Source organism: Parasphingomonas frigoris (assembly GCF_036663815.1).
Lineage (GTDB): Bacteria > Pseudomonadota > Alphaproteobacteria > Sphingomonadales > Sphingomonadaceae > Sphingomonas.
This window is the reverse complement of record NZ_JAXOJQ010000002.1, coordinates 955,580-1,013,250: the sequence shown is the minus strand read 5'-3', so window position 1 is coordinate 1,013,250 and position 57,671 is coordinate 955,580. Positions and strand designations below refer to the sequence as shown.

At 64.6% G+C, this 57,671-nt stretch carries 46 protein-coding genes (2 of these 46 running past the window's edge); 20 read left to right on the top strand and 26 right to left on the bottom strand.

The features are described from left to right. Positions 1-2,046, top strand: partial view of an ABC transporter permease/M1 family aminopeptidase gene (locus U1872_RS10155; protein ID WP_332792757.1) — the 3' portion only. Its footprint begins 1,536 nt before the window's first position; the window shows 2,046 of its 3,582 coding nt (coding positions 1,537-3,582); its start codon lies beyond the left edge, outside the window; its stop codon occupies positions 2,044-2,046. Positions 2,047-2,248: 202 nt separating this feature from the next. On the opposite strand, the gene U1872_RS10150 is transcribed toward U1872_RS10155, so the two are convergent. The 3 genes from U1872_RS10150 to U1872_RS10140 all read right to left on the bottom strand — a co-directional run bounded on the left by U1872_RS10150 (position 2,249) and on the right by U1872_RS10140 (position 7,504). Then, on the bottom strand, positions 2,249-2,752 hold the full coding sequence (locus tag U1872_RS10150; RefSeq protein WP_332792756.1) for a hypothetical protein: 504 nt from the start codon (positions 2,750-2,752) through the stop codon (positions 2,249-2,251). A 178-nt stretch (positions 2,753-2,930) separates the two neighbouring features. Next, positions 2,931-4,220: a glycoside hydrolase family 28 protein gene (locus tag U1872_RS10145; protein WP_332792755.1), complete on the bottom strand. Its 1,290-nt coding sequence runs from the start codon at positions 4,218-4,220 to the stop codon at positions 2,931-2,933. Between the two features lie 26 nt (positions 4,221-4,246). Further along, complete coding sequence (locus U1872_RS10140) at positions 4,247-7,504, bottom strand: TonB-dependent receptor domain-containing protein (protein ID WP_332792754.1); 3,258 nt, start codon at positions 7,502-7,504, stop codon at positions 4,247-4,249. A gap of 262 nt (positions 7,505-7,766) precedes the next feature. Between U1872_RS10140 and U1872_RS10135 the strand changes: the two genes are divergently transcribed. From U1872_RS10135 to U1872_RS10120, 4 genes are all read left to right on the top strand, one after another. After that, entirely contained in the window at positions 7,767-9,458 is a 1,692-nt protein-coding gene (locus U1872_RS10135; RefSeq protein ID WP_332792753.1) for a pectinesterase, read from the top strand. 134 nt (positions 9,459-9,592) lie between these two features. Further along, on the top strand, positions 9,593-9,826 hold the full coding sequence (locus U1872_RS10130; protein WP_443025360.1) for a hypothetical protein: 234 nt from the start codon (positions 9,593-9,595) through the stop codon (positions 9,824-9,826). A 77-nt stretch (positions 9,827-9,903) separates the two neighbouring features. Beyond that, positions 9,904-10,173, top strand: a complete 270-nt coding sequence (locus tag U1872_RS10125) for a hypothetical protein (protein ID WP_332792752.1) — start codon at positions 9,904-9,906, stop codon at positions 10,171-10,173. A gap of 37 nt (positions 10,174-10,210) precedes the next feature. Next, positions 10,211-10,576 carry a hypothetical protein gene (locus U1872_RS10120; RefSeq protein ID WP_332792751.1) on the top strand — a complete coding sequence of 122 codons (366 nt, stop codon included), beginning with the start codon at positions 10,211-10,213 and terminating at the stop codon, positions 10,574-10,576. A gap of 287 nt (positions 10,577-10,863) precedes the next feature. On the opposite strand, the gene U1872_RS10115 is transcribed toward U1872_RS10120, so the two are convergent. The 9 genes from U1872_RS10115 to leuC form a co-directional block, all read right to left on the bottom strand. Beyond that, positions 10,864-12,405, bottom strand: a complete 1,542-nt coding sequence (locus tag U1872_RS10115; RefSeq protein ID WP_332792750.1) for a DHA2 family efflux MFS transporter permease subunit — start codon at positions 12,403-12,405, stop codon at positions 10,864-10,866. 13 nt (positions 12,406-12,418) lie between these two features. After that, on the bottom strand, positions 12,419-13,570 hold the full coding sequence (locus U1872_RS10110; protein WP_332792749.1) for an HlyD family secretion protein: 1,152 nt from the start codon (positions 13,568-13,570) through the stop codon (positions 12,419-12,421). A gap of 10 nt (positions 13,571-13,580) precedes the next feature. Next, complete coding sequence (locus U1872_RS10105) at positions 13,581-14,984, bottom strand: efflux transporter outer membrane subunit (RefSeq protein WP_332792748.1); 1,404 nt, start codon at positions 14,982-14,984, stop codon at positions 13,581-13,583. A gap of 4 nt (positions 14,985-14,988) precedes the next feature. Continuing rightward, positions 14,989-15,408, bottom strand: coding sequence for a hypothetical protein (locus tag U1872_RS10100; protein ID WP_332792747.1), 420 nt, complete (start codon positions 15,406-15,408; stop codon positions 14,989-14,991). Positions 15,409-15,552: 144 nt separating this feature from the next. After that, complete coding sequence (locus U1872_RS10095) at positions 15,553-16,419, bottom strand: AraC family transcriptional regulator (protein ID WP_332792746.1); 867 nt, start codon at positions 16,417-16,419, stop codon at positions 15,553-15,555. Between the two features lie 158 nt (positions 16,420-16,577). Next, positions 16,578-16,976, bottom strand: coding sequence for a hypothetical protein (locus U1872_RS10090; RefSeq protein ID WP_332792745.1), 399 nt, complete (start codon positions 16,974-16,976; stop codon positions 16,578-16,580). 54 nt (positions 16,977-17,030) lie between these two features. Next, complete coding sequence (locus U1872_RS10085) at positions 17,031-17,978, bottom strand: TonB-dependent receptor (RefSeq protein WP_332792744.1); 948 nt, start codon at positions 17,976-17,978, stop codon at positions 17,031-17,033. Between the two features lie 109 nt (positions 17,979-18,087). Further along, positions 18,088-18,597, bottom strand: coding sequence for a hydroxymethylglutaryl-CoA lyase-like TIM-barrel protein (locus tag U1872_RS10080; protein WP_332792743.1), 510 nt, complete (start codon positions 18,595-18,597; stop codon positions 18,088-18,090). Next, a complete protein-coding gene (gene leuC, locus U1872_RS10075) occupies positions 18,594-19,967 on the bottom strand; it encodes a 3-isopropylmalate dehydratase large subunit (RefSeq protein WP_332792742.1) in 1,374 nt (457 codons plus the stop codon). The genes U1872_RS10080 and leuC overlap by 4 nt, the downstream gene beginning before the upstream one ends. A 145-nt stretch (positions 19,968-20,112) precedes the next feature. On the opposite strand from leuC, the gene U1872_RS10070 reads away from it, so the two are divergent. The 6 genes from U1872_RS10070 to U1872_RS10045 are packed head-to-tail and all read left to right on the top strand — an operon-like array spanning position 20,113 to position 27,301. Further along, on the top strand, positions 20,113-20,898 hold the full coding sequence (locus tag U1872_RS10070; RefSeq protein WP_332792741.1) for an enoyl-CoA hydratase/isomerase family protein: 786 nt from the start codon (positions 20,113-20,115) through the stop codon (positions 20,896-20,898). Next, the gene (locus tag U1872_RS10065; RefSeq protein ID WP_332792740.1) at positions 20,895-22,631 is read left to right on the top strand and encodes a tannase/feruloyl esterase family alpha/beta hydrolase; all 1,737 of its coding nucleotides are present in this window, start codon (positions 20,895-20,897) and stop codon (positions 22,629-22,631) included. Before U1872_RS10070 ends, U1872_RS10065 begins: the two co-directional genes overlap by 4 nt. Then, positions 22,631-23,491, top strand: a complete 861-nt coding sequence (locus tag U1872_RS10060) for an amidohydrolase family protein (protein WP_332792739.1) — start codon at positions 22,631-22,633, stop codon at positions 23,489-23,491. Before U1872_RS10065 ends, U1872_RS10060 begins: the two co-directional genes overlap by 1 nt. Next, complete coding sequence (locus U1872_RS10055) at positions 23,488-25,107, top strand: class I adenylate-forming enzyme family protein (protein ID WP_332792738.1); 1,620 nt, start codon at positions 23,488-23,490, stop codon at positions 25,105-25,107. The genes U1872_RS10060 and U1872_RS10055 overlap by 4 nt, the downstream gene beginning before the upstream one ends. After that, the gene (locus U1872_RS10050) at positions 25,104-26,414 is read left to right on the top strand and encodes a spinster family MFS transporter (protein ID WP_332792737.1); all 1,311 of its coding nucleotides are present in this window, start codon (positions 25,104-25,106) and stop codon (positions 26,412-26,414) included. The genes U1872_RS10055 and U1872_RS10050 overlap by 4 nt, the downstream gene beginning before the upstream one ends. A 32-nt stretch (positions 26,415-26,446) precedes the next feature. Then, positions 26,447-27,301, top strand: a complete 855-nt coding sequence (locus U1872_RS10045; RefSeq protein ID WP_332792736.1) for an HpcH/HpaI aldolase/citrate lyase family protein — start codon at positions 26,447-26,449, stop codon at positions 27,299-27,301. A 752-nt stretch (positions 27,302-28,053) separates the two neighbouring features. On the opposite strand, the gene U1872_RS10040 is transcribed toward U1872_RS10045, so the two are convergent. The 4 genes from U1872_RS10040 to U1872_RS10025 all read right to left on the bottom strand — a co-directional run bounded on the left by U1872_RS10040 (position 28,054) and on the right by U1872_RS10025 (position 32,946). Next, positions 28,054-29,160: a glycoside hydrolase family 53 protein gene (locus U1872_RS10040; protein WP_332792735.1), complete on the bottom strand. Its 1,107-nt coding sequence runs from the start codon at positions 29,158-29,160 to the stop codon at positions 28,054-28,056. Between the two features lie 9 nt (positions 29,161-29,169). Continuing rightward, a complete protein-coding gene (locus U1872_RS10035; RefSeq protein WP_332792734.1) occupies positions 29,170-31,866 on the bottom strand; it encodes a TonB-dependent receptor in 2,697 nt (898 codons plus the stop codon). A gap of 93 nt (positions 31,867-31,959) precedes the next feature. Further along, positions 31,960-32,193: a hypothetical protein gene (locus U1872_RS10030; RefSeq protein ID WP_332792733.1), complete on the bottom strand. Its 234-nt coding sequence runs from the start codon at positions 32,191-32,193 to the stop codon at positions 31,960-31,962. A gap of 30 nt (positions 32,194-32,223) precedes the next feature. Beyond that, a complete protein-coding gene (locus U1872_RS10025; protein WP_332792732.1) occupies positions 32,224-32,946 on the bottom strand; it encodes a FadR/GntR family transcriptional regulator in 723 nt (240 codons plus the stop codon). A gap of 538 nt (positions 32,947-33,484) precedes the next feature. On the opposite strand from U1872_RS10025, the gene U1872_RS10015 reads away from it, so the two are divergent. The 3 genes from U1872_RS10015 (at position 33,485) to U1872_RS10005 (ending at position 37,933) form a co-directional block, all read left to right on the top strand. Beyond that, positions 33,485-33,985 (top strand): response regulator transcription factor, encoded by a 501-nt coding sequence (locus U1872_RS10015; RefSeq protein WP_332792731.1) that lies wholly within the window; start codon positions 33,485-33,487, stop codon positions 33,983-33,985. 32 nt (positions 33,986-34,017) lie between these two features. After that, positions 34,018-37,416 (top strand): PAS domain S-box protein, encoded by a 3,399-nt coding sequence (locus U1872_RS10010; protein ID WP_332792730.1) that lies wholly within the window; start codon positions 34,018-34,020, stop codon positions 37,414-37,416. A gap of 85 nt (positions 37,417-37,501) precedes the next feature. After that, positions 37,502-37,933: a response regulator gene (locus U1872_RS10005; protein ID WP_332792729.1), complete on the top strand. Its 432-nt coding sequence runs from the start codon at positions 37,502-37,504 to the stop codon at positions 37,931-37,933. 253 nt (positions 37,934-38,186) lie between these two features. On the opposite strand, the gene U1872_RS10000 is transcribed toward U1872_RS10005, so the two are convergent. The 3 genes from U1872_RS10000 to U1872_RS09990 all read right to left on the bottom strand — a co-directional run bounded on the left by U1872_RS10000 (position 38,187) and on the right by U1872_RS09990 (position 43,634). Next, positions 38,187-39,017, bottom strand: a complete 831-nt coding sequence (locus U1872_RS10000; protein WP_332792728.1) for a 23S rRNA (adenine(2030)-N(6))-methyltransferase RlmJ — start codon at positions 39,015-39,017, stop codon at positions 38,187-38,189. A 214-nt stretch (positions 39,018-39,231) separates the two neighbouring features. Then, positions 39,232-42,378: an efflux RND transporter permease subunit gene (locus tag U1872_RS09995; RefSeq protein WP_332792727.1), complete on the bottom strand. Its 3,147-nt coding sequence runs from the start codon at positions 42,376-42,378 to the stop codon at positions 39,232-39,234. Further along, complete coding sequence (locus tag U1872_RS09990) at positions 42,375-43,634, bottom strand: TolC family protein (RefSeq protein ID WP_332792726.1); 1,260 nt, start codon at positions 43,632-43,634, stop codon at positions 42,375-42,377. The genes U1872_RS09995 and U1872_RS09990 overlap by 4 nt, the downstream gene beginning before the upstream one ends. Positions 43,635-43,758: 124 nt before the next feature. On the opposite strand from U1872_RS09990, the gene U1872_RS09985 reads away from it, so the two are divergent. The 3 genes from U1872_RS09985 (at position 43,759) to U1872_RS09975 (ending at position 46,403) form a co-directional block, all read left to right on the top strand. Next, the gene (locus U1872_RS09985; RefSeq protein WP_332792725.1) at positions 43,759-44,436 is read left to right on the top strand and encodes a response regulator transcription factor; all 678 of its coding nucleotides are present in this window, start codon (positions 43,759-43,761) and stop codon (positions 44,434-44,436) included. Continuing rightward, positions 44,423-45,778 (top strand): sensor histidine kinase, encoded by a 1,356-nt coding sequence (locus U1872_RS09980; RefSeq protein WP_332792724.1) that lies wholly within the window; start codon positions 44,423-44,425, stop codon positions 45,776-45,778. Before U1872_RS09985 ends, U1872_RS09980 begins: the two co-directional genes overlap by 14 nt. A 100-nt stretch (positions 45,779-45,878) precedes the next feature. Then, positions 45,879-46,403, top strand: coding sequence for a DUF3833 family protein (locus tag U1872_RS09975; RefSeq protein ID WP_332792723.1), 525 nt, complete (start codon positions 45,879-45,881; stop codon positions 46,401-46,403). Positions 46,404-46,454: 51 nt separating this feature from the next. Here U1872_RS09975 and U1872_RS09970 read toward each other — a convergent pair whose 3' ends face one another. After that, positions 46,455-48,809 (bottom strand): putative bifunctional diguanylate cyclase/phosphodiesterase, encoded by a 2,355-nt coding sequence (locus tag U1872_RS09970; protein WP_332792722.1) that lies wholly within the window; start codon positions 48,807-48,809, stop codon positions 46,455-46,457. Next, positions 48,806-49,411, bottom strand: a complete 606-nt coding sequence (locus U1872_RS09965; protein WP_332792721.1) for a cupredoxin domain-containing protein — start codon at positions 49,409-49,411, stop codon at positions 48,806-48,808. The genes U1872_RS09970 and U1872_RS09965 overlap by 4 nt, the downstream gene beginning before the upstream one ends. Positions 49,412-49,536: 125 nt before the next feature. Between U1872_RS09965 and U1872_RS09960 the strand changes: the two genes are divergently transcribed. From U1872_RS09960 to U1872_RS09950, 3 genes are all read left to right on the top strand, one after another. Then, positions 49,537-50,415, top strand: a complete 879-nt coding sequence (locus tag U1872_RS09960; protein WP_332792720.1) for a DUF3034 family protein — start codon at positions 49,537-49,539, stop codon at positions 50,413-50,415. Further along, positions 50,415-50,894 carry a group I truncated hemoglobin gene (locus U1872_RS09955; RefSeq protein ID WP_332792719.1) on the top strand — a complete coding sequence of 160 codons (480 nt, stop codon included), beginning with the start codon at positions 50,415-50,417 and terminating at the stop codon, positions 50,892-50,894. Before U1872_RS09960 ends, U1872_RS09955 begins: the two co-directional genes overlap by 1 nt. Before the next feature lie 547 nt (positions 50,895-51,441). Next, a complete protein-coding gene (locus U1872_RS09950; protein WP_332792718.1) occupies positions 51,442-51,864 on the top strand; it encodes a hypothetical protein in 423 nt (140 codons plus the stop codon). 73 nt (positions 51,865-51,937) lie between these two features. Here the strand turns inward: U1872_RS09950 and U1872_RS09945 are convergent, their stop codons facing one another. From U1872_RS09945 to U1872_RS09925, 5 genes are all read right to left on the bottom strand, one after another. After that, positions 51,938-53,218, bottom strand: coding sequence for a DEAD/DEAH box helicase (locus U1872_RS09945; protein ID WP_332792793.1), 1,281 nt, complete (start codon positions 53,216-53,218; stop codon positions 51,938-51,940). Positions 53,219-53,370: 152 nt separating this feature from the next. Next, complete coding sequence (locus U1872_RS09940) at positions 53,371-53,709, bottom strand: hypothetical protein (RefSeq protein ID WP_332792717.1); 339 nt, start codon at positions 53,707-53,709, stop codon at positions 53,371-53,373. Positions 53,710-53,950: 241 nt separating this feature from the next. Beyond that, positions 53,951-55,249 (bottom strand): ABC transporter ATP-binding protein, encoded by a 1,299-nt coding sequence (locus U1872_RS09935; RefSeq protein ID WP_332792716.1) that lies wholly within the window; start codon positions 55,247-55,249, stop codon positions 53,951-53,953. 14 nt (positions 55,250-55,263) lie between these two features. Beyond that, positions 55,264-56,958, bottom strand: a complete 1,695-nt coding sequence (locus tag U1872_RS09930; RefSeq protein WP_443025367.1) for an ABC transporter permease — start codon at positions 56,956-56,958, stop codon at positions 55,264-55,266. Positions 56,959-57,008: 50 nt separating this feature from the next. Next, positions 57,009-57,671 carry the 3' portion of a carbohydrate porin gene (locus U1872_RS09925; RefSeq protein WP_332792714.1) on the bottom strand. It continues 651 nt past the right edge of the window, so only the last 663 of its 1,314 coding nucleotides appear in the window; its start codon lies beyond the right edge, outside the window; the stop codon is at positions 57,009-57,011.

The window sequence follows — 57,671 nt, the reverse complement described above, 5'->3', positions numbered from 1 at the left end:
AACGGGCTTGGGCGCTTCTGGCAAGGCGCGTTTTGGCTACGGGTCTACTGGTCGGCCTTCGCGGTGTTTCTGCTCGTGCTGGCGCATGCGCTGTGGCGGCGCGGGACCGAAACACGGTTGCTGCCGCGGCTGAAGCGCTTGCCGCGCCGGCTGGCGGGGCCGGCGGGAATCCTTGCCGCGGCGGCGTTGACGGTGTTCACGCTGACCGGCGCATGGGTGTTCATCAACACGCATATATGGAACGAATACCGCACGCCGATCGCCAACGACAAATTCTCGGCCGATTACGAGAAGACGCTGCTCGCCTTTGAGAAGGTGCCGCAACCCAATGTGCTGTCGGTCAAGATCGCAGTAGACCTTCGCCCGCACGCGCCGCACATGACCGCCACCGGCGTACTGACGTTGATCAATCGCACCGCGCAGCCGATCCGCGACATCCACGTCCGCCTGTCCGATCGCGACACGAAGCTGGTTTCGCTCGCACTCCCAGGCGCGACGCTGGCGCGCGACTATCCGGCGTACCAATACCGCATCTACCGCCTCGCCGCGCCGCTCGCGCCCGGCGCCACGACCACGCTCGCGTTCCGCAGCGAGCGCGGCCAGCGCGGCTTCCGCAACGGCGGCAACGACACGCGGCTGGTGGATAACGGCACTTTCCTCGACAATAGCGAGATTGCGCCGGCCATCGGCATGAACCGCGGTGGCTTGCTGCAGGATCGCGTCAAGCGCCGCCGTTACGGCCTCGTCCCCGAATTGCGCCCGGCCAAGCTTGAGGATTTGCGCGCGACCCGGCAAAACGAGATCGGCACGGACTGGATCAGCAGCGACATCACCGTCATCACCGATGCCGACCAGACGCCGATCGCGCCCGGCGACAAGCTGAGCGATACTGTCGCGAACGGCCGCCGCACTGTACATTTCGTGACGACCGCGCCGATCAACAATTTCTGGTCGATCCAGTCGGCGCGCTATCTGGAAAAGCACGTCAAGCACAGCGGCATCGATCTGGCGGTCTATTACGACGCACGGCATGCCGCGAACGTCGACCGGATGCTCGCCGCGTTCGCGCACGGGCTGGATTACTACCAGCCAGCCTTCAGCCCGTACCAGTTCCACCAGGCGCGCATCATCGAGTTCCCTGATTACGCGCAGTTCGCGCAGGCGTTTGCCGGAACGATGCCCTATTCCGAAGGAATCGGCTTCATCGCCGACCTCTCCGACCCCGACAAAATCGATTACGTCACCTATGTCGCAGCGCACGAGCTCGGCCATCAATGGTGGGCGCACCAAGCGGTCGGCGCCGAGATGCAGGGCGCGACAATGCTGACCGAGACCCTCGCGCAATATTCCGCGCTGATGGTGATGGAGAAGCGCTATGGCCGCGACCAGATCCGCCGCTTCCTCAAGTTCGAGCTCGACCGCTATCTGCGCAGCCGCGGCGGCGAGGTGATCGAGGAGCTCCCGCTCGATCGCGTCGAGAACCAGCAATATATCCATTATCGCAAGGGCTCGCTGGTCATGTATCGGCTGAAGGATGCACTTGGCGAGGCGCGGGTCAACGCGGCGCTCTCGCGCTACGTGATGCGCTACCGCTTCAAGGGGGCACCCTATCCGCGCTCGCTCGACCTGATCGCCGAGTTCCGCACGGGTGCGAGCCCGGCCGAGAACGCGCTGATCACCGACTTATTCGACCGCATCACGCTTTATGACGTGAAGACCCGCGCCGCTGCGACGCGCCGGCTACCCGACGGGCGCTACGAGACGGCGCTGACGGTCGAGGCGCACAAACTCTACGCCGACGGGAAGGGCAAGGAAACCGAAGCACCGATGAACGAGGTCGCCGAATTCGGCGCGTTCTCGGCAATGCCTGGCCGCGAGAAGTTCGCCGCCAGCGACGTGCTCACGTTGCAGCGCCTGCCGCTGCACAGCGGCACGCAGATCATCCGGCTGGTGACCGCGAAGAAGCCGGCATTTGCCGGGTCTGACCCGTATAACATTCGCATCGACCGCAATTCGGACGACAACGTCATCGCGACGACGGGTTGAGAAGTAGGGGGTATGGTCAGGGGAGACCGCAGCCCTAATCAATCACGACCGCAGAAGAGGCCCATGACCCAATGTCAGACCTTCATGCCGCCCATAGTAGTCCTCAACTTCCGCCATTCGTTCATCTCGGCAAACGGCCGGTTTCGAGCAAGCCGGTTTCGCATATGAACGGCACAACCTGGTGGGGAGCGGACAGGCCGCATTAATTCGATCCCAGCCGATAGCGGCTGTTTGCCCCCCAACTTCGAGGCATCGCTCCTGCGTCGTAGCCAGAACATTCACAGCCATCGACCGTGCAAAGCATCTGCTCTTCCATGCCAGCATGGTGGTAGCCGATCGCATGCCCGCACTGGCTGCAATCCCCCGTGCCTATGCTATTAGGCGGTTTGATTGATGCGCGGTGGGGTCGCCGCAAGAGCGTGTCGAGAAAGCCCCGCTTGCGAATGATCTCGCCAGTCCACCAAGTCGGCACCTCGTGCTTGGGGTCCAGGTATCCTTGGATCTCGATAAGGATGGGGCCACCAGCCCGGTCTTTCCAATCCGCATCCCATGTGACCGACATATACGGCCCCTGGTTCGGCGGGCGCGTGTAGGTCATCCCGATCGGAACGCGTTCGACCAGATCAGCCCATGCGAAGTCCGCAACGTCGTATGCGACGTCGCTGACGCGGAGTTCAAGTTCATCACGGTCCGCGTCGGTGGGCATGCGCAAAGACTGAATGAACGGCGGCTATCGGGCAACCTACATTGGCACGCGGACGACCGACTATGGTCGATTTGAGACCGGACGCTTTCTCGCCCGATAGCTGCCAGTCGGCTTCCAGGTGATGCGCGCTACGATCGAGGGCGGGACGGCTAAAAGTGGTGGCGACCGTAACGCTGCATTACCCCGCGCTGCGGGTTTCCGGGAACGCAAGCCATGCGGCATCGCACCGCGCGGCGGGGGAAGGTTGCTCGGTCGATTGACCGTTAGGATTGGGCGCCGCGCCGGCTTTGCCGATCAGGAAGCGGGCGTGCACGGTTTCCCATCGCATGGCCGCCGCAAAACGCACGTCGTCGAGCGCGATCTCGAGCGTGTGCGCCGCGTCATAGCCATTGGCGATCAGCCGCCCGCCATCGCCATAAATCCGCCGCAGCACGATGCCGCGATAGACCGGGATCAGGTCGCCGCGCGCCTCCTTGTCATAGGCGGTGTAGATGTCGATCGGTCGTTTGCTGCCGCGAATGCAGACGTCCTCGTAATGCACGTCCTCGACCAGCCCGCCGCGGCTCGCGTCGCTCTTGATGCGCAAGCCCGAAGTGGTGCCGTCGAGCGTAAGCCCCTTGACCAGCACGTGCGCGACGCCGCCATTGGTCTCGCTGCCGATCGACATGCCGTGGCCCGAGTAGAAATGGTTGTCGAGGATCGAGACGTAACGCGTGCCGCCGGTCTTGCCCGCCTTGATCGCGACATTGTCGTCGCCGGTACGAATGAACGTCTTGGTGATCGTCACGTCCTCGCTCGCGCCGGGGTCGATCCCGTCGGTGTTGCGCGCGTCAGCGGGGGTATCGACGATCACGCCCCAGGCGGTGAAGCCCTGCAGGCGATTGGCGACGACATGGAAATTGGGCGAGTTCGCCAGGCGCACGCGGTAGAGGATGAAATTGCGCCCGCGATCGGCGACGATCAGCCGCGGGACGTTCTGATTGCCCTTCTCGACCTGCGCGCGGCGCGCGAGCTGCCACCAGGTCTCGCTTCCGCCGGCCATCGGCTGGCCGCCATTGCCCTCGATCGTGCCGTCGCCGACGATCGCGACGTCGGTCGCATCGGCGATGTGCAGCAGCGGGCGACAGCCCTTGCCGCGCTGGTCGATCTTTCCGCAAGCGCGCTCGCCGTTGTCGAACAGCGCCGGATCGGGGATCGCGGCAAGCACGGCATCGCGATCGAGCCACAGCGTCGTCCGCGTCGGCAGCTCTAGCGGACCGCTATCGTAGCGCCCTGCGCTCAGCCGCACCGCCTGCCCTGCGCAGCGCTTGAGCGCGCTTTGCAGATCGGACGCGCGGTTGCCCGCTTTGGGCGTCAATGTCTCGCACGCGGCCACCGGCAGGCGCGGCTCGGTCACAGTACGGCGATCCTGCGCGGCGACGGGGGCTGCGAGGATCAGGCTCGTCGCGGCAAATATCGAATAGCGCATCGCTGCGTCCTTTACGCTGGAACCCATCAGAAGACGAACCGCACGCCGGCGGTGATGACCCGCCCGGTGCTCTGGTAGTTTTGCGCGACCGGATCGGCTTGATATTGGGTCGCATAGCTGGCCGCATTGGTCAGGTTGCGCCCCTCGAGCGTCAGGCGGGCGTAGCTGGTCAGCGCGTAGGACATGGCGGCATCGACATTGAGCTGGCTCGCGCGATAGCCGAAATCGGAAACGACGGGCGAGTTGCATACCGCGCCGTTGTTGGTCGTCAGGCCGACCGCGCACGTCCCCGACGCGAGCGGGAAGCGCGTGACATATTGCGTGCGGTACGCACCCGAGACGCGTGCCGAGAATTTGGCGTCCTCGTAATAGAACGTAGCATTGAACGCGTCGGGCGAGGTGTTGAGGAATGGCCCCTGCGCATAGACGTTGACCGCAGTTCCGGTCTGGGTCCGCGTCGTCGCCAGCTGTGCACTCGTCAGGTAATTGAGCTTCGACGATATGTGCGTGTAGTTGGCGGTGATGCCGAAATTCTTGAGGAACCCCGGCAAGAAGAAGAATTGCGACTGGACGTTGACCTCGACGCCGCGGATCTTGCCGCCCGGCGCGTCATTGTACTGGCGCACCGCAAAGACGCCGCCCTGCTGGGTATACGCGAGCAGCGTCGGGCTGGTGATGCTCGCATAAATCGATTGCAGCGTGGCTGCGTCGTAAATTGCCTGGAGCGGATATTCGCCGGCGATCTGCTGCGGGAATGTCTCGAGATTCTTCATGAAGAACCCGACCGAGATCAGCCCGCCGCGACCGAAATAATGTTCGAGCGCGACGTCGTAATTGGTCGCGCGATACGGGTTGAGATAGGGATTGCCGACCGTGATCTGCGGCGCAGTGGTCGCGTTCAGCCCGGTCGGGAACGATGTCGTTCCCGGGGTCAGCGCGGCGAGTTGCGGTCGCGCGATGACCTTGGCCGACGCGAGACGCAGCAGCGTGTTTGGGAGGAACTCCCACGCCGCGTTGAAGGCCGGCAGATAGTCGGTATATTCGTTGCGCGCGGTGACCAGCACCCCCGCCACCCCATTGGCTGCGCCGCCGACCGACCCCGTCCCGCGCACGATCGTCTTGGCGATGCGCGTGCCGGCATTGCCGCGGAACGGCTTGCCGAACAGCGTTCCGTCCCAGTCGAATTCGAGATAGCCCGAAACGTCGTTTTCGGTGACGCGGTTGGCCTGGCGCGCATCGCCCTGCGCACGGAAATCGCCGAATTTGTTGACGCAGTTGCAATCGATGCCGAACGCGTTGCTGAACTTGCCGATGTCGGGGGCGTAGAAACTGGTCGGCGTTCCTGCCGGGACTTGGAGGCCACGGCCGAAATCAAACGAGCGCCCGAGATCGGTGATCGCAAGCTTCGCTTCGGCCAAGGTCGGATTGATCGCTTCGATGTCGCTGTTGCGCCGCGCCTGCAGGCTCGAATAGCTGAAGCGCTTGTAGGTCAGGCCGCCCTGCACCTTGAACAGGTCGTTGACGTCCCAGATCAAGCTGCCGCGCGCCACGCGGAAGCTGTTGACGATGTCGTCGCTCAGATAGCGGATCGTCGACAGCCCCTTCACCAGCGTCCAGTTCTGCGGATTGGCGACGTCGAAGCCGGGGCTGAACACCGGCATCTTGCCGCCGCCGCGCCCGTCGAAGACGTAATTGTCCTTGTCGATCGCGTTGAACTCGGCGAGCAGCGTCGTGCCCTTATACTCTGACCGCGAATAGCCGGCAGTGCCGACGAAATGCAGCCTCTCGCCGATATCCTGCTTGAGGTTGAGCGTCCCCTGCCAGAACTTGGTCGTCCCCGAAACGCGCTGCGTCGAACTGCGCCAGTCGACATCGTCGAGCACCAGATAATCGGCCTGCCCCGCCGCATTGACGTTGGCGGCGCGGATCTTTGTGTTGGGGCGGCCGATCAGCTCGTTGTAGAAGCCGGTCTGGTTCGCGGTCGCGACATAGCCGGGCGACGCCGGGTTATTGTAATAATCGAACGGGTTGAGATTGTTGGGGTTCTGGCTGTTGAAATAGCCCGGCAGTACCGTCGCGCCGCCCTGCGTCCCCTGGCAGTCGAGCGCCGCCGACGGCGTACAGGTCGGATAGAGCGCGACGCGGTCGGCATAGCCGTTGGCGGTCCCGGCGGCGCGCAGACCGTTGGCGCCAGTCTGCGCCGCGCGCGCATTGGTGCCGTTGCGGTTAAGGCCGATCGTGGTGATCCCCGCGATCGTCGAATCCTGATCGTACTTCGAGAAGACGCCGTCGAGCGTCACTTCGGTGTGGACCGTAGGCTTCCACTGCAGCGTCGCGGTCGCGCCGAGCCGTTTGTAGTGCAGATCCTGCCGGTTGATCGACGGCAGCGCCGGGATCAGCGTGGTTGGCGTGATCAGCGCATAGGCCGCCGGATCCGAGCCGAACGTCGCACCCGTCCCCTGGTTCGACGGCCGCGCGAAGCCGTAGGTGTTGGGCGTGACGCCGTTGAGTTGCGACGAGCGATACGCATAGTCGAACTGGCCGATGCTGCGCTGGTACGAATCGATCTGCTGGCGCTGGTCCTGATAGGCGATCGAGCCGAGAATGCCGAGCGTCGGGGTGATATGCTTCGACACCAGCGCCGTCAGCCGCGGGTTCACCGTCTTGCCGTTCTCGCGATATTCGCCCTCGAGCCCGAGCGCGTAGCGATCCTTCTTGTTCGCGAGCGGTCGGCCCGTGGTGAGATCGATGATCGCGCCGAGCGATCCCTCGTCGTTCGCCGCCGAAGTCGTTTTGGTGATCGTCACGCCGCCGAACAGTTCGGACGCGAAGGTGTTGAAATCGAAGCCGCGCGTGCGGTTCGCGCCCGACGGATCGTTGCCCCCGCCGGTGACGCTCAGCGCGTCGGCGCCGTTGAGCCGGGTCTGCTGGAAGTCCCCGCCCAGCCCGCGCACCGTGATCGAGCGCCCTTCGCCATTGTCGCGGTCGATCGAGACGCCGGGCAGGCGCTGGATCGATTCGGCGAGGTTGGCGTCGGGGAAATCGGCGATATCCTCGGCCGTGATCGCATCGATGATCTGGTTGGCGCGACGCTTCTGGTTGACCGCATTGGACAGGCTCGCGCGAAAACCGGTGACGACGATATCCTGCGCGGTGTCGTCGGCGACATGGCCGGTATCCGGCGTCGCTGGAGCATTCTGGGCGTTCGCGGGGGCTACCGCGATCAGCCCGCAGACCGCGACGACAGCAAGCGATGCGCCGTGACGCATATCGACCTTCAGCATGACTCTCTCCCCAGGTGACGCCTCTGCGGACGCCCTAACGACTCTTATGATTTGCCGATGTCACCGGTGTCAATAAGTCAGCGGCGTCGGATCGACGAATTCTGCGCCTGCAAGTTGATCTCGCTCAGTAGTCTGTTCGAAAGTGCCTGATCTGCCTGCCATATTGATCAGTATCGTCCCTTGACGAGCAATGACACCGGTATCAAGATGCAAGGAGAATGCGGGAGATCGAACCATCCTGCATCGAATACGGGAGATGGCAATGAAGGTGCGGATCGGGCTGTCGCTGACGGCCATGCTGGTGTTGACCGGCGGGTGCGGCGAAGATGGCGGCAGTACGCCGACCCCCACACCGAGCGCGACCGCCGCAGCGCTGACGGTTTCGCCAGCGACGGGCGACACCGCCGCGTTCAAGGATACGCTGCTACGGTTGACCTTCGATGGCCCGCCGGTGGTCACTGGCTCGGGCACGATCCGCGTCTATCGCAGCGACGGCACGCTGGTCGACACGATCGACACTTCGGCGAACATCGTCACGGCCGGCGGCGAGACGCAGAGCGCACTGGGCGCCGCCAATACCGAGATCGACAAGATCGGCAACGGCGTGGCGAGCCTCACGCAGTATCGCTACACCTATTATCGGCCCGTCAGCGTCGCCAGCAACGTCGCGACGATCAAGCTGCACGACGGCGTGCTGGCGTATGACACCGCCTATTATGTCCAGGTCGACCAGTCGGTGTTCAACGGCCCGTTCGGTGGCGCGGGGAGCTTTCCGGGGATCGGCGGCACCACCGCATGGACCTTCCGCACAAAATCCGCGCCGACCTCGACCACCAATCTCATCGTCGATGACGACGGACCGGCCGACTTCCGATCGCTGCAGGGCGCGCTCGATTATGTCATGGCGACGGGCTGCCTGTCGTGCCCAACTGCTGCCAGCCCGAAGACGATCACGCTCAAGAATGGCATTTACGACGAGCAACTGTTCCTGCGCAACGTTAGCAATCTCACGATCCTGGGGGAAACCCGCGCCGGAACGATCGTGCGCAACAGCAACTGGGAAGCGTTCAATCCCGGCACCGGCGGCAGCCGTGCGACGCCGAACACCACTTTCAGCAACATCGGCGGCGCCGCCACGCTCGGCACCCGCCTGTCGCTTGGTGGCGGGCGCGCGGTGCTGCTGGTCGAGGGCGGCGATCTGCTCAAGCTGAGCAACTTCACTTTCGCCAACACGCACATGAAGGACGCCACGCAGAACAGCCAGGCCGAGGTGATCTACTACAATTCGGCGACGCTCAACGGATCGCGCTTTATCGGCACCGACATGAACTTCCTCGGCACGCAGGATACCTTGCAAATGAAAGGCTGGGTGTGGATCTACAACAGCCTGATCACCGGCGATGTCGATTTCCTATGGGGGTATCCCTTCGCCGAAGTGATCGAGAATTCCGAACTGCGCACCGTGTTCGATCCAACGACGCCGGGGTCTGGCGGTTACATCTTCCAGTCGCGCGCGGCCAAGGGCTATCCCGGCTTCGTCGTGCTCGGCGGGGCGCTGACCGCGGCAAGCGGCGTGCCGGACGGATCGGCCTATCTCGCACGCTCGGGCGGCTCGACGCAGGCGCAGGGGTTCTGCACGACGATGCTTGTGCTCGGCGGCGGCTCGGCCGGCAATGCCACCCAATATTGTGATTCGGTTGCGTATATCGGCGTGAAGATGGGCGCACACATCGCGCCCCCGGGCTGGTTCATCAACCCGGTCCCCAATCTGCTGCCGACGGCGCGCGAGGGCTGGCGCGAGAGCGGATCGATGACGCCGGGCGGCGCGACGCTGCCGCTGACCGGTCGCGAAACGCGCTATGCCAGCAGCACCGCCGATCTGTCCTCGCTCAACACCCGCGCGAAGGTCTTTGCGCAATGGAATGGCAATGCCGGCTGGAATCCCCAGCCATGATCGTCGCTCTAGCCGTCGAGCGGCGCGGTATCCCCCGCATGCGCATCTAAAGTCCCCACCCGGAGCCTCCACCCCGCTTGCCCCGGCCAGCGGGGTGGCTTTGTCCCCGACGAAATCGAGTTCAGGACACCGACATGGAAATCAGCCGTCGCGATGCCTTCGGTCTGGCCCTGGCCGGCACCGCTGCCCTAGCCACCGAACCGGCCGCCGCCGCAGCGCCCGGATCGGCAGTGCTGCCGGCCGTTTTCTGGCGCCGCGGGTTCGACAACCAGCGCGTGCCCGACCAGGGCGATGGCCGCTTCCTAAATCCGTTGCTCTCCGGCGACCATCCCGACCCGTCGATCCTCAAGGACGGCGCCGACTATTAGTCAGGCAACCACGGCGCGGCTACGTCGGTCGATGACAAAGCCTTTTTGGCTGGTTTGTCGCAGGTGACGCAGATCGGATGAGCGTTGCGACGCTACTGTCTGCGTTCTTGCCGTTCTACGATACGTTGAAGCCGACCCTCTCGGCATACCGCTCTGCGCCGGAGGCGAGCGAAAACAAACCAAAGCTGCGTTCACGCAAACCTCAGGTTGACGACATCCGTCGCTATACTTCTGCGGTGGTCGAGGAGATCCAGCACGTCCGGGGCCAGTTCGCGTTCGATGGCGCGATGACGGAGATCCAGGGGATCGTCAGCGAATCTACGGCGCCCTATCTTTGCGCTGCTTGAGCACAAGGAAGCGCATGGCAAAATCGATCGACGGCAGATGAGCCAAGTCTGGTATGCGGGCCTCCTGCCGCTGTCGATCGTTGGCTTGGTCGCGATACGGGTGGCGCAAATGGAGCAAACGCTGGAGGGCATACTAAAGGCGAGTGTCTCGGCAGCGCGTGCGCAACGGCGGACCCCGGTCATTTTGGTGCCAGATTTTTGCGCCGCAGATCTCGCGCCTGGTTGGAAAACCCGAGCGCGCGCGATTGCAGACGCGTTACGTGGCGATGTCCTGAAGGACGTGGATTATCATTCGTTGAGGGCGGCGAGGGCTGGAGCCTCAGACAAGAGCGGCGCAATGTTCGACTTTCCCGCGCACGCCGACACATTCATCGAACCCGTGATCGCTTTTTTCGCGACGTGAGCCGCAATGGACCGGCGGCAACCCACGACGGTTGGTCGGAATAGCAAAGGACCGAGGTTGGGACGAACCCGACGTTCGTGAGCATTGGCGGGGGATGACGGGTTTCGGGTGAAGCGGCCGTTCGTGGGATGCTGATGGCGTGCTCAAGAGCCAGCAAGTCTAGCCGACTAGGATCCGAGGGGTCTGCGGGTGCACACCGGCGAAAAGCGGTCGCAATCCCAGGATGGCCTATTGGCGCCGGGAAGGAACGTCCTCGACTGAGCCTACCGTTCCGGTAACCCTACGCCTCAATGCCCACCGCTCGTATCGATCGGACCTTTCGGCTTCGGTGCCAGCCAGATCAACACCCCGGTGAAGGCGAAGCACAACGCCACCGCGGCGAACATGTTGAGTGTGGCGAGCATCACGCTCTGGCTTTCGACGACATTGCTCAGCAAGGTCGTCGCCGTTTCGTGCGACAGGCCCGACGCAACCATCGCCTCGATCGTGGAGGGCCCCTGTTGCATGGCGCCGACCAGTGCGGACTGATTGACACGCGCGGCGTTGATCCAACCCGTCTGGACCAACGACGCGGCGAAGGCGGCAACGAGCGTGCGCAGAAAATTGGAGATGCCGGAGGCGTCGGCCTGTTCATGCGGATCGACGCTGGCGATACACAAGCCAGTGACGGGAATAAAGAACATCATGAGGAAGGGACCTGTCAGCAGCATCGGCCACGCCATCTGCAGAAAGGTCATATCAGGCGTGAAGCCGGTGCGCCAAAGTGAGATGAGTCCCATCCCGGCGACCCCAGTCGAGATGATCAACCGCACGTCCATTTTGGCCGCCGCAGCACCGATGGCCGGTGAGGCGAGCACCGCGAATATGCCCATTATGCCGGTCGCATACCCAGCCCACGTCGCAGTGTAGCCCATGTTCTGCTGGAGCCAGAGCGGGATAAGGACGACAGTCGCGAAATAGGCGCCGAAGCCCAGTGCATATGTGACGGACGCGACGACGAAACCGCGATGCCGAAAGACGCGCAGGTTCACGATCGGGTGTTTTGCGGTCAGTTCCCAGATCAGAAACGAGATGAATCCGATTGCCGCGACAACGGCCATTGCGCGAATCTCGGTCGCCGCGAACCAGTCGCGGTTGCGGCCCTCGTCCAGTACGATCTGGAGCGATGCGACCCAGATGACGAGGAGGACGAGGCCGACCACGTCGATTGGCGATCGGGCCGTCTCCTCGCGCCGTCCCCGCAGCAGATAGAAAAGACCTGCGGCGCCGGCGGCTGCTACGGGCACGTTGAGAAAGAATATCCACTCCCAGCCGGCGCTGTCGGAAATAATGCCACCCAGGATAGGCCCGGCAATGGGGGCTACCGTGGTTGTCATTGCCCAGACGATCGTTGCGAGAGTCGCCTTTTCGGCGGGAAAGATCCGCAGCAGCAGTGTCAGCGACAGGGGTATGATCATGCCGCCGGCAAGACCCAAAAGAACCCGACCCGCGATCAGCATCCCGAGCGAGCGGGACAGGCCGCACAGCAATGAAAAGGTGCCAAAGGCTATGAAGGCCGAGATGAACACCCTCTGCTCGCCGAAGCGCCGAGCCAGGAAGCCCGCCAGTGGTACAGTAATGGCGTCGGCGACGGCATAGGAGGTGATGACCCACGTCGCCTCCGTCACCGACACGCCCAGCGAGCCCGCAATATGCGGGATGGACACGTTGGCGATGGTCGTGTCGAGCACGACAAGGAAATTACCCAGCCCGATCAGCAGCGCGGCAAGGATGAGCGTCGCGCCGGTGAGCGGCCTCGCCATGTTTGGCTCGGCGACAGTGTCCGTCATATCCTGGTTCCGCTTAGTTCGAGAGATCCACGGTGGCGTTCATCGACAGGCCGACCCGAAGCGGATGTTGGGCCAGTTCCTTCGGATCGAGCGTGATCCGCACGGGCAGGCGCTGAACCACCTTGATCCAGTTGCCGGTGGCGTTCTGGGCGGGAACCACCGCGAAGGCGGCGCCGGTACCGCCCGAGAAGCCGATGACGCGGCCGTGATATTCGACATCCTCGCCGTAGAGATCGGAGGTGAGGGTGACGCGCTGTCCCGGCTCAACGCGGGCGAGTTGCCCTTCCTTGAAGTTTGCGTCGACGAATGCGGCCTGGACAGGCACCACCACCATCATCGTCGCGCCTGCCTGGACGCGCTGTCCGACCTGCACCTGGCGACGCGAAACGATGCCGTCGACCGGCGCCCGCACCACCGTGCGATCGAGGTCCACCCGCGCCTGATCGCGCGCGGCGCGCGCAGCCAGCACTTCCGGATTCGCTTCCGGGGTGGCGTCCGCAATCAGGGCGCGATTGGCGTCGCGGCTTCCTACTGCCGAGGTCCGATTGGCCTGCGCCAGCGCATTCTCGGCCTGTGCCACCTTCAGGTTTGCCGTGGCCGTGCTGTAAGCGTTGCGCGCGATGGTCAGCTCATCGCCAGAGACGGAGCCTGACGCCGCGAGTGCTTCGCGACGGTCGAGATCAATCTTCGCCTTGGCGAGATCGGCGCGCGCCGCAACCAGCCGCGCGTCAGCGCGTGCCTGATCGGCCGCGCGCGCCGTCACCTGCGCGCCGAGGCCACTATCGGTCGCGAGGAGCCCGCGAACCCGGCGCTCCGTCAGCGCAAGCTCGGCTTCGGCACGCGCGAGGGAGAGGCGGGCGTCCGTGTCGTCGAGTCGCACGAGGATGTCACCGCGCTTCACCCGCTGAGCGTCGTCGACCAGCACCTCACGCACCGGGCAACCGATCAGCGGCGTCACCTGGGCGACATTGGCACCAACATAGGCATTTTCGGTCGAGACGTGCCGCGACGCGATGAAATGGCTGTAGGCCCAATAGAGAATGCCGAGGCCAACCACCGCTATTGCAAGCATCGCGAACAACTTGCGGCGCTTGGCTTTTAGGGCAGCGTCATTTGGCTCTTCGATGGCCAAGGGAACGGAAGCTGTGAGGGTTTCGATGGACATGAGAGATCCTTCAGGAACGGAAGCCGCCGCCGAGCGCGCGGATGAGGGCGACATTGAGGACGAACCTGCGATTGCGGAGCGTGGCGAGGTTGCGCCGCGTGTCGATCAGAGCGTCTTCGGCCACGAGCACATCGAGAGACGTGGACAGGCCGCCGCGGTAACGATTGTTGGCAACTGTCCAGGCCGCGGTCGCGGCGCGTTCGGCTTCATCGGCTCTGGTTACGCGTTCGGTGAGCGCACGTTCGCTTGCGGCCCCATCAGCAACCTCGCGCAGAGCCTGGGTGAGCGCGCCGTCATATTCGGCGACGGCACCGCGATAGTCGGCTTCAGCGGCGCGATAAGCGCCGGTGAGCCGTCCCCCGTCGAAGATCGGGAGGCTAATGGCCGGTCCGGCGGTGCCAAAGGTAGAGCCTGATTTGACGAGATTCCCAATGCCGATGGACTGAAGTCCGATCAGCCCGGCAAGGTTGACGTTAGGATAGAAAGCGGCGCGCGCCTCCTTGATCCGGCTTGCGGCCGCCTGCGCCCTCTGCCGTGCGGCGATAACGTCGGGACGGCGTCCTATGAGGTCGGCCGGCAAGTTGGCGGGAAGACCGAAGTCCTCTGCCGTACGTGCGGTCGGCCGCACGATGGAAAGCCCCCTGTCTGGCCCCGCGCCGAGCAGCGCGGCGATCCGATTGCGCATGAGCGAAACGGTCTCGTTAAGAGCGGCAAGCTCTCCCTGAGAGGAGGCAAGCGCCGAACGCGCTCGCTCGACGGCACCAGCATTTTCAAGCCCCTGGGCCCGTCGCCCGTCCATCAATTCGACTGTGCGTCGCCGGACCTCGACGGCGCGACGCGCTGCATCGCTTTGCGCGAAAAGATCGGCGAGATCGGCATAGGCTTCCGCAATACCGCACGATATTATCAGGCGTGCCGCCGCCGCCTCAGCCTGGGCGGCTCCAGCATCTGAACGCGCAGCAGCAAGTGCAGCCCGGTTGCGGCCCCAGAAGTCCAGCTCCCAATCGAGCCGAACCGTCGCCTGGCCATAGTCTTTCCAGCCTTGGGGCGCGATCGCGCGCGGGATGAGATAGTTGTAGCTCTGCTTGGTGCCGCCGATCTCCCCATTCGCCTGAAGGGACGGAAGCAGTCGGCTGCGCGCTTCTCCCACCAGCGCGTCGGCCCGTTCGAACCGTGCCTGCGCCACGCGCAGATCGGTCGCGGCCGACAGACCTTCCTCGATCAGCGCCGAGAGCTGCGGGTCGTCAAAGCCCACCCACCAACGATCTGACGGCCAGGATGTCGCGGGCGCTGCCAGACTGGTGGTGCTTGCAAAGGCGCTGGCCGAGCGCATCGCCGGCACCGCGCCTTGTTTCGGTAGGGTCGCGCAGCTGGCGAGCAGCGGCACTGCCAGACAGAGCGGGGGCCAGATCATTCTGCTACGCATTGGGCTGCTCCGCCTCGATTTGGGCGGGCTGCTCGCCTGCGAGCAGCCGTGCGGCGACGCCTTCGGCTTCCGCTTCGGAAGCCGCTATGAGGATTGGATAGCCCCAGAATTTTTGAAAAATGGGAGCCGAGGTGTGGGCAAGGAAGCGTTTTGCCGGGCTCGGCTCGACATACACCATTGCCCGAACATAAGTGTGCAGCGCCTGACGATTGCGCTTCATCCACAGCGTCAACCGCTTTCGTTCCTCGTTCGACTGAGCCTTCTCGGCTTCTGCGCCGAGACCGATCAATACAAAGAGCTTCTGACGCTCCAGAAGATCTTCGAAGATCTTAAAGCTGACTTCATCACCTCGGTCGTCCGCGCGGTTATAGTGCATGCGCACTATCGGAAATTGTGTGTCGTCCACCAGCATGGCCTGAATCCAACAAGTTCATCATTCCGAGCCTTCATAGGCTCTTCATGTCACTTTGGATTTTGCCCGTCAGGCAGATGATTTATCGAAACCGCCAATCTCTGAAGTTCGTGCGGCCTTCTGGCTATTCAGGTGGGCCGCGCATCAAAACCCCAGCGCCCGCTGAGCGTCCATCATTGTGGTTATGAGTTTGGGCTTGCTCTGTTGCGGTGTCGCCGGGAGAGCTACACTCCGCCGCGCGGCCAGGAACTGCCCCGGTGGCTGCCCCATAACCTTCTTGAACATCGTGATGAAGGCGCTCGCACTTTCATAACCGAGATCGAACGAGACGGTCTGCACCGACGCGCCTTCGGTCAAACGCTCGATCGCAAACATCACCTGGAACTGCTGGCGCCACCGGCCGAAGTTCATGCCGGTCTGGCTCATGATGAGCCTGAACAGGCTGCGCTCGCTCATGGCGACGATTCTGGCCCATTCCCCGATGGTCGTGCGATTGGCGGGATCGGACGACAGGGCCTTGGCGATGGTTCGCAATCGTGGGTCGGTCGGCATCGGCAGATGGAGACTTCCCACGGGCGCGCGCTCGAGCTGGTCGAGCATGGTCTGAATGAGACGGCCGTCAGCGCCGTCGACATCATAAAGTGACGGGAGGCGGGACACGGCGATCAGCAATTCGCGCAGCAGTGGCCCGGTCGAGAAAGTGCTGCACACTGCCGGCAAACTGGAAGCAAGCTCGGGATCGACGAAGAGCGTGTAGACTTCAAGGTCGCCGACGCAGCGCACGCTATGCTCCATGTCGCCGGGGATCCACAGCGCGCACAGCCGTGGAACCATCCAAAAACCGTGTGCCACCTCGCAGGTGATGAGGCCACGGACCGCCAGGATGAGCTGCGCCTTGCGGTGCTGATGCGGCGGTTGCTCGAAACCTTCCGTGAACAGCTCCATGCCCACCGCCGAAACGGGCCGGGGAATCTCCGCAGGCTCAAAAACCTCGTAATCGTCGCTCTGCATTGTTCTGATCCACCTGGGGGCAACCTTCAAACTGCCACCAATGCTTCTCCAGTGCGAACGATTCGCAATTGGGTGGCGGAATTGCGAAGCATTTTGGCAATATCGCAATTATGGCAAAGCGACATGCCCTTGGCCGCTACGCATAGGCACCGTCGCATTCAGTTCGAGCGAAGGCGCCGCCACGACAGGATCAGCGCGACGGCACCCGGAAGCGTGACTGCCAGTATTTCCAAGACGACGAGATGTCTGCCGTCTCGCAAGCCATCCGTAACGCCGCCGAGCGTGTTCATGATGACGAGGAGACCGCCCAGGACGAGCATGGCCCAGTCGGTCGCGCGCCTTCCGACAAGCGCGAGCAACGGGGGAACAATCCAGAAACCGTAGTAAATGGATACTGCCAACAAGGCCGCGGGGCCGAACGTGATGGCTTGTAAACTCCCGCCGCTTCCGATGTAATCGTTCAGATAAGAGAAGCACTGGATAGTGACGAAGATCGCGGCGCCGACCGCTGGGACAAGCCACGCCAGTGCGAGCTCAACTGGGTTATTTTTGATCACTTCATCGCTCCAGTCCGGCAGGGGCGGCAGTCCCGACGTTCGACATGTTCGCGATCAAAAGCTCTTGGTAAGCCCGAGCCCGGCGATCCGGCCCGGTCCGACCGCGACGGTTTCGACGCCCAAGAACAGTGAACCGAACGTTTCGGCGCGTTGGTCGAGAAGATTGCGCCCGAAGGCATAGATTTCCAGGCTATTGCTGTCGTTCTTCCACCCGACCCGCATGTTCACGATGTGATAATGCTTCAGATCAAACGAGTCGTCGATATCCGCGGGACGCCTCCCGGTGAATTGATACTGCACCCCGAGGGACAACGAACCCGGCAGATCCAGGGCGCTGGCTGACCTGTTATATTGTAGCCCGGTCGTGACGGTCCATTTCGGCGTGTTGGGTACCCCGTTCCCCGCGACGGTGTTGGTGGTGGCACCATTGGCTCCAAGCTCGCTGTGCGTGTAGCCGACGCCGCCCGTCATGGTCAGCCCCTGTGTGAGGAGCATACGGCCCTGCAGTTCGAAGCCACTGGTGTCGTAATCCTGATAGGTCGTGCCGAACGTTCCCAGCGCAGGATCAAGGAAGGTCATAACGCCATTCTTGATCGCGTTGTGATAGACGCTGGCATCGAGCTCAAGGCGATGATCGACCAGGCTGGCCTTGATCCCTGCCTCATAAGTCCAGCCGGTCCCCGCGGGATAGGGGGCGGCCACGACGCCGTTCACCGGATACCCAAACAGCGGATAGACGCGCGTGGCGTGGCCGCGCGCCAGCGAGACATACGTCCGGACCTCATCCGACCACTTGTAAGCCAGCGCCATTCGGCCCGTCGGATAGGTTTGCGAAGTCGAGTTCGAGCCTGTCAGATCGGCAATATCCCGAGAGTTGCTGCGCTTGAGTTCAATGTCGTCACGATTCAGCCGGCCGCCAATCGAAAACTCCCACCGCTGCGCGAACGGGATCGAGATGTCACCGAACAGGCCAAGGGTGGTGCTGTTGAGCCGCGTATCCATTGTAATGGTGTCGAAGTGAGGCGCGGGCGCGCATTGCGCGCTGACGCATGTACGGCTCCCCTCGCTGCGAGCGGCGCTGGCGCCGATAACCCAGCGGATCGTATCGCCTTCATGGGAATTGAGCCGAAGCTCCTGGGTGAATATGTCCTATGGCGATAACCCGTTCAGGGTCGACCTCGCCATCGAACGGACAGCCAAACGCGGCGCCAATGGTTACCTGTGCGCGTCGCCCCGCCGCGGTCGCTTCCTGGACGACACGCGCGGCAACCCGGGCAGATTCGCGTGACGTTTGCCCTTGATTGGCGCGCGCGAAGCTGTCGGTCGCAACGCAGACCGCGCCTATCTCCTTGATGGCGGTCCGCAACGCTCGCTCCAGCCCTCGTAAGTTCATTACCAGGCCGATAGTGGTTACGTTTTCGGGCAGGTCCAGCCCGTCGATCACGGCCTCGGCATCCGCCATTTGCGGGACGCGGTCGGCGCGGACGAAGCTTGCGACTTCGAGCCGGTGCGCGCCGGCCGCGACCATGCGTGTGATCAACGCAATTTTTTGCGCGGTGGAAAACTGCTCTCGCTCGTTCTGCAGTCCATCGCGCGCGGAGACTTCGACGATCTCGATCATGTGCGGCTCAATGTCCTGACGTCGGTTATGTATCCCGTCACGGCCGCAGCTGCCGCCATCGCGGGGCTCATCAGGTGCGTGCGCGCGCCCACGCCCTGCCGCCCCTCGAAATTACGGTTCGAGGTCGAAGCGCAGCGCTCCCCAGGGTCCAGCCGGTCGTCGTTCATCGCGACGCACAGCGAACAGCCCGGATCGCGCCATTCGAACCCAGCCGCCTCGAACGTCGCGCGCAAACCCTCGGCTTCCGCCTGACGCTTCACCAGGCCGGAGCCTGGCACAACCATCGCCCGCACGCCTGGCGCGACCTGCCGTCCTCGCGCGACCTGCGCCGCAGCGCGAAGATCCTCGATCCGGCCATTCGTGCAGGATCCGACGAAAACATGATCGATGGCGAGACCCGCAAGCCGCTGGCCACGCGCGAGGCCCATATAGGCAAGCGCTTTTGCATCGGCATCGTCCGGCACCGCGCCGTCAACCCTGCTCACCTGATCCGGACTCGTCCCCCAGCTCACCTGGGGGGCGATGGCGCCCGCGTCGATCGTCACCTCGGCATCGAACACCGCGTCGTCATCGCTGGACAGCGTCCGCCAATACGCGAGTGCGCTGTCCCAACCGGCGCCTCGCGGCGCTCGGGGGCGCCCCTCGACCCAAGCGAACGTCGTTGCGTCCGGCGCGACCAGGCCGGTACGCGATCCGGCTTCGATGCTCATGTTGCACAGCGTCATGCGTGCCTCCATCGACATGGCGGTTACGGTCGAGCCAGCATATTCGATCGCATGACCGACCGCGCCGCCCGCCCCGATCCGGCCGATTAGCCACAGCGCGAGGTCCTTTGCGGACACGCCATCATCGAGCACGCCGTCGATGCGCACGCGCATCGTGCGGGCCTTCTTCTGGCGCAGCGTCTGTGTCGCCAGGACACACTCTGCCTCGCTGCTGCCGATGCCGAAGGCGAGCGCGCCGAAGGCGCCGTGGGTCGCGGTGTGGCTGTCGCCGCACACAAGCGTCGTGCCGGGCAGCGTGAAGCCCTGTTCCGGCCCAATCACATGCACGATTCCCTGCCGCACATCGTCGAGTGGCAGATAGTCGATGCCGACTGCCGCGCAGTTCGCTTCGAGCAACGCGACCTGCGCGCGCGCCTGGGGGTCGCCGATCGGTCGCGAGCGGTGGTGGGTTGGAACGGCATGGTCCGCGACCGCCAGAAACGGCGCGATGCGGCGCGGCACCCTGCCGGCGTCGCGCAGCCCGGCGAACGCTTGTGGGCTCGATACCTCGTGCAGCAGCATGCGGTCGATATAGAGCAGATCGACACCGCCGGGCTCGGAAGCGACGACGTGCGTCGACCATAGCTTGTCGTAGAGCGTGGACATGCCCGGTACATCCTGCGGGGCTGCATTCGTCGCAACTCCGCCAACGGCTTCAACCGCCATACGGGCACCCGGCATGCGGGCAGGGCGGCAGATCGCGCTCCCCTAGCGGGATGCGGCTTGTATCTATTGTAGATCAGGAGACGTCATGACCTTCACTACGCTACGCCATGAAAAAGTCGACGGAATCGCCATTGCGACCTTTTCGACGCCCGACAATCTAAACGGCATTACCGAGGCCCGGCTCGACGAGATCGAGGCAGTGCTGACAGATTGCGAGACCGACGAGAGCATCCGCGCGCTGATCCTGACGGGCGAGGGGCGCGCCTTTTGCGTCGGGCTCGACTTGGAATTGCTTGACCGAGCATTTGGCGATCTTGATTATTTCGATGTGATCGTCGCGCGTGTCAACGGCATCATCACGCGGCTCGAAAATCTCGATATTCCGACGATCGTCGCGAATAACGGCTACACGCGCGCCGGCGGCTTCGAGATCTCGCTCGGTTGCGATTTCATGATCGTCGCGGACGAGGCAAAAGTCGGCGACGTGCACACCGACGCCGGCGTCGTCCCCGCCGCCGTCACGCTGCGACTGAAGCGGCGCGTTGGCGACCAGCGCGCCAAGGAAATCCTCTGGGGCGCAAAATGGTATAAGGGCCAGGAAGCCGTAGATATCGGGCTCGCGATCAAGTCGGTACCGCTCGCCGTCCTGCGCGACGAGGCGATCGCCTATGCCAGAACGATGACCGACAAACCGCGCGCGACCCTCGCCGCGCTGAAGCGGATCATGCGCGATGGTCACGGCCTGTCGGTCGCCGACGGCGCGGCCCTCGAGTTGAAGGCATTCGCGCATTACAACCGCACGCAGCCTTATGGTCGCGAAGGCTATACCGCCTTCCGCGAGAAGCGCGTTCCGAACTGGAAGACCGCATGATGCGGCGGCTGATCCTCGTTTTGGCGCTGGTGATGGGCTTCGCGACGCCAGCACTCGCCCAGCAGACTGCGGCGTTAGGAGGGGCAGCCAAGATCGTGCTAGATGCCGATCGCTGCGAGGCGTTGGCGGGTGGGCGTTTCCAGGGCCTGAAGGGCGCCGCGACCTGGGTCACCAAGGCGGCCTATGTCGGCGCCAAGCCCGATCGCCAGGCTTATTGCGCGATCGCGGGCTATGTGAACCCGACGAACAATTTCGGCATGTATCTCCCCGTCGATCACTGGAACGGCCGCTATCTCGTGCGTGGTTGTGGCGGGAGTTGCGGTTCGGTCGCGACCGATTTGGCGTGCGGACCGCATCTGCGCGACGGCTATGCCTGTCTTATCACCGACATGGGCCACACATCGACTCTGGTCGACAACAATTGGGTCGACAGCAACCTGCAGGGACTGGTCGACTTCGGCTATCGTGCGACGCACGTGACGGCGGTCGCGGGCAAGGCGATCGCAACGGCCTTCTACGATCGCTCCCCGAACAAAAGCTATTTCTTCGCCTGCTCGACCGGCGGCCGCCAGGGCATGATCGAAGCCGAGCGTTTCCCGCAGGACTTCGACGGCATCGTCGCGATCGCGCCTGCCAGCATGGCACCCTATGGCCTGAAGCAGGCTGCGACGGTATCGGATGTCGATGCCTTCAACACCAATCCCGACGGCTCGCCGATCCTGCCCAACCGCAAGGCGATCCTGGTGCATCAGGCGGTCGTCCATGCGTGCGACGGGAATGACGGGATCAAGGATGGGCTCATCGGCGACCCGCGGACGTGCCGCTGGAAGCCCGAGGATCTCGCCTGCAAGACCAGCGACCTCCGCGGCTGCCTGACGTCGCAGCAGATCGCGATGCTCCACAAAATGTATGAGTGGCGCGGCGCGATGAAGGGGTCCGAACTCAATTGGATCGGCAATTACATCCGCAATGCCCCGCTCCCCGGTGAGGCGTGGAAGCCGATTTTCGATCTGGGCGTCGGGCGCGGCGATCCGGCGACGATCGAGTCGATGGTCAACCCCAACAACCCAGACCTGCGCCCGTTCAAGGCGAATGGCGGCAAGCTGATCCTCGTCCAGGGCTGGTCCGACCAGTCGGTGATGGCGCCGCCGACGGTCGACTATTACGAGACGATGACCAAGACGATGGACGGGCCCGCGGCGACGCGGACCTTCGCGCGCCTCTTCATGGTGCCGGGCATGGATCACTGTGCGGGTGGCGAAGGCGCGACCGCGATCGACTATATGGGCGCGATCACTGGCTGGACCGAGGGCGGCCCTGCGCCCGACAAGCTGCGCGGCGTCCATGTCGCTGCCGGCGCGCCGCTCGACTTTTTCGGCGTTGGCCTGCCGCATCTCGATCGCAAATATTACGCGTTTGAACGCGATCATCAGGCCTATCCCAAGGGAGACGTCATGGTCGGCAAGGATGTCGTGACCGCGCGCGATACGCGCGCGCTCGACGTCCGGCTGGCGGAGACGCTCACGCTCGCCGAGCGGACCGCCGCCGGCGCGGGGTATCCGCGCGGGAGCATCCTCAACGCGGTGGAGAAGGGGGCGTGGGAGCTGTTCTATCGCAGCGACGCGACCCCGGCCGCGCAGGCGGCGGCGCTCGACGCGATCGCGCCGCTCCAGACCTCGTCGGTCGGCCGCGAAGCCGTCCGTCGCCTCCAAGCTGAACAGGCGCTCAACTAATGGCCGGCTATATCGACATCGTCTGCAACATCTACACACCCGAAGCGGTCGAGAATGGCTGGACCGGCCTCGACGACGACTTCAAGCGGCAGGTGCGGATGCCGCCGGAAATGTTCAACGGCGTTTCGATCGACGCGTATCTGAAGAAGATGGACCGCGCCGGGATCGAACGCTCGCTGCTGATCGCGGTGCGCGCGGGTGACCTCAACGTGAAGGGATCGTGGGAGATTCCGTATAAGGTCATCGCCGATATCTGCGCACAGCATCCCGATCGCTTCTCGGCGCTCGCCGGGATCGACCAGACGCGCGGCATGCAGGGGCTGCGCGACTTGACCCAGGCGGTCGAGGAGTACGGGTTCGTCGGCGCCCATTGGTATCCGCACTGGTTCGCCTGTGCTCCCGACGCTGCGCAGATCTACCCGTATTACGCGAAATGCTGCGAGCTCGATATTCCGATCATGATGCAGGTCGGCCAGAACCTCGTCTACTCGAAGGAACGCCGCCTCCCATCGGTGGCGCGGCCGATCCTGCTCGATCAGGTGGCGATCGATTTCCCCGATCTGCCGATCATCGGCATCCACATCGGCGTCCCCTGGACCGACGAGATGATCGCGATGTGCTGGAAACATCCCAACATCTACACCGCCGGCGACGCCTATGCGCCCAAGCACTGGCCCAAGCAGTATGTCCGCTATGCCGACAGCTATGGCAGCCACAAGGTACTGTTCGGCACCGACTGGCCCGTGATCGACCCCGAGCGCGCGGTGGCCGAAGTCGCGGAGCTGGGGATGCGACCCGCGAGCCATGCGAGGATGATGCGCGAGAATGCGCTGGCGGTCTTCACGAAGCTGCCGCGGTGACGTTGCCCGAGACCTTTCGGTCGATGACGTTCGGCGCGGCGATTCGTGCCGCGGCGGCGCGTGATCCGGGCAAGGTTGCGATCCTCGACGGTGTCAGAACGACCGATTTCTGCACATTGGCGGATCGGGTCGGGCGCCTGCGCGACGCGGCGATCGGTCTGGGCGTGGCGAAGGGAGACGTCGTCGCGATCGTCTCGCGCAACCGAACCGAATTCATCGAGGTGGTCGCGGGACTGCCGGATGCCGGTGCGGCGGTCGCGACGATCAATCCGCGCCTCGCGCCGGGGGAGATCGCCCAGGCGCTGGAGGATTGCGGTGCCAGGGTAGTGTTTGCCGACGGCGATTCGCGCGAGCTGGTTGAACAGGCGATCTCGCGAAAATCTGCTTTCCCGTCGAAGGCGGGGTACCTGATTGACGACGGTAGCAACGCTGCGCCGTCGACGGGTGCGTCGACCGAAAAGACCGCGGCCCGGCCTTCGTCGGAGCGCGTGATGGTGGTGACGTTCGGCCCGGCCTACGAAGCGCTTCTGGCCACCGCCATTGCTCCCGAACAGCGCCCCCGGATCGACGAATGGGACGCTTGGACCATCCCCTACACATCGGGCACTACCGGCAAGCCCAAGGGCGTCGTTTTGTCGCACAGGTCGCGGATGCTCGTCGGCCTTATCTGCGCGGCCGAATTCGGCTGTTTTGGCCCGGACGACCGCTTCCTTGCGATGACGCCGATGAATCATGGCGGCGGCCTCGGCTTCCCAACCGGCATCCTCGCGGCGGGCGGATCGATCGAGATTCTCGATAGGTTCGATCCCGAGACGGTGCTCGAACGCCTCAAATTTGGCGGGATTACCGGGCTGTTCATGGTGCCGACGCACTTCCAGATGATCTTCGCGCTCCCGCCCGAGACGCTCGCCAAATACGAACGTCCCCCGATCCGCTCGATCTTGGCGAATGCAGCGCCTTTGCCGCAGGCGATGAAGGAGAAGATCATTCCCTATTTCGGCGAGACCGTGCTGCACGAACTCTATGCCGCGACCGAGACGGGTCTGGTCTGCAATCTCCGACCTACGCATCAACTGCGCAAGCAAAGCTGCGTCGGCACCACCTTTCCGCATGTCGAGGCCGAGGTGCGGCGCGAGGACGGCGAGGTGTGCGACCCGGACGAAGTCGGCGAACTCTGGGCACGTGGTCCGGTGCTGTTCAACGGCTATTGGAATCGCCCCGACGAAACCACCAAAGCAGTGCGCGACGGCTGGGTCTCGGTCGGCGACATGGCCCGACGCGACGACGAGGGCTTTCTCTATATCGTCGATCGCAAGAAGGACATGGTGATCTCCGGTGGGGTCAACATCTATCCGCGCGAGATTGAGGAAGTGTTGTTCGCGCATCCCGACATCGCCGACGTCGCGGTGATCGGCGTCCCCGACGAAACCTGGGGCGAACGGCTCAAGGCGTTTGTCGTGCCGCGCGGGGGCGCGGTCTTCGATACGGAGGCCCTCGCCAGCTTCTGCACCGGCCGCATCGCCAGCTATAAAATTCCCAAGGATCTCGCCCTGGTCGACGCGCTTCCCCGCAACGCTAACGGCAAGGTCCTCAAGACCGAATTGAGGCTGACATGACGCGCCCGGCACGACCGGGCGATGGGAGTATCTACGCGTGGTACGTGGTCGCGGTCCTGATCCTCGCCTACACGCTATCCTATGTGGACCGCTCAATCCTGACGCTGATGGTCGCACCGATCCGCGCGAGCCTCCACATCAGCGACGTCCAACTGAGCTTGATCCAGGGCCTCGCCTTTGCGGTCTTCTATACCATCATGGGCATTCCGATTGCCCGCCTGATCGACCAGCGGCGCCGCACCGGCATTGTCGCTGTAGGCGTCGGCGTTTGGAGCATGGCGACAGCGGCGTGCGGCTTCGCCAATAGCTTTGGGGGTTTGTTTGCGGCACGCATCGGAGTCGGTGTGGGCGAGGCGGCCCTGTCGCCCGCTGCCTATTCGATGCTTGCCGACCAGTTCGAGGGCAAGCGGCTGGTCCGCGCGCTCAGTTTCTACCAGAGCGCCATCTATATCGGCCCGGCCATCGCGACGCTCGCGGGCGGGGTGCTGCTCGGGCAGCTCGCGCCGATCGACACCGCGTTCGGCCATTTCGAGCCGTGGCAACAGGTTTTCGTGCTGGTCGGCATCCCCGGGCTGGCGGTGGCGCTGCTGGTCGCGAGCCTGCGTGAGCCCGCGCGGCACGGCGCCAGCGCGACTGCAACAGCGCCTTCGTTTCCGGCGGTCCTCCGGCAGGTCGCCGATCATCGCGGTGCTTATGGGCTGCTGATCCTCGGACTATGCTGCCAGAGCGTGATGTGGAACGGCGCGGTCGCGTGGATACCGACGCATTTCATGCGCACCTATCATTGGACGCCCGGTGAGGTCGCCTGGAGCTATGGCCCCGTCATCGCGATCGCGGGCACGTGCGGCGGGCTGTTCGGCGGCTGGCTCGCGGGGCGGATGCGCGAGAAGGGCGCGCGCGACGCCAATGTCCGCATCGGGATCGTAGCGGCGGTCGCTGCATTGCCATTCATCGTCGCGGCGCCGCTGATGCCGACCGGCGAGGTGTCGCTATTGCTCGTCACCGGGTTCCTGTTTTGCGGCGCAATGCCCTATGGCGGCGCGGCGGCGGCGTTCCAGGAGATCACGCCCAATCGCATGCGCGGGCAAGTCTCGGCGATTTACCTGTTCTGGTTGAACCTTGCGGGTATCGGGCTCGGCTCAACGATCGTCGCTTTGGTCACCGAACGGGTCTTCGGCGGCGACCTTGGCGTCAGCCGCGCGATCTCGAGCGTCGCGGGCATCGCGGCGGCTCTATCGGCCGTGACGCTGCTGTCCTGCCTCGCTCCATACCGACGCGCGATGGACCGGGCGGGTATCGCGGCCTGACGCATTTCCACCATAGAGGATCACCAACTACAATGAAGCGGGAGCAACAGCGGAAGCGCATCGCGACGGCGCGAAGCTTCTTGTTCGTCCCTGGGGATCGTCCCGACCGTTTCGCCAAGGCAAGCGATTCGGGGGCGGACATCGTCATCATCGACCTCGAAGATGCGGTCGCGCCGGAGCAAAAGCAGGCAGGGCGGTCACTTGCCTTGAGTTGGCTCTCGTCCGGGCGCGAGGCGATGATCAGAATGAACGAAGCGGGGTCCGAATGGTTCGAGGGCGATTTGGCGCTTTCGGCTGCGCCCGGCCTTCTCGGGATCATGCTTCCCAAGGCCGTTCTGGGCGCGGCACTGACCCAAGTGGCCGATCTCGTCCCTACCGTCGCGCTGATCGAGACGGCTCGGGCCCTGCTGGAGTTGGAGCCCATTCTCAAGACCGAGGGGATTGCCCGACTGGCCTTCGGAACGATCGATTTGGCGCTGGACCTCGATGTGTCCGATCCACAGGTCATCACGAATCTGGGGGTGCAATTGGTCATGGCGTCGCGTGCATGTGGCGCTCCAGCGCCAATCGACGGCGTAACGATAGATTTCCGTGACCCGACAACGGTGGAACACGCGGTCCGCGCCGCAAAGGCCCGAGGCTTTCACGGCAAGCTGTGCATCCATCCAACGCAAGTGGCCCCGACCCATGCCGGCTTGCTACCGACCGCCGAGGAAGTTGCTCGGGCGCGGCGCATCGTCGAAGCGGACCAGGCGTCGTCGGGCGCTGCCGTGGCGCTGAACGGTGCGATGGTGGATCGGCCGCTCGTCAGCCGAGCGTATCGGATCCTAGCGCAAGCCCAGCCAAATCATTTGATTGAGGGGCCACCGATTTCTTATCCAACCTGAGGATTGGTTTCCGGCGTTCATTCCGCCAGCAGGAGGCCGATCGCCTGCTGGTCCGCCGCAGGCCTTACGGAGAGGGACATTTCTCTTTTTTAGACTCCGTTAATGCGGGTTCGATATATATCCCTATCTTAATAGGTGCTTGGACGTTCTTGCATGGGTGCAGTTGCTTCTGTCCCCGCAACCACACCAACACCAACACATACACCAACCGTCTCAGGAAACCACGAGGCGGTTTTTTGCGCCTTTTTTCCGCGGCCTAGCACCGAGACTTTGTGGCCTGCCTTCCTTTTTCAGGCCGCCCATACCATAGCGTCGGTCTCCTTAGGCCGGTGGCGAAGGGCGGTTCGTACCGTCGATACGTGCCGATCCGGTTCGCCTCAATAATGACCGGACGAAAGCCCATTCCTCATCGGTGCAGTCGCTCGCATGACGCAGCGTGTTTCTGTCATGCTCGCGTCGAGCGGTTCCAGTTAAGCTCGTGTGATCCTCGTGGTCTTCGCAAACCCTGATAAATCACAAGCTTCTAAGATCGCCCACTCAATTCTCGGTCCGGCTCTCCAGTAGCTAATTGGCAAGAGCTGGCAAGTAACGGGTATCCCAGCTTCAGGCATTCGTTCATCCAGCGGTACCGCAGTTTTTCGCCATCGCTTGCTCCGTTACGCCAGGAAAGACCTCGCAATAGATGAGAAAGCCCTGCATCTTCTCGCCGCAAGCTCTGAATCGGGGGTCTCGCCGTTAACCCGCAGCATCGTCTATCGAAACGCAGGCAGATACCTCCGGCTCAAAAAATCCAAAGCCGGCAGCGCCTCATGCCTTTTGTAATCGAACCACGCGGCATTCTCCCAGTTGGAACCCGTGCCCCAGCGTGTCCTGCACCGCGTCGAGACCCAAGCAGGTTCCCAATAGACCACGCCGCTTCCACCGCTGTCGGCGACCTGTTGCGTCAGCGTCTCAAGATAATGGAGCTGGCCCGCCGGGGTTGCGGGATAGCCCTTCACCAAGGAATCCGCACCGAGGAGATTGGGTGAAGCGTCGGCATTGTCCTCGGTGAATGGATAGGCAGTCTCCACCACCATAACGTCGGCGGCATAGCGCTTCCTCGCGGTAGCGATCGTCTCGCCGAGCTGCGCGATGCTGCGCGTCGACCATTTGCTGTAATAGCTGACGCCAATGATGTCGTAATCGCGGACGCCGGCAGCCGTCGCCGCATCGAACCATGGCAGGACATGCTCGGGCTGCGCGATATGAAGCATCACGCGCGGTGCCTTGCCCGCCGCCTTGCCCGCATCGCGCACTGCCTTGACGCCGCTGTTGATCAGCAGCGCGTTGCGCGTCCAGTCGATCGGCCGGTCCTTGACGCCGCCCATCAGTTCGGGGTTGGTCTCGTTGCCGACCTGGACCAGCTCGGGAAATTGCCCTGCCGTCGCCAGCCGCCCGAGAATGTCGCGGGTATAGGCATACAGCGCCTTGGCCTGATCGTCGCTCAAGAGCTTGGCCCAGGCGGCGGGCGCGATCTGCTTATCGCCATCGGCCCAATCGTCCGAATAATGGAAGTCGAGGAGCACCTGGAGTCCGGCCCCGTGCGCACGGCGGATTGTCTTCAGCACGTCGGCGTAATCGCTATATTTCGTCCATTTGGCATCGTTCCAGATGCGCACCCGCACGATATTGCCGCCCTTTGCCTTTAGCAGCGCAAACGGATCTATTGGTTGGCCGGCCGCACGATAGACCGCGCCGCAATCCTCCATCTCGTTGACGTAGGACAGATCGGCCCCGAGGTAGAAGGGGTGGGGCGCCGCGGCGTGGACCGCGGTGCCGCCAAGCAATGTCGCGGCGGCGAAGGTCAGGAAGCGGCGCATCACGGATCCTTAGAAGCGGTAGGTCGCGCCGGCATAGAAGCGCCGACCGAAGGTCTCGTAGCGGCCTTGCAACGCCTGCGTGCCGTAATAGAGCTGGTACGGCGTGTTGGTCAGGTTGTCGGCCTGGAGCGACAGCCGCACGCCGTGCAGCGGTGACGAATCCTGGAACTCATAGGCGAGTTCCGCCGACAGCACGCCTTCAGCATGGTTGACGAGGATGCGATCGGTGTCGCCGGTCTGCGTCGCATAGGCCGAGCGATAGCGATAACCGACGCGCGCATCGATTCCGGATTTCGAATAATAGAGCGACACGTTGTAGACGTTCTTCGACAGGCCCGGCAGCGCGATCGTGCCGATGCTGTTGTCGGTTTCGGTTACCTTTACGCTGCTGTCGGTGTAGGAATAATTTGCATAGATACCAAACCCGTCGAGCGGCTGGGGCAAGAAGGTGAAGGCCTGCTGGAACAGCACCTCGACGCCCTTCAGATTGCCGCCCGTCAGGTTGACCGGCTGGGTGAAGGCGTCCTGATAGGTCACGCCGCCGACCGTCAGCGCGCTGGTGTTGGTGACGATGAAGCTGTCGAGATGCTTGTAGAACAGCGAGACCGTGAGCGCGGTGTCCTTGTTGAAATAATGCTCGTAGGTCAGGTCGACTTGCTTGGCGCGGTACGGCTGGAGCAGGGGATTGCCGCCGGTCGCCGCAGGCGCACCGCTCGATCCGGTATAGAGGCTGTAGCCGGGGTTGAGATTGTCGAGCGGCGCGCGCGCGATCGCCTTGCTCACCGCGAAGCGGATCTGCTGGCGCGAATCGATATGCAGCGTCGCATTGAGCGAGGGCAGCCAATCGGTGTAATTGTTGTGGTAGAGCAGCGGCGTCGCCACCGCGGTCGCGCCGAGATAGCTGACGTTGGTGCCCTTCGACGTGTCCTCGGTCCGTATCACCCGCACGCCGACATTGCCGGTCAGCTTCATGCTGCCGATATCGTGGTCGAAATCGGCCGCGACGAAGCCGGCATAGGTCTTCTCGTCGACCTCCCAGCTGGCATTCTGGTCGCTGACCGACTCGGTCGGGTTGATCCCGCCGAAATATTGGTTCGCAACGCCGATCACGTCCCATGTCTGCGACGCCGGCAGGCCCGCGAACGCGCCGCTCCACGTCAGGGGCGATCCAAGAAGATTCGCCGCGATCGGCGCGCGATCGGGCTGATTGATCGAGCCGTATTGCGTGCGCTGGGTCAGGTCCTTGGCGCGGCTGGTCAGGCGCACCCCGGCGCGCAGCGTGGTGATGAAGCTGTCGACGTCATAGGCCGCGTCGAGCTTGCCCGAATACAGCTCGTCATGGATGATCGGCGCGCCGTTGCCGTTCGAAGGGATTTCGAGGTTGGTGAGGTAGTTGAGCGACTGATCGGTCAGCGACTGGCCCAGCGTGAAGCTCGCCGGCTGGCCGGGGCGCGACAGATAGGAGGCGGTGTTGCCGTCGGTGCGCGTATAGGTCGTGCCCGGATAGACGGTGCTGGTATATTCGTTGAGGAACATCGCGTTGCGCGTCGTCTTCGAATAACCGACGTCGCCCGCGAAATGCCAGCGATCCGCGTCGTACTTCGCGTTGAGGCCACCAGCGTAGAGGTTGTCGGTGAAGGTGTAATATTGGTTATTGTTCTCGATCAGCGCGCCGTAATAGGCGTTGCTCGTCGCGGTGCCGGCGACCGCACCGCCGTCCTTTACCGTGACGTTCGAGAAGGTGTTGCCGAACGGCAGGTTCTGCACCGAGAAGCCACGCTGATATTCGGCATATTTCACGCGCGAATAGAAGAAGTCGCCCACCACTTCGAGCCCGTTGCCCGGGCGCCATTGGACGGTCGCCAGCGCGCCGACGCGCTTGTCCGATCCGCCGCGCTTGAGCGCCTCGAAGCCGTAAGGGACGTTGTCGTTGCCGACGCCGTCGCCGTTCAGATCGGCGAACGAGTTGGTGTAACGATAGATATTGGTGCGCTCGGTCGCGACGGGTTCGTTGCGCGCGGTGGCGCCGATCGCCACGCCGAGCGTGTCATTGGCGAACTGGCCGACATAGGAGGCGCTGGCGATCCAGCCGACCGACTTGGCGTCCTGCACGTCGTGCGCCAGATCGTTATATTCGGCGCGGGCGTTGACCACAAACACGCGCTTCTTGAAATCGAGCGGACGGATCGTCTTGAGATCAACCTGACCGGCGATCGCGCCCTCGACCTGGCCCGGCGTCGGCGATTTGTAGACCGAGGCGCCGTTGATCAGCTCGGCGGGGTATTGGTCGTAGCGGATGTTGCGGTCGGGCCCGGCAGAAACGAGCTCGCGCCCGTTGAGCAGGGTATTGACCAGCTCGGGCCCCATGCCGCGGATGGAGATCTGCGTGGCATTGCCGCGGTCGCGATTGGTCGACAGGCCGGGCAGGCGAGCCAGGCTTTCGGCAATGTTGTTGTCCGGCAACTTCCCTATGTCGTCGGCCGCGAGCACTTCCTGGATGTTGGTCGCGTTCTTCTTGGCCTGCAACGCCGTGGCGAGACCGGCACGAATGCCGGTGACGACGATGTCGCCTGCCTCGGGTTGCGCCTGAGCGGAGTCCGCCGTCGTCGGCGCTGGGGGTGATGCAAGCGCCGTCTGTGCCTGCGCCGAGCTTGCGGCGATCGCCCACACACTTACCGCGCCTAACGCCAAAATCCTGCCGTGCATGTCCCACTCCCTACCCACGCGCACTCTACGATGCCGGGGATTTAATAATATGATAAATACGCTAAATTTCAAGCGGCGTTTCCATGATGTCGATCACTGTGTCACGATGGTCACATTCGCACTCGCCAGGGCGGGCGCGGCGTTGGTCAAGCGAGTCGCACCGGACCGCGGATCGGACTGGCCGACCGCCTGACACAATCCGTTGAAAGTCAGGCGTTGCTGGCCCTTGTCCGATTCGATCGACGTCGGATTGCCGTTGCCAACGCCGATCAACCGCCCCGCCCCGGCGACCTTGAACTTCACGGGAATCGCCGCGGTCGGCACCATGCCTGCGTCCGCAGGTTGACGATGGCGGTGTCAGTCCACCACCGGCTGCGCCTCGATCAGCTGCATGACGTCCTCGATGATGTTGGTCATTGCCGCGCGCGCCGCGGCCGGATCGCGCCGCTCGATCGCGCGCTTGACCGCTTCGTGCGCACTCAGATCGGCGGTACGACCCTGGATACGGTTGGTGAAGCGGATCGAGGTCCGCAAAGCCGTAGCCACGACATCGCGGAACTGCGCGAAGAACGGATTGGCCGAGGCGCGCAGCACTGCGAGGTGGAAGGCGATATCGGCTTCGAGCGTATCGTCGTCGCCTTTGTCCGCCGCGACCATCCGCGCGAAGCCGGCACCGATCAGCTCGAGCCCCGCCTCGTCGCTGTAACGGGCCGCTAGTGCCGCCGCAGACGGTTCGATCGCGCTGCGCAACTGGTTGAAATGCGCCAGCAGGTCGAGCGAGAATGTGCGCTCGAGCAGCCACGACAGCACGTCGGCATCGAACAGGTTCCAGCTGCTCGCCGGTTGCACGATCGTGCCCTGACGCGGGCGGGCGCTCAACAGGCCCTTGGCGCTCAGCATCTTGACCGCCTCGCGCGTGACAGAGCGGCTGACGCCGTGCTGTTTGGACAGTTCGGCCTCGGTCGGGAAGGTCTTGCCGGTATAGACGCCGGTGACGATAGACTTGCCGAGATGGTCGAGCATACCCCAAGTCAGGTTGCGGCCCAGCGAGGAACGGACATCGGTCGGATCGATCGCCATATGGTGCGCTCCAGTTCAAACTATGGATATCATATAAATGGACGGTCGGAGGTTAATGCAACCGCTTTCCTAAAAGTTGCCTGCTTAGGGCGACTCTGATGCATCTCGCCGACGCTCGATATTGTCATCGTGGCGGTGTATTTCTTGCTGAGTTCCGGGCTGGCGCACGATCAACGTGTCGCCCGCGTTCAGATCGTCGAGACAGCCTTTCGGGCCTGGTCGGTCGTCGCGCGCGCCGGATGCCTCGTCGGAATGGAAGCGCCGATGATCGACACCGGCTGCGACCAGCGCGTCGCGCTAAAGATCGACCGTCTGGCGGTCGTCGGGGGACGACACCCGCATCTAGTGGACCAGCATGTACGACAAACCTTCGAACGCATGTTCCCACACACTCTATCAAAGCGGCAGGGAGAGCAGGTATTCCGGTCCGGAATTTTGAGCTCCTGCAAACGCGCAGCAAAGCGTGACCGAAGGCTGAGGACGAAACAGACCAGTTTCAGTTCCTTAGCCGGTAGCAAGTCGGTGCTATAATGGAGTGATGCAACAGCCTGAAGCTACAGCCAAGCGCCTCACCCGCATAATCTATGTCGAAGATGACGATTTGATCGCCGATGTCGTCACGGAGCTGCTCACCGAGGCCGGATACCTTATCGGCGTCGTTGGGCATGGTACGCTGGCTTACGACACGATCGCTTTCAAAAAGCCCGATCTGGTCATTCTCGACCGGTCGTTGCCGGGCATGCACGGGATGGAAATCCTTCATAGGCTGCGAACCACCCCCGACACCTATCTGATCCCGGTCCTGATGCTGACTGCTGCGGGCGGCGAGGCGTCGATCGACGAGGGACTGGGTGCAGGTGCGGACGGCTACCTCGTAAAGCCGTTCGACCCCGACATGTTGGTGCGAAAGGTAGCGAAAATCCTTGGTAACAGTATGTTCAAGCACGGCCGCTCGCGTGGGCTGACTGAACTCGCACCAGATCTTGGTAATGGTCCTCAAATAGATTCCCTTACTATCTGCAATTCAGCGACCTGCTGATCTTTTGCGAGGTCATCGCTTTCAGTGTTATCATGAGTCCGGTCATCAGTTTGCGCTATAATGCACAGATGACATGGCGAATGTATTTTTCCAGGATTTGGTCGAACGCGGCGCCTTTGCGTTGGATGGGCGATCGCCATTGGGGTAGCGTCTGGATTTCAGTCGTTTCCGCGACCGCGCTCGGCGCGTTGGCGCTAATTACGCTAGCCCTCGTGCGAAACGTCGATCGGGCACAGGACCTTCAGGAACAAGCGCAGTGGTGGCGAATGCACACGCTGAGCGTGCTGGTCGACGCCGAGCGGATCGATACCGCGCTGAACAAGGCATTGCGCGGTGAACGTGGGTTTGTTCTGACGCGTCATCCCAAGGCGCTTGCCACTTTCAAGCAAGGTTTGATCGACTATGCCAAGGTAGCATCCGAACTCCGAGTGCTGACTCGCGACCGCATTTTGCAGCAACGCCGCCTTGGTGAACTCGACCGCCGCGTGGCAGCCTTTGCACGCGTGTCCCGCCAGGTCGTCGATCTTGTCACGGACGGTAAGGAGGCTCTGGCGATGGCCACCGTTCGCACTGGCCGCGAACGCGAAGCCGTCGAGAATGCCAGCTCGATGCTCGACGAGATCAAGGCGGAGGAACGCCGCCTGCTGACTGTCCGCGAGAGATCGAGCGTCATGTCGGCCGAGCAGGCCAGACGGTCTGGTCGCGTCGTTTTGTGCGTAGCTGCGGTATTGCTGGTTCTCATCGCCGGGGCGATCGCGGCGATGTTGCGAAGTCGGGATCGGTCGCTCCGTTCGGCTGTGGCGGCCAAGGAAAGCGAGCGCTTGTATCGCCTCCTCGCCGACCACTCCAACGACCTGATCGTTCTCATCGGATTGGATGGCATACGACGGTACGTGTCGCCTGCCGCTTACCCGCTTCTTGGCTATCGGCCGGAGGAGATGGTGGGCGGGGCTCCGGTAGCGGCTATTCATGTCGAAGACCGCATGCGTGTGATGGAGGTCTGCAAGACGTTGTTGGAGGGAGCCAAAAACCCGGTCTGCAGCTATCGTCAGCAGCATCGAGACGGGCATTATGTATGGTTGGAAGCGAGCTACCATCTGATCCGTGACGACGCTGGCAACCCGAGCGAGATCGTGGCCAGTGTTCGGGACATCGGCCAGCGGCAGGCTGTCGAGCGGGAGATGGCGACCGCCGCAGCTCGCTTATATGAGCATAATCGTCTGTTTTCGATGGCCGCGTCGTTGGCCAATGTCGGACACTGGCATGTCGATCTGGTCGGTGGTGAGGTCATCTGGGCGGATGAAGTTTACCGCATCCACGCCGTCGGCCATGACTATATCCCGACCCTGGAAAACGCGATCGACTTCTATCATCCAGATGATCGCGAACGCGTCGCTGAGTGTGTCCGCCTGGCTGGCGAGACTGGAAGCCCCTTCGACTATGTTGCGAAACTCCTGGTGGCGGACGGTTCGGTCAGAAATGTCGCCGCGCAGGGTCAGGCCGAGCGCGCGCCTAACGGGGACGTAATCGCCATCTTCGGGGTGTTCCGGGACATTACCGCGCAAGCGAAAGCGCAAGCGGACCTCGAACACCGCGAGGAGCAATATCGCTTGCTCGCCGACAATGCGAGCGACGTGGTGTTGCGCACCGACATTGACGGTTTCGTGACGTACGCATCCCCTTCCTGCGTAGAGCTATCGGGGTACCGTCCAGAGGAACTGGTCGGGAGGCATTGCGGCGAGTTCATCCACACCGACGATGCGCAAACCGTTCGTGCCGAGCATGTGGCCATCGTCACGGGCCAGGAGCGCGCCCGTACCGTCGAATACCGGTTACGCCACAAGGCAGGTGATTGGCGCTGGCTGGAGTCGCATATGAAAGTGTGGCGGGCCCCGGGTGTAGCGTCGGGGGGCGTGATCTCCGCCATCCGCGACATCGGTCAACGTAAGGAGCTCGAGATTGAGCTCATCGCCGCGCGCGACAAGGCAGAGAGCGCGTCACGCGTGAAGGCCAACTTCCTTGCCAACATGAGCCACGAAATCCGCACGCCCATGAATGGCGTGCTCGGTTTCACCGAGCTCGTGCTTGCGGGCGAACTGAATCCCGAACAGCGTCGGCACCTTGAACTGATCGCAGAGTCCGGGCGATCCATGATGCGGCTGCTGAACGACATTCTCGACATCTCCAAGATCGACGCAGGAAAGATGGGCGTGACGCAAGAGTCCGTCGACCTCCGTCATGTCTCACGCCGTTGTGCCGATCTGATGAGCCCTATCGCGAACGCAAAGGGAGTCGTGCTGTCCGCCCGGATCGCCCCTTCCGTACCGGAGCGCATCGTGGGCGACCCGCTGCGGTTGCGTCAGATCATGCTCAACCTGATCGGCAACGCGGTAAAATTCACCGACCATGGGTCGGTAACCGTCGACGCCTATGTCGAAGGCGACACCTTACGCCTCGATGTGTCGGACACCGGCGTCGGCATCCCTGCCGAACGACTGGACGCGATATTCGAGCAATTCGCGCAGGCCGATGATTCGACCGCCCAGATGCATGGCGGAACCGGACTTGGCCTCGCGATCAGCGCGGAACTCGTCCGCCTGATGAAAGGCACGATCTCGGTACGAAGCATTCTGGATCAGGGCACGACCTTTTCGGTAGTGCTTCCGCTGCGCGTTGCTGTGACGCCCGTCACCGTGCCCGTCTCTACGGTTGAAGAGCCAGCCGTCATCACCACGTCGCAGGTTCGACGCCCGCGTGTGCTGATCGCCGAGGATCATGACATCAATCAGGAATTGATACTGGCGATGGCGGAGCGCTCCGGCATGGACCCGGCGCTCGCGGTCGATGGCGAAGAGGCGATCGCGATGATCGAAGACGCGTCGCGTTCCGGCCACCCGTTCGAACTCGTCCTGATGGATATGCAGATGCCGCGCGTCGATGGTTTGGAAGCGACGCGGCGTTTAAGGGCCGCTGGCTACACGCCGAGCGCGCTTCCGATCGTTGCGCTTACCGCCAATGCCTATGCCGACGATGTCGAGGCGTGTTTTGCGGCCGGAATGCAGGCACATCTGGCCAAGCCGGTGCGTGTGCGTGACCTGACGGCTATCCTCTCGCGCTTTGTCTCCGCCAATGTCGCAGTGTCGCCCGCGAAGCCGGGAATCAGGCCAAAGCTGATGGAGCGATACCAAGCGCGAAAGGTGGAGACGATGCTGCGGTTGAACGCGCTGGCCGAGTTCGACCTGCCGAGCGACGAACTGGTGAACGATGCGACCGATCTGCTTCACAAGCTGGCAGGCTCGGCCGGGATGTTCGGCGAGGCGGAACTCGGCTTGCTCGCCCAGCAGCTGGAAAACACCCTGTCGGTCGGGGCGCCCAGCGAACGTGCGGGACAGGTGCGGGCCGCTCTCCCGGCGCTACGGGCCGCAGCATAAAACCGGGATTTACCAAGTCCGGCGTCGCATCGAGCTATATTAGACTATTGCGGCAACGCATTTAACGGCCGGACGGGATCCATTTGTGGCGCATATTATCATCGCGGATGACGACGAGCTTGTAGGGGAAATCGCATGCGATGCGTTGGTAGCAGCGGGGCATAGCGCCGGCCTGCTCTCGAACGGTCGCGACGCGCTTCGCGTTATCAGGACGAGAAAACCTGATCTGGCTATTCTGGATTGCAACATGCCGGAAATGAACGGCCTTCTTGTCCTCCGCGCATTGCGGAATTCGGTTGAATTCTTCGATCTGCCGGTTTTGATTCTCACGGGGCGGGTAAGCGACAAGGATGTTGAAATTGCGTATCATGAGGGTGCCACCGATTACATGAAGAAGCCGTTCGACCCGGATGAGCTTGCATTCAGAGTTGGAGAGCTCTTGGCGAAAAGTCCCCGCACTCAGCCAAAGGTACGGCCGGCCAAGCGGAAAGGGTTTGGACGCTTGGAGGCAAGGTAGGCACCGCAGCGTCCTGACCGGACGGTTGATACCGGGCGAACGACGGCTTTCCAGTCGGCTGTGCTCGAAATCGGACCGAGTGCTAACCTGACGAGTCTCGGGCGCCGGCAGCCGTACGAAAATCTGGCAGTCCCGAACCCGCGGGCCCCGAGCAATGACCTATGGGGTTTTCGGATTTTGGCAGGTTGAAGCGGGGGGCTGAGCGGCTGCAGAACTTTTCTTCGTGGCTGCGGACCGGGCGATGCGGGTTGCTTCAATCACCCAACCACTCGGTTATGATCTCGCCTTCATGCCCTTCCGGCGCCAGCACGGCGCGCAGGGCTTCCAGCAGAGGCTGCAAAGCCTGCGTGAAGGCGTAGGGCGGGTTGACGATATAAAGGCCAGCGCCATTATAGAGGTCGGGCTGGTCGTTATCGTACAACCAATGCTCCACCCGCAGCATTTTCGGGATGCCGAGCCGGCGTAACTGCTCCGTCCACCGCATATGCGTGGCGCGGTCTTTCAGCGGATACCAGATCGCCGTCACGCCATGCGCCCATTTGCGGGAAGCCGCGGCGAGGGTTGCTGTGATACGGGCGCGTTCGTCCGGCTGCTCGTACGGCGGGTCGACCACCACCACGCCGCGCGCGGTGCGGGGCGGCAGTATCGCCAACCAAAGCTCATAGGCGTCGCGCTCATGCACGGCAGCGGGCGTGTCGCGCATGACGCCGCGCAAGGTATAGACGTCATCGGGATGTTTCTCGTTCAGGATCAGGAAATCCTGCGGGCGCAGGAGCTGCGCCAGAAACCGCGGCGAGCCGGGGTAGAAATGGAGCGCGGCGCCGACATTCACCGCCTGAACGGCGGCGCGATAGTCGTTCAGCAACGGATTCGGGTCGGCAAAGGCCCGAAGCACGCCCTGCGTCGACTCGCCGGTGCGGAGCGCCTCGTCGCCGCCAAGGTCGTACAGCCCGCAGCCGGCATGCGTGTCGATCAGCGTCAGCGCGCCAGGCTTTTGCTGCAAGGCCCGCACGAGGGCGATCAGCAGGCTGTGCTTGACGACATCGGCGCTATTGCCGGCGTGGAAGGCATGGCGATAGTTCATTGCGGCTCAACATCCTAACGATCGACCTTGATGCGTGCTGCCGGGCGCGGTTGCCGCGCGCGAGGCGATTGAAGGTCCTGATCCGCTGCTCGTATAAAGTCGGGCGAGAACCTTCAACGCCCTTCCGCGCGCCGCCTCGATCGCGCGTTGGCGATGGGCGCCCGTGTCCGGGCGTGGTGCCGCTCCGACAGCGGGGGCGGTCATGACCCGATTTCTATCGATCCGCTTTGACGAGCCAGCGATACAGGCTCGGCAGCAGTACCAGCGTCAGCAGCGTCGATGTGACGATCCCGCCGATCACGACGGTCGCCAACGGGCGCTGCACTTCGGCGCCGGCCCCGGTGGCGATCGCCATCGGCAGGAAGCCGATCGAGGCGACCAGCGCGGTCGACAGGACCGGCCGCAACCGATCGCGCGCACCTTGCCGGACGGCAGCGTCGACCGCCAAGGCGTCGCCGTCGCGCCCGTCGCGCAAGCTGTTGATGTGATCGACCAATACCAACCCGTTGAGCATCGCGATGCCTGACAGCGCAATGAAGCCGATCGCCGCCGTGATCGAGAACGGCATGCCGCGAAGCCAGAGCGCCAGCACGCCGCCGGTCACCGCAAACGGGATGCCGGTATAGACGATCGCCGCCTCCTTCACGCTGCCGAGGGCGGCGTACACCAACAGGAAGATCAGGATCAGCGCGGCGGGCACGACGATCGACAGCCGCTTCTGCGCCGCCTCGAGCTGATGGAACTGACCGCCAAACTCTATGCGATAGCCCGGCGGGAGTTTGACCTGGGCGTTCACCGCGTTGCGCGCCTGCGTCACATAGCCGGCAAGATCGCTGGTCTTGAGATTGACCATCAGCGCAGCGCGGCGCTTGCCGCCGTCGTGCAGGATCGGCTCGACCGCACGGATCGTGTGGAGCCGCGCCACGCGCGACAGCGGCACCATGCCATATTCGCCAACCCGCAGCGGCAGCGCGAGGATCGCCGACGCGGCGGCGCGCAGATCCTCGGGCATGCGCACCACGATCATGTGCCGCGCCTCGCCTTCCGGAATGAACCCGACCTCGGCGCCGGCAATCGCATCGGTGATCGCCTTGTTGACCTCGGCCGTGCTCAGCCCGAGCCGCAGCAGCGCGGCGTGATCGAGTTCGACCACGATGCTTTTCGGGCGGCCCGCGGTCTCGAACTCGACACTCGCGGTGCCGGGTTGCTTCTCCAGGATCGTCTTGGCCTGCCGGGCGGCGCGTTCGAGCACGTCATAGTCCTGGCCGAACACCTTGACCGACACGTCGGCGCGGACGCCCTCGAGCATTTCGTTGAAGCGCATCTCGATCGGCTGTGCGAATTCGAAGGTCTGCCCGCGATAGACCTGCCGCCCGATCTTCTCGATACCCGCGACCAGCTCGTCCTTGGTCCTGGGTTTGCCATCGCCGTGCGGCCAATCCTTTTCGGGCGCGTAGAAGATGTACAGGTCGTTCTCGTTGGGTGGCATCGGATCGGTCGCGACTTCGCTGGTGCCGATGCGCGAAAAGGTGTGCGTGATCTGCGGAAACTGACGCCGCATCTGCCGTTCGGTCTCGGCCTCGATCGCAAGACTGCGCTCGAGCGACATGCCGACCGGGCGATAGACCATCGCGGTGATCGATCCCTCATCGAGCTTGGGGGTGAATTGCGACCCCAGCGTCTTGAACGCGACGAGGGTTAGCGCGAGCAGGACCACCGCGCCGACCACCAGGATCTTGGGATGCGCCAGCGCGCGGTCGAGCGCGGGCGCATAGACGCGCTCGACCGCGCCGATCACGCCCTTGTGGCGGGTGTCGTCCTGCTCGCTTGCCGGTGCGCGCAGCAGCCAGGCCGAGAGCGCCGGTACGAGCGTGAAGGTCCAGATCAGCCCGGCGAAGATCGCCAGCATCACGGCTTGCGCCATCGGCTGGAACAGTTTTCCCTCGACGCCGCCGAGGCTGAGCACGGGGACATAGACGAGCGCGATGATGACGATGCCGAACATGGTCGGTCGCGCGACCATCCGCGCCGCATCGGCGACGGTCTCGCGGCGCTCTTCGGGCGTCAGTTCCTCGCCCTTTGCCTGCCGCCGTTCGGCGAGCAGGCGCAAGCTGTTCTCGACGACGACGATCGACCCGTCGACGATCAACCCGAAATCGAGCGCGCCGAGACTCATCAGATTCCCCGACACCCCGATCACCGTCATCCCCGAGACGGTAGCAAGGAAGGCGAGCGGGATGACGACCGCGACGATCACCGCGGCGCGCCAATTGCCCATTACGAACAGCAGGACCAAGGCGACGAGCAGCGCGCCTTCGCCGAGATTGTGCTCGACCGTCGAGATCGCGCGATCGACCAGGTCGGCGCGACTATATTGCTCGTGGAGCACCATCCCCTTCGGGAGTGCAGCCTGGACGTCGGGCAGCGCATCCTTGACGCGCAGGGCGACCTCGCGGCTGTTCTGGCCGACCAGCATCATCACGGTGCCGAGCACCGTCTCCTTCCCGTTCTGCGTCGCCGCACCCTGCCGCGGGGCCGAACCGATCACGACATTCGCGAGATCGCGCACCTGGATCGGCAAGACGCCGCCGCCGAACTTGACCGGAATCGCGCCGATCTCGATCGCATTGGTGACGCGTGCGTTGGTCAGCACGGTGAACCGTTCTGCCCCCCGCGTGATGATGCCGCCGCCGGCGTTCGCCACGTTCTTGCCGACCGCGTCGGCAAGCTCTGCTGCCGTGACGCCGTGCATCGTCAGCCGCACCGGGTCGGGCTCGACCACGAATTGCTGCTCGATCCCGCCGTTGGAATTGACGTCGGCGACGCCGGTGACCGCGCGCAGCATCGGGCGAACGGTATATTCCTGCGCCTCGTACAGCTCCATCAGCTGGCGCTGGGCATCATATCCGGCCGGGGGCTTGCTCCATTCGAGCGTGTAATAATAGATTTCGCCCAGCCCCGTGGTGATCGGCGCGAGCTGTGGCGAAGCTCCCGTCGGGAGCTGGTCGCGCACCGCCTGGAGCCGCTCGGCGACGAGCTGGCGCGCCCGCAGCTGGTCGGTGCCGTCCTTGTAGAGCAAGGTCACCTGGCTGAGTCCGGTCTTGGTCAGCGCGCGCGTTTCCTCGAGCCCGGGCTGTCCCGCCATCGCGCGCTCGATCGGCAGCGTCGCGAGCCGCTCGATCTCCTCAGGCGCAAGCGAGGGCACCGTGGTGTTGATCTGGACCTGGACCCCGGTGATGTCGGGAATCGCATCGATCTTGAGGCTGGTATAGGCCCATAGCCCGACCGCCGCGACGAGCGCTGACACCAATGCCACCGCGAGGCGGTTGCGCGTGACCAGCGTGAGCAGCCAGCCGATCATCGCGCGAGGGCATTCCCGCCGTTTAGCGCGCGCAACTGAAGCAGCGCATCGAGCGCCTCGCGCCGCGTGTCGAGAACGGCGTTGGTCGCCTCGATATAGGATTGCTGCATTTGCATGTAGGTGGTGAGCGGGATCGCCCCCAGCCGGTAATTGCGGTCGGCCTCGCGCGCGGTTTCGGCGAAGCTTTGCGGCGTGTTCCCTGCCCATTGACCGAGCGCCGCGCGCTTCGCTGCATATTGTGCCGCCTGGTCGAACACGTCGCGGGCGATGCGGCGTTCGGCGTTGATCAGCGTGGCGTTGGCTTGCGCCTGCCGTCCCTGTTCGGCGGCGACCGCGCCCGCCTGGCGATTCCACACCGGCAAGGTGGTGGACAGGCGAACGCCGTAATTGGTTTCGCGAATGTCCGAGCGCGCGCGGTCGTAATAGGGCCCGACGCCGACGATCGGGATCCGCGCCTTGCGAGCGAGATCGACGCGCAGGCCCTGCTGCTCGAACTGCGTGCGCAGCGACTTCAGCTCGAAATTGTTCGCGGTCGCATTGGCGGCGAGCGTCGCGCCCGCCGGCAGGTCGGGCAAGCTCATGTTGGGACGGATGATGCGAATGCGCGCCGAAAAGGGTGCCCCGCGCAACTGGTTGAGTTCGTACAGCGCCGCATTGGCGTCGGCATCGGCGATCGCCGCGGTCCGCTCGGCCGTGATCGCGCCGGCCTGCAACGATGCCGCTTCGAGCCGCGGCGCCGGCCCCGCCGGATCACGCGAGACGATCACCCGCGCGAGGTCGCGCATCCGGCCCGCCACGGTACGCGCCACTGCTGCCTTCTCGTCGGCTGCGAACAAGGCGTAGCCGAGCGTCCGGGCGCGGGCGGCAAGGGTCGCATCGAATTGCTGCAGGCCGATTTTCGCGAGATCGATCTGGCGCTCGGCAATCGCGCGGCGCAGCGCGATGCGCCCGCCAAATTCGACCGGCTGGACGACCGATACGGCATAGGTCTGTCCGTCGCCGAGCAGGGCGCCGGTGGTGCGGTCGTTCGCGCTGCGCTGGCCGAACTCGACCACCGCCTCCGGATCGGCCCAGCGCCCAGCCGCCGCGCGCTCGACCCCGGCGGTCTCGATCTGGCGCTGGTAGAATTGCCGCTCGGGATTGTTTGCGACGACATCCTGGGCAAGCCGGTCGAGCGACAGGCCGGTCGCGTCTTGCGCGCTCGCAGCGACCGGGGTCGCAAAGCCCGCAACAAGCGCAAAAGCCATGATCCGCATGGGTGATTCCTTCCGAACGAACCGGCTCCGTTACCGATGCGGCGGATGCCGTCGACTAAACATGCGTTCAGACTATGAAGTGCTATTCAGTTGACCTCATCCCTGCCGCGCCCGAACTGAGACGGTGACCCGGATCCTGCTCATCGAAGACGACGCCGGTACGGCGAACGAGATCACGCTCGAACTCGTCGCCAACGGACATGGCGTGACGCATTATGCGCTGGTCGCGGATGGACTGGCGGCGGCACGTGCGGACGATGTCGATTTGCTGATCGTCGACCGCCAGCTTCCCGATGGCGAGGGGCTCGATGTGATCGCGCACCTGCGGGCAGAGGGGCGGCGCACGCCGGCGCTGGTGCTGAGCGCGCTTGGCAGCCTGGATGATCGCGTGCGCGGTCTGCGCGCAGGCGGCGACGACTATCTGCCCAAGCCGTTCGCGCTGGTCGAACTGATCGCGCGGGTGGAGGCGTTGCTGCGCCGGCCGAACGAGACGCGCGATACGCGCCTCATCGTCGGGCCGCTCGATCTCGATCTGCTCGCGGGAACCGCGACGCGTGCCGGCCGCGCGCTCGATCTGTTGCCGCGCGAGTTGAAGCTGCTCAACTATCTCGTCCGCCGCCCGGGCCGGATCGTCACGCGCTCGATGCTGTTGCAGGATGTGTGGGGCTATACGTTCGAGCCCAACAGCAACGTCGTCGATGTGCATATGGGGCGCTTGCGGCGGAAGGTCGATGCCGATGGCGAGCCACAATTGATCCGCAACGTGCGCGGCCAGGGGTATGTGTTCGATGTTGCGCCCTGACCCGCAAGCGCGCGCGACGTGGCGCTGGGGCGGCGCGATCGCCGCATTGCTCGTCGTGCAATCGATCTTGCTCGCCAGCCTGTTCTGGGTGCTGGCGACCGGCAGCCACCAGCGCGATGCGGAGCGCCTGTTCGCGGCGGATTGTCGCGCGCTGGCGGCGCTGCCGGCGCCGGCGCGGGGCGGGGCGCTGCGCATGATGATCGCGCAGGATATCCACCGCGACCGGTTCCTCGCGCTGTTCACGGCGGGGGGCCGGTTGATCGACGGCAACGTTTCGCGGCTCCCGGACAATGCGCGCCCCGGCAAAGGCTCGTTCGTCGCGCCGGTGCGCCCGACCGAGCTGCCGGGCAAGACCAGCGACGTTGCGCGGCTCGCGTTGTGCGCGATGCCCGACGGGGCGACGCTGCTGACCGGGGTCGATCTCGACGATGCCGAGGACGCGCTGCGCGTGGTCGGGCGGTCGCTCCTGATCGGGCTGGTTCCGGGCATCCTGCTCGCGCTCGGCTTCGGTCTGATCGCCGGGCGCCGCGCCGCGCACCAGGTCGATACGGTGCGTCGGCTCGCCGGACGAATCGTCGCCGGCGATCTGGCGCAACGCCTGCCGGTCGGCGACACGCCCGACAGTTTCGGCATGCTGTGCGCGCATATCAACGCGATGCTCGATCGGCTGCAGGGGCTGGTCGCCGACGTGCGGGGTGTCGGCGACGATATTGCGCACCAGTTGCGCACGCCGGTAACGCGGCTGCGCGCGCGCATCGAACGGGGCCTGCGCGACGCACACGACCGGGACGCGTTCGAAGCCGTCGCCGGCGCTGCGCTGGCCGAGATCGACACGCTGCTCGGCATCGTCGCCGCGCTGCTGCGGATTCGCGAGCTCGAGGATCACGCGCGGCGCAGCCGCTTCGCCGCGGTCGACCTGGCGCGACTGGTCGAGGACGCCTGTGAACTCCACCGCCCGACCGCCGAGGATCGTGGCATCACCCTCGTCTGCACGATCGCGCCGGTCGCGCCGGTCGATGGCGATGCGAGCCTGTTGATCGAAGCGGTGTCGAACCTGATCGACAATGCGATGAAGTTCGGGCCGGCGGGAGGGCGGGTCACCCTGTCGCTCGAGCAAGCAGGCACCGCCGCGCGCATAACGGTCGCCGACGACGGACCCGGCGTGCCCGTCGCGGAGCGTTCGCTCGTGACGCAGCGCTTCTATCGCGGGCGGCACGAGTGCGAAGGCGCGGGACTGGGGTTGAGCCTGGTCAAGGCGATCGCCGATCTGCACGGCTTCACGCTTCGCTTCGCCGAGCGGGGCAGTACGGTGTCGCTGGTTTGCCCGGAGCGCCCAACCTGAATGCGAATTTAGACAACTTCGCTGCCCGTCGTCGGTTGGAGCGCAAGTGGCACTGGAAGCGGCATCCTCGGCGTTTCGGTTGCGGTTCGAAAGGATTCCGATGCGCGCCATCCTGCTAGCCACCCCCGCGCTCGCGGCGATGTTCGCGATCAGCGCATGCGTCCCCTCGGATCATCTCGCGCGGGCGCGCGCTCCGGCGCCGGAATTCGATCCCGTCCGCTTCTTCGCGGGGCATAGCGAGGGGCGCGGGAGCCTGAAGGTGGCGTTGCGCGCCCACACGCCGACGCTGGTCGATGGCAACGGGATCGCAACGCCGGATGGCGGTATCGACCTCGTCCAGTCTGTGCGCCTGGGCGATGGCAAGCCGACGCGCCGAACCTGGCATCTGCGCCGGGTCGCGACCGGTCGCTACACGGGCACGCTGAGCGACGCGCGCGGGCCGGTTACGGGCGAGGTGCACGGCAATTGTCTTCACCTGCGTTTCGCCATGAAGGGGGGCTTGCGCGCGCAGCAATGGCTCTATCTCGAGCCCGGCGGTCAGGCCGCCGTCAACCGCATGGTCGTCACCAAGTTCGGGCTGCCCGTCGCCAGCCTAGACGAGAAGATCGTGCGACTCCCGACGTGACGAGATGTTCAAGCGTTTCCCGCTGTGCCGAGCCGGCGCCGCCAGCGTCCCCTACGCCACGGCCGACATCGGTCCTGCAATCATCGCCATTACTGCGCCACCTTCGATCGGTCGGCTGAACAGATAGCCCTGGATGCTGCTGCACCCCTGGCCGCGAAGTTCGGCGAGCTGGTCGCAATCCTCGACGCCCTCCGCGGTCGTTTCCATGTCGAGCGCGGTGGCGAGATCGACGATGGCGCGCACGATCGCGGCGGCGCTGTGGTCCTCGGCGACCGCATTGACGAAGCTCTTGTCGATCTTGATCTTGTCGAACGGGAAGCTGCGCAGATAGCTGAGCGAGGAATAACCGGTCCCGAAATCGTCCAGCGCGATGCGGACGCCCATTGCACGCAGCTGGTGCAGCAAGGTCACGACCGCCGTTTCGCCATCGAGGAACACCGATTCGGTGATCTCCACCTCCAGCCTGGTGGGGGCGAGGCCGCTGCGCGAAAGCGCCTGGAAGATGACGGTCTGGAAGCCCGGATTTCGGAATTGCAAGGGCGAGACGTTGACCGCGACGCGCACATGATCGGGCCAGGCGATGGCTTGCCGACAGGCTTCCTGCATCACCCAGTCGCCGATCGCGATGATCAGGCCGGTGTCTTCGGCGACCGAGATGAACTCGACCGGCGGCACATTGCCGCGCGTCGGATGTTCCCAGCGCAGCAGCGCCTCGAACCCGCCAATCCGGTCCTTCTTCAAATCGAAGATCGGCTGGAAGTTGAGGCGGAACTGCCCGCCCTGCAATGCCGCGCGCAAGTCCAGCTCGAGCTGGCGGCGTTTGCGCGCGGCGGCGTCGAGCGAGGCTTCGAAGAAGCGGAATACGCCGCGGCCGTCCTGCTTGGCACGGTAGAGCGCGAGGTCCGCGTTCTTGAGCAGCACGTCGGCATCGGCGCCATCCCCGGGGCCGACCGCGATGCCGATGCTGACACCGATCGCGATCTGGTGACCCGCGACCCGCACTGGCCGGTGCAGAGCATCCAATATGTCTTGCGCCAGTGCGCGCGGCCGATCGGCATCGCCGCGATCGTCGAGAATGATCGCGAATTCGTCGCCGCCCAGGCGCGACACGATGCCATCGGCGGCAATCCCGCCGAGCGTCTCGCCGATGTGGCGCAGCAGTGCGTCGCCCACAGGATGGCCGAGCGTGTCGTTGACGCCCTTGAACCCGTCGAGATCGAGGCACAGGATCGTTATGCGCTCGCGCCGCTTGTCCGCTTGGGTCAGCCCGGCCTCCAATTGCTGCCGGAACGAGGTGCGATTGGGCAGTCCGGTGAGCGAATCGTGGAAAGCGAGGTGCGTGATGCGATGCTCGCGCTCGACGATGCCCGCCGACATGCGGTTGAAGCTTTCCGCCAGACGCCCGACTTCATCGACCCCGTCGATCCGGACCTCGGTGCGGTTACCCTCTTCGAGCGACCGCGCGGCGGCATCCAGCGCGGCGATCGGTCGTGCAATGCTGGTGGCGAGGCGACGGCTGCCAAGGAGCACGAGAATGAGCCCCATCGCGCCCGCGAGCAGGATACCGACCTGCATCGTGCGATAGCCCGCCATCGCGGCGCTCCACGGATAGCTCAGCAGCAGCACCGCCTCGGGCCGGCCGCCCGGGCCGACGAGCGGCTTGGCCAGCGCGAAGGCATAGCCGGTCGGCAAGGTCAGCGCGCCCGGTCCGGTGTCGCCGTCGACCGCCCTGGCGACGAAGCCATCGAGCGCGGCGTCGCCGTTGCCCAAGCCTGCCACCCCTGACCAATGCCCGTGCTGGAGACCAAGGATGGTCGCGTTCAGCGGGATTGCCGACAGATGCTGCAACGCCTGCATCTCGCGCCCGTCGAGCGGGAGCGCAAAGATCACCCAACCGATTTCGGTCGGGGCCAGGACCGGTGAAACAATCAGGCGAAACGCGCCTTTCGGGGTCGCGATCACCGTATCGCGGCGACTGCCCGCCATCCTGTTGGGCACGGTTGCGACCGCCCGGCGGAGTTCGGGCAGGCCGGTGCCGGTCACGCCACCCGCAGTGTCGACGAAGAAGGTCTGCGCGACATCGGCGCGTTGGCCAAGATTAGCGAGCGCCGATTCGATCGTGGGGCGGTCGCCGCTGGAGATCGCCGAGCGGAACCCGAAATCGCGCGCCAGCACCGACGCGGTGTCGCCCAGCGACTGCGCGCGCAACGCCCAGATGCGGTCGTACACGCTGCCGCTGGCGCTCAATTCGGCGCGAACGGTGTTGCGCGCGTTGCTCCAGATGACCAACTGCCCGACGATCGCGACGATCAGCAGGCAAGCGGCGAACAGCATGCCGTACAACACGGCGAGCTTCGTGCTCAAGCGGCGGAACTGCCAGCGCGGCGTTCGCAAGGGCGGCATCATTTCCCGCGGATCGTATAGGTGGCGGTGAAGCCCGCAGTGGTTACGGTCGCGGCTTGCCGCAGCATATTGTCGGCGGCGCGGATCGTCGGGTGCCACACCCGAACCGAGACGCCCCCGACGGGCACGCCGGTCATCGTCGCATGCCCGTTGGCGTCGGTCTGCACCGCGAACGGCGTATCGACCACGATGACGAACCCGCTCATCGAATCGTGGATGTTGCACCCCAACGCCACCACCCCGGCTTTGTCGAACACGACCGCGCGGGTTTCGTCCTTGCCGTAAAGCTTCAGGTCGAACTTCTTCGCCTTGGAAAAGGAGTAGACGTGGTGGCGCACCTTGTCGCGGTTGGGAAACGCGACCGACGCGCCCACGGGCACGATCAGGACATGCGGGATGAAGGCGATGTTCTGCTGCGCCATTTCGTACGGGTGATCGAGCTTGATCGGCGCGGTCGATCTGCGCGGCGTGTCGACCATCACGACCGCACCGGCGAGCGGCGTGCCGTCCGCGCCGCGGACATCGATGGTGACGGTCGCGGCGGTCGCAGCGCCTGTCAGAAAAGTCGCCGCCAGGGCAGTGAACGCTACACGATACATACTCATTCTGCCGCCCTAGGCGCCAGGTGTCGCCAATTCGTGAAGCGCGCGTTTACGCAAAGAGAACCCTGTTTGCGTAGCTGCCGCAAGACTGGGTCCGAATCGGATCATCGAGCACGGGGCCTTGCAGAGTGACGAAACCCATAGCGGCAGCGCTTGCCGCGATCGCCGGCATGATGATCGCGGCACCGGCGTGCGCGGGCGAGCTGCGGCAGGGCGGCAAGCTGCCGCTGACGGGTGGCGTCTCGACGGTCGAGGGTTCGAGCGGTGGCGGCCTCGCGACATGGTCGCTGATCGCGGGGGACGAGACCGACGCCGGCATCGGGGGAACCGCGCATGCGACGATCGTCGCGCTGCCGGACTTCGACCTGAAAAGTGTCGGGGTCGCGATCGGCCTGCGTAACCGCGTCGAGCTGTCCTACGCCCACCAGATGTTCGATACGCGCCAGGCGGGCGCGACGCTCGGCATCGGGCGCAACTTCACCTTCGGGCAGGACGTGTTCGGCGTGAAGGTCCGTGTCGTCGGCGATGCCGTCTACGATCAGGACACGCTGCTGCCGCAAATCTCCGTCGGCGTGCAATATAAGCGCGCGGAAAAGGCCGCCATCATCGCCGCCGTCGGCGGCAAGCATGCCGCCGGCACCGACATGGTCGTCTCGGCGACGAAGCTCGTCCTGTCGAAGAGTCTGCTGCTTGGCGGCACGGTGCGCTTCACCAAGGCAAATCAGTTCGGGCTGCTCGGCTTCGGCGGTGACCAAAGCGACGCCTATCACGCGGAATTCGAAGGGTCCGCGGGCGTCCTCGTCTCGCCGCGTATCCTGCTCGGCGCGGAAGTGCGGACCAAACCCGACAATCTCGGCTTTGCCCGCGAGCAGGCGGTGTACGACATGTTCGCCGCCTGGCAGGTCCAGCGCCATGTCGCGCTGATGGCGGCCTATACCGATCTCGGCGATATCGCGACGATCAAGCGCCAGCGCGGCGCCTTCCTGTCGATCCAAGGAAATTTCTGATGCTGATCCTTGCTCTCCTGCTTGCGCTGCAAGCCACCCCACAGACGGTTCCGCCGCCCGGCGAGCACCCTGTCGACGTCTATCCGCAGAGCAATGCCAATGCCGGTGCGACGCCGTTCGACGGCGCCGCGATGCTCGCGGCGTTTCACGGCACGGCCGGGATCGACCGCATCGCCGACGATCTCGTGACGCGGATCAAGCGCGACCCGCGCATCGCCGACATCCTCAAGGGGCAGGACGAGGTGCGTTTGCGCCGCCTGCTCAAGGCGCAATTTTGCTACATCCTCGACGGCGGCTGCCCGTATAGCGGCCGCACGATGAAGGCGGCGCACAAGAATCTCGGACTGCAGACCGCCGATGTCGGCGCGCTGGTCGAGGATCTGCAGGCGGCGATGCGCGCGGAAGGCGTCGCCTTCTTCGCGCAAAACCGCTTCCTGGCGAAACTCGCGCCGATGAAGCGGGACGTGGTGGAACGCTGAGAGGCGGTTAGTCTACGCCTATCGGCCGTCTGGCGTTGGGAACGCCCGAGAAGAGATGGAACGGCGCCGCATGGTCTTCGGCGTCGCAAGCGGATCGAGACATGCCCGCCGCCCGGTCGCATTCCGGCAAACACGGATAGAAGGCGGCGAAGGCCGGCGAATCCCCGGATGTTCGGGGCGGCCAGCGTGCGTAACCTGCTGTGCACGCTTGACTTGCTAGAAAATGTTGCTCAAATGTTCTCGTCGTTGAGAGAGGCGGGGGCGTCCTATGAGCACTTCGGCAGAGCGGCGGCAGGATTTTTCCGCATGGTTGCGGACCGGGCGGTGGCCGAGCCGCGGCGGTGGCCTCTCCGCCAGCCATGCGCCTCGGCCGGGCCGGCTCGAAAGCCGCCTATATCAGCGATCCCGCCAAGGCGCCGATCGCGAACAAGGCCGACGCATGGCGCGCCGGGCCACTCGCCCAACACGGCGGTGATCGACATCAAGTTCGCGATAAACGGTCACCCGAACAGCGTAAAATTCGCGAACGACGCAAGGGAGAGATGGCATGGCAAATGACGAGACCGATCGCCTTCTCGGCAAAATTGGCCAGCTTCTGGCCGAGGACACCGCGTATCCGCTCGATGGCACCTTGCTCTACGCACAGGTGGCATCGAACATGGTGTCGCCATCGATTTTCAAGAAACGCGGGAACACCATCGTATACCGCTGGCCGGACCTGGATCGCCTGGGTGACGCGCTGCTCGACCTCTGGGCAGCCGAAGAGCCGGCGAAGCGCTGGGAGGAGATCGAATACCTTATCACGGGGGACACGTTCGAAGTCGCCTATACCTATGCCGACGAGATCGACCCGGAGGAAGATCCCTTCGAGCGGCGTGATCGGATCGTACGGCGGTACTTCGGGGATAAACCGATTATCTACCCGCCGCTCTCGTCAGAGGATGACGGGCTGCCCCGTTACAACCTCTGACGGCATCGACCGCAGTCGGCGGATGCGCCGCCGACAGCGGGCTTCGGGTGGGTGGCCCCCCCCTACACCGCGCTCAGCCCGCGTTTGCCGCCATCCGTGCCGCGCGCTTCTCTTCCTCGGTCCACACCTTGCGGACGCGCTCCTTGGGCGGCTTGACCTGCTTGACGGGGCCGCCGCCGAGCACCGGCGCGCGCTTGGTCGAGTGGCGCGCCACTTCGCAATGCCATTGGTGATCGTCCTGCACCGTCAGCGCCTGACCGATCTCGCGCTCGACATCGTGCAGCCAGGCGCGTTGCTCGGCATCGCACAGCGTGATGGCAAAGCCGCTGCGCCCGGCGCGGCCGGTGCGTCCGATGCGGTGGACATAGCTTTCGGGCAGGCTCGGCAAATCGTGATTGAACACGTGCGTCACCGTGTCGACGTCGATCCCGCGCGCGGCGATGTCGGTCGCGACGAGCACCTGCACCGTGCCCGCACGGAAGGCGTCGAGCGCGCGCTCGCGCTGCCCTTGCGACTTGTTGCCGTGCAGCGCCTCTGCGGTGATCCCTTCCTCGGTGATGAAGGCGCAGACCTCGTTGGCGATGTTCTTTTGCAGCGTGAAGACGACCGCCTGGCCGATGCCGGGCGTGCGCAGCAGGTCGAGCAGCGCCGCCTTCTTGTTGGCGGCGTCGAGGAACATCACCGATTGCTCGATCCGCGTGACGGTGGTCGACGGCGGCGCGATCTCGACCTTGGCGGGATCGCGCAGCAGGCTCTCGGCGAGCGCGGCGATCGACTTCGGCATCGTCGCCGAGAACAGCAGCGTATGCCGGTCGCGCGGCAAGGTCGCGACGATCCGCTCGATCGGCTTGGCAAATCCCATGTCGAGCATCTGGTCGGCCTCGTCGAGCACCAGCGCCTCGAGCGCCGACAGGTCGCACAGGCCCTGGTCGACCAGATCGAGCAGGCGCCCCGGTGCCGCGACGATGATATCGACGCCGTCCTCGAGCGCAGCGACCTGATGGAACTGGCTGACGCCGCCGAAGATCGTCGTCACGCGCAGCGACAGGTTGCGGCCGAAGCTCTCGAACCCGGCGGCGATCTGCGACACAAGTTCGCGCGTCGGCGCGAGCACCAGCACGCGCGCGCCGCCCTTGGGCGCGGGGCGGGGGTCGGCGGCGAGGCGGTGGAGCAGCGGCAGCGCGAAGGCGGCGGTCTTGCCCGTGCCCGTCTGCGCCATGCCGAGCATGTCGCGGCCCTCCAGCAGCAGCGGGATCGATTGCGCCTGGATCGGCGTCGGGCTGGTATAGCCTTGCTCGGCGAGGGCCGACAGCAAGGAGGGCGCCAGAGCGAGATCGGCGAAGGTCATGGTCATGGTCACGCGGCGCCTCCAGCGCTGAGCAAAGCTGCGCCGGATCGGGCTTAGCGGATTGAGAGCCCGCGCCTTTAGGTTTTATGCTGCACTGCGTCAAACACGAAGCCGTCGCAGCGACGTTTTCCCGTCGCGTCGGCTGATCGAGCGGGCGGCTATCGCTGCTTCTTCGTCGTGCCCGCGGTGAAATCGGGATCCTTCTTCGCGACCCAATCGACGAACTTGCGCACCGCCGGCTCGGCGAGCAGGCCGGCGACATTCATGCCGTGGCGCTCGAGCTCGGAATTGGTGAAGGTTGCCGTCACGGTTTGCTGGCAGATTGGGTGCATCGGCACGACATCGCGACCACCGCGGCTCTTGGGCACGGGGTGGTGCCAGACGATGGTCTTGCCGGTGGGACGGCCGCACAGCCAGCACGGCGGCGCCGCCGCGACGGTCTCTTCCTCCGCCTGGGGTTCTTCGTACGCGCCGTGTTTGGAATGCTTGCGAGCCATAAGTCCATCTGAATCCGCGCCGGTTCGCCCAACCGCAGGCGACGCGTCGTGGGGCGCTACACCATTTCGCGGCCGATACCGAGCGGGATCGACCGCGCGGTGCTTCACAGCTGGCAGGCGAAGGACAAGGCGCACCGTCACCCGGTCGAGCGTGTATGCGACGCAACGTTGACGTCCGCGCGTTTTCCACCGGTCTGTTCGCCGTGCGAAGCGCGCGTCGACGTTTCGGAGCGCAAGGCGATCAGGTGGGATCGTCGAGGCTGAAGCGGTCGTCATCGTCGTCGAACGCGAACAGCTCGGCATAGCGCCCCCATTCGGTCACCGTGCGCAAGGTGGTCGCGGCGAAATCGGGCGACATGTGATCCTCGAGCTCGTCGCGGAAGCGCCGCGCGGGCGCCTGGTGCGTCGGTCGCTCGTCGAGCACGACGCGGATGTGGCGCGCGAGGCGGACATGCGTCTCGAGCGTCTTGCGGAAATTGGCCTTGCGCTGGTCGACATCCTCCTGCGCGAACGCCGCGCCGCGCTTGGTCAGCACCGCATCGCCATCGTCGACGTCGACGAACTGGAGCAACTGCAGCGTCTCGACGATCGGGAAGAGATCGTCGATCTCGAGCTGGAGCGTGTCGGCGAGCGTCGACAGCGCCGCACGCCCGAGGAACGGCGCCGCCTCGATCTCCTCGATCAACCCGGCCAGGCTGTTGACGGACACGTCGGGCAGCGGCCGGTCGAGCCCATGTTCGGGCGGCGCGCCCGCGCTCGGCGCCACCACCTCGCGCTGCGTCATGCGTGCGTAAATCTGCTCGACCAGCTCGCGGAAGGCGGGGTCGAGCCGGTCGCGCGGCTGCGGCAGGTCGACGCGGAACTCGGCGGCGATCCGCCCGGGGTTGGACGACAGCACCAGGATGCGGTCGCACATCAAGACGGCTTCCTCGATATTGTGCGTGACGATCAGGATCGAGGCGATGCCCAGCTTGTCCTCGTGCCACAGGTCGAGCAGGTCGGTGCGCAGCGTCTCGGCGGTGAGCACGTCGAGCGCCGAGAAGGGCTCGTCCATCAGCAGCAGCGACGGTTCGACGACGAGCGCACGCGCCAGCCCGACGCGCTGGCGCATCCCGCCCGACAGCTCCTTGGGGAAGGCGTTCTCGAACCCGTCGAGCCCGATCAGATCGATCGCGGCGATCGCACGGCGGCGGCGCTCGTCGGCGGGAACGCGCTGCGCCTCGAGCCCGAGCTCGACATTCTGCAGCACCGTCAGCCACGGCATCAGCGCGAACGACTGGAACACCATCGCGACCGAGCGCGGATTGCCCGCGGCGTCGGGGACGAAGCGTAATTCGCCCGCGCTCGGGCGGACCAGTCCGGCGATCGAGCGTAGCAGCGTCGACTTGCCCGAGCCCGAGCGGCCGAGCAGCCCGACGACCTCGCCCTCCTGCACCGCGAGCGCGACGTCCTGCAGGATCGGCGGGCCGCCGTCGCTGCCGCCATAGCTGTGGCTGAGCCGTTCGACGGTGACGACGGGGCGGTGGTTGGTGAGGGTCATGACGACGGACTCCTTCAGGACAGCCGCAGGCGGCGTTCGGAGAGACGATAGAGCGGGCGGAACAGCAGGCGGTTGATCGCGATGACGAACACCGACATGACCATGATGCCGAGCAGCACGCGCGCACTGTCGCCCGCCGCGGTCGCATCGGCGATATAGCTGCCCAAGCCCTGCGCGCGCAGGTGGGTCGAGCCCCACGACACCGCCTCGGCGACAATGCTGGCATTCCACGATCCGCCCGACGCGGTCAGCGCGCCGGTGATGTAGTAAGGGAAAATTCCCGGCAGGATCAGGCGGCGCCACCATTGCCAGCCGCGCACCCCGAACATCCGGTTCGCCTCGATCAGATCGTTGGGGATCGCGCTCGCGCCGGCGATGACGTTGAACAGGATGTACCATTGCGTGCCGAGCACCATCAGCGGCGACAGCCACAGGTCGGGGTCGGCATGGAAGTGGACGATCGCCACCACCGCGATCGGGAACAGCACGTTGGCGGGGAAGGCGGCGAGGAATTGCGCGACCGGCTGGACGCGCGCGGTCCAGCGCGGGCGCAGGCCGATCCACACGCCGATCGGCACCCACACGACGCTCGCGATGATGATCAGCACGATCACGCGCAGCAGCGTCAGCAGCCCGAAGCGCAGCGCCTGCAGCGCGTCGCCGAGCGTTAGCGTGGTGCCGAGGAACTTGAGCGCATAGCCCGTCGCGGCGAGCGCGATCGCGGCGACGATCGCGGTCCACAGCCAGAGCTGCCCGTCGCGCGCCGCCTCGCCCTTTGCCGCGAATTCGCGCTGCTGCACCATCGGCCGCCGCCGCGGTTCGATGGCATAAACGAGTGCCCCGGCCGAGCGCAGCGGCGCGGTCAGCAGCGGGAGCAGGCGCGCGCGGCGGAACAGGTCGAACACCCACGATTGCGGCGGCGCGACGCTCGCGGTCTGCTCGACACGGAAGCGGTCGGCCCAGGCGATCACCGGGCGGAAGACCAACTGGTCGTAGAGCAGGATCACCACTGCCATCGCCGCGACCGCGAGCGCGACCGCGCCGAGATCGCGCCGCTCGATCGCCAGCGCGAGCCACGAGCCGATCCCGGGCAGCATGATCTGCGTGTTGCCGACGCTGATCGCCTCCGACGCGACGACGAAGAACCAGCCGCCCGACATCGACATCATCGCGTTCCAGATCAGCCCCGGCGTCGCGAACGGCAGTTCGACCCGCAGCAGCTTGCGCAGCGGCGAGAGGCCGAAGCCGCGCGCCACCTCGTCGAGGTCGGCGGGCACCTGGCGCAGCGACTGGTACAGGCTGAACGCCATGTTCCACGCCTGGCTGGTGAAGATCGCGAAGATCGCCGCGCACTCGACGCCGATCCGGCTGCCGGGGAAGAGCCCCATGAAGGCGGTGACGGTGAAGGTCATGAAGCCGAGCACCGGCACCGACTGGAGGATGTCGAGCGCGGGGACGATCACCAGCTCGGCACGGCGGCTCTTGGCGGCGGCGGTGGCGACGATGACGCTGAAGACGAACGACGCCGCGAGCGCCGCGAACAGCCGCAGCGTCGTCAGGAGGGCGTAACGCGGCAACGCCCACGGATCGAGCACGACCGGCTCGAGCCGCAGCCGCGCGAGCGGCTCGCCGACGTCATGGACGCCGGTGGCGATCCCCGCGGCAAGCGCGGCGAGGATCGCGAACAGCGCGAAATCCGACCAGCCCATGCGGAACGGCAGGCGGCGCGCCGAGACGCCGAAGGAGCGCAGCGTCTCCATCAGAATGCTCCATGCAGGCGGAAGGCGAGCACGTCCGCGGGCCCGCGATCGCGATTGTAGCCGGGGTTGGCGATCCGCTGCGCATCGAGCGTCGCATCGACGCCGCTGCGCAGATGCAGCGCATAATAGAGCTCGGCGATCTGCTCGGTGCCGGGATGCGGCAGCGCCCCGTCGCCGACCAGCACGCCGATCCCGCCGGCGGCGAGGTAGCGCTGATGCGCCGCCGAAATCGCGTTGGCGACGAGCGCGAGGCCGATCCGGTCGGCCGGCCGGTACCAGCCTTTGCCCGCCAGCGCCGCGCCGAGCTCGGCGGTACGATCGATGTCGGTGAAATCGTACGGTTCGATCGCGCCGTCGGCGATCCCGGCGCGCGCGAACAGGCCGAGCGTCGCGGTGACCGCCTGCTCGACATTGAGGTGCGCGCCGAGCCGCGTCATCGGGCGCCGCGTCAAGGCCGGGTCGATGGCCGCGCCGCTCTGGCCGGCGAGCGCGACGGCGTCGTCGAAGCGGCTGAAGCGGCCGCGATTGCGGAACAGCGTCACGCGGATCGCACCGGGCAGCCCGGCGACGGCGTGGCGATGCTCGAGTTCGGCATCGAGCTGCGATTGCGCGAAACCGCGTTCGAGGGTTTCGCCATTGGGCACGGTCGACAGGTTGAACGC

Excerpts from the sequence above, each read along its gene's own strand:
- U1872_RS10150 (WP_332792756.1), bottom strand. The coding sequence starts at position 2,752 with ATGCCCACCGACGCGGACCGTGATGAACTTGAACTCCGCGTCAGCGAC.
- U1872_RS10145 (WP_332792755.1), bottom strand. The coding sequence starts at position 4,220 with ATGCGCTATTCGATATTTGCCGCGACGAGCCTGATCCTCGCAGCCCCC.
- U1872_RS10140 (WP_332792754.1), bottom strand. The coding sequence starts at position 7,504 with ATGCTGAAGGTCGATATGCGTCACGGCGCATCGCTTGCTGTCGTCGCG.
- U1872_RS10135 (WP_332792753.1), top strand. The coding sequence starts at position 7,767 with ATGAAGGTGCGGATCGGGCTGTCGCTGACGGCCATGCTGGTGTTGACC.
- U1872_RS10130 (WP_443025360.1), top strand. The coding sequence starts at position 9,593 with ATGGAAATCAGCCGTCGCGATGCCTTCGGTCTGGCCCTGGCCGGCACC.
- U1872_RS10125 (WP_332792752.1), top strand. The coding sequence starts at position 9,904 with ATGAGCGTTGCGACGCTACTGTCTGCGTTCTTGCCGTTCTACGATACG.
- U1872_RS10120 (WP_332792751.1), top strand. The coding sequence starts at position 10,211 with ATGAGCCAAGTCTGGTATGCGGGCCTCCTGCCGCTGTCGATCGTTGGC.
- U1872_RS10115 (WP_332792750.1), bottom strand. The coding sequence starts at position 12,405 with ATGACGGACACTGTCGCCGAGCCAAACATGGCGAGGCCGCTCACCGGC.
- U1872_RS10110 (WP_332792749.1), bottom strand. The coding sequence starts at position 13,570 with ATGTCCATCGAAACCCTCACAGCTTCCGTTCCCTTGGCCATCGAAGAG.
- U1872_RS10105 (WP_332792748.1), bottom strand. The coding sequence starts at position 14,984 with ATGATCTGGCCCCCGCTCTGTCTGGCAGTGCCGCTGCTCGCCAGCTGC.
- U1872_RS10100 (WP_332792747.1), bottom strand. The coding sequence starts at position 15,408 with ATGCTGGTGGACGACACACAATTTCCGATAGTGCGCATGCACTATAAC.
- U1872_RS10095 (WP_332792746.1), bottom strand. The coding sequence starts at position 16,419 with ATGCAGAGCGACGATTACGAGGTTTTTGAGCCTGCGGAGATTCCCCGG.
- U1872_RS10085 (WP_332792744.1), bottom strand. The coding sequence starts at position 17,978 with ATGGATACGCGGCTCAACAGCACCACCCTTGGCCTGTTCGGTGACATC.
- U1872_RS10080 (WP_332792743.1), bottom strand. The coding sequence starts at position 18,597 with ATGATCGAGATCGTCGAAGTCTCCGCGCGCGATGGACTGCAGAACGAG.
- leuC (WP_332792742.1), bottom strand. The coding sequence starts at position 19,967 with ATGTCCACGCTCTACGACAAGCTATGGTCGACGCACGTCGTCGCTTCC.
- U1872_RS10070 (WP_332792741.1), top strand. The coding sequence starts at position 20,113 with ATGACCTTCACTACGCTACGCCATGAAAAAGTCGACGGAATCGCCATT.
- U1872_RS10065 (WP_332792740.1), top strand. The coding sequence starts at position 20,895 with ATGATGCGGCGGCTGATCCTCGTTTTGGCGCTGGTGATGGGCTTCGCG.
- U1872_RS10060 (WP_332792739.1), top strand. The coding sequence starts at position 22,631 with ATGGCCGGCTATATCGACATCGTCTGCAACATCTACACACCCGAAGCG.
- U1872_RS10050 (WP_332792737.1), top strand. The coding sequence starts at position 25,104 with ATGACGCGCCCGGCACGACCGGGCGATGGGAGTATCTACGCGTGGTAC.
- U1872_RS10045 (WP_332792736.1), top strand. The coding sequence starts at position 26,447 with ATGAAGCGGGAGCAACAGCGGAAGCGCATCGCGACGGCGCGAAGCTTC.
- U1872_RS10040 (WP_332792735.1), bottom strand. The coding sequence starts at position 29,160 with ATGCGCCGCTTCCTGACCTTCGCCGCCGCGACATTGCTTGGCGGCACC.
- U1872_RS10035 (WP_332792734.1), bottom strand. The coding sequence starts at position 31,866 with ATGCACGGCAGGATTTTGGCGTTAGGCGCGGTAAGTGTGTGGGCGATC.
- U1872_RS10030 (WP_332792733.1), bottom strand. The coding sequence starts at position 32,193 with ATGGTGCCGACCGCGGCGATTCCCGTGAAGTTCAAGGTCGCCGGGGCG.
- U1872_RS10025 (WP_332792732.1), bottom strand. The coding sequence starts at position 32,946 with ATGGCGATCGATCCGACCGATGTCCGTTCCTCGCTGGGCCGCAACCTG.
- U1872_RS10015 (WP_332792731.1), top strand. The coding sequence starts at position 33,485 with ATGCAACAGCCTGAAGCTACAGCCAAGCGCCTCACCCGCATAATCTAT.
- U1872_RS10010 (WP_332792730.1), top strand. The coding sequence starts at position 34,018 with ATGAGTCCGGTCATCAGTTTGCGCTATAATGCACAGATGACATGGCGA.
- U1872_RS10000 (WP_332792728.1), bottom strand. The coding sequence starts at position 39,017 with ATGAACTATCGCCATGCCTTCCACGCCGGCAATAGCGCCGATGTCGTC.
- U1872_RS09995 (WP_332792727.1), bottom strand. The coding sequence starts at position 42,378 with ATGATCGGCTGGCTGCTCACGCTGGTCACGCGCAACCGCCTCGCGGTG.
- U1872_RS09990 (WP_332792726.1), bottom strand. The coding sequence starts at position 43,634 with ATGCGGATCATGGCTTTTGCGCTTGTTGCGGGCTTTGCGACCCCGGTC.
- U1872_RS09980 (WP_332792724.1), top strand. The coding sequence starts at position 44,423 with ATGTTGCGCCCTGACCCGCAAGCGCGCGCGACGTGGCGCTGGGGCGGC.
- U1872_RS09975 (WP_332792723.1), top strand. The coding sequence starts at position 45,879 with ATGCGCGCCATCCTGCTAGCCACCCCCGCGCTCGCGGCGATGTTCGCG.
- U1872_RS09970 (WP_332792722.1), bottom strand. The coding sequence starts at position 48,809 with ATGATGCCGCCCTTGCGAACGCCGCGCTGGCAGTTCCGCCGCTTGAGC.
- U1872_RS09965 (WP_332792721.1), bottom strand. The coding sequence starts at position 49,411 with ATGAGTATGTATCGTGTAGCGTTCACTGCCCTGGCGGCGACTTTTCTG.
- U1872_RS09955 (WP_332792719.1), top strand. The coding sequence starts at position 50,415 with ATGCTGATCCTTGCTCTCCTGCTTGCGCTGCAAGCCACCCCACAGACG.
- U1872_RS09950 (WP_332792718.1), top strand. The coding sequence starts at position 51,442 with ATGGCAAATGACGAGACCGATCGCCTTCTCGGCAAAATTGGCCAGCTT.
- U1872_RS09945 (WP_332792793.1), bottom strand. The coding sequence starts at position 53,218 with ATGACCATGACCTTCGCCGATCTCGCTCTGGCGCCCTCCTTGCTGTCG.
- U1872_RS09940 (WP_332792717.1), bottom strand. The coding sequence starts at position 53,709 with ATGGCTCGCAAGCATTCCAAACACGGCGCGTACGAAGAACCCCAGGCG.
- U1872_RS09935 (WP_332792716.1), bottom strand. The coding sequence starts at position 55,249 with ATGACCCTCACCAACCACCGCCCCGTCGTCACCGTCGAACGGCTCAGC.
- U1872_RS09930 (WP_443025367.1), bottom strand. The coding sequence starts at position 56,958 with ATGGGCTGGTCGGATTTCGCGCTGTTCGCGATCCTCGCCGCGCTTGCC.